56 protein-coding genes, 1 rRNA gene and 1 pseudogene (1 of these 58 running past the window's edge) are annotated in these 57,255 nt (G+C 39.1%); 23 read left to right on the forward strand and 35 right to left on the reverse strand.

Annotated elements, in window-relative coordinates:
* The 11 genes from fruK to pyrR form a co-directional block, all read right to left on the reverse strand.
* Window positions 1–897: the 5' portion of a 1-phosphofructokinase gene (fruK, locus tag FE813_RS04055; RefSeq protein WP_114891225.1), read on the reverse strand. The gene continues 45 nt to the left of window position 1, outside the view; only the first 897 of its 942 coding nucleotides appear in the window; its start codon is at window positions 895–897; its stop codon lies beyond the left edge, outside the window.
* A 1-nt stretch (window position 898) separates the two neighbouring features.
* A complete protein-coding gene (gene fruB, locus FE813_RS04060; protein ID WP_139989521.1) occupies window positions 899–2,398 on the reverse strand; it encodes a fused PTS fructose transporter subunit IIA/HPr protein in 1,500 nt (499 codons plus the stop codon).
* Window positions 2,399–2,469: 71 nt separating this feature from the next.
* Window positions 2,470–3,000, reverse strand: a complete 531-nt coding sequence (locus FE813_RS04065) for an HI_0449 family lipoprotein (protein ID WP_005626129.1) — start codon at window positions 2,998–3,000, stop codon at window positions 2,470–2,472.
* A 72-nt stretch (window positions 3,001–3,072) separates the two neighbouring features.
* On the reverse strand, window positions 3,073–4,371 hold the full coding sequence (paeA, locus tag FE813_RS04070) for a polyamine export protein PaeA (RefSeq protein WP_005635716.1): 1,299 nt from the start codon (window positions 4,369–4,371) through the stop codon (window positions 3,073–3,075).
* A 50-nt stretch (window positions 4,372–4,421) separates the two neighbouring features.
* Window positions 4,422–4,946 carry a DUF1523 family protein gene (locus FE813_RS04075; protein ID WP_139989523.1) on the reverse strand — a complete coding sequence of 175 codons (525 nt, stop codon included), beginning with the start codon at window positions 4,944–4,946 and terminating at the stop codon, window positions 4,422–4,424.
* Window positions 4,947–4,972: 26 nt separating this feature from the next.
* Window positions 4,973–5,755, reverse strand: coding sequence for a YchF/TatD family DNA exonuclease (locus FE813_RS04080; protein WP_139989524.1), 783 nt, complete (start codon window positions 5,753–5,755; stop codon window positions 4,973–4,975).
* A 54-nt stretch (window positions 5,756–5,809) separates the two neighbouring features.
* Complete coding sequence (locus tag FE813_RS04085) at window positions 5,810–6,793, reverse strand: DNA polymerase III subunit delta' (RefSeq protein ID WP_139989525.1); 984 nt, start codon at window positions 6,791–6,793, stop codon at window positions 5,810–5,812.
* On the reverse strand, window positions 6,790–7,422 hold the full coding sequence (tmk, locus tag FE813_RS04090) for a dTMP kinase (RefSeq protein WP_180978680.1): 633 nt from the start codon (window positions 7,420–7,422) through the stop codon (window positions 6,790–6,792). The genes FE813_RS04085 and tmk overlap by 4 nt, the downstream gene beginning before the upstream one ends.
* A 16-nt stretch (window positions 7,423–7,438) precedes the next feature.
* Window positions 7,439–8,482 (reverse strand): endolytic transglycosylase MltG, encoded by a 1,044-nt coding sequence (gene mltG, locus FE813_RS04095; protein ID WP_139989527.1) that lies wholly within the window; start codon window positions 8,480–8,482, stop codon window positions 7,439–7,441.
* A gap of 69 nt (window positions 8,483–8,551) precedes the next feature.
* Window positions 8,552–9,541 (reverse strand): peptidylprolyl isomerase, encoded by a 990-nt coding sequence (locus FE813_RS04100; RefSeq protein ID WP_139989528.1) that lies wholly within the window; start codon window positions 9,539–9,541, stop codon window positions 8,552–8,554.
* Window positions 9,542–9,615: 74 nt separating this feature from the next.
* A complete protein-coding gene (pyrR, locus tag FE813_RS04105; RefSeq protein WP_048952948.1) occupies window positions 9,616–10,155 on the reverse strand; it encodes a bifunctional pyr operon transcriptional regulator/uracil phosphoribosyltransferase PyrR in 540 nt (179 codons plus the stop codon).
* 141 nt (window positions 10,156–10,296) lie between these two features.
* Here pyrR and mazG point away from each other — a divergent pair, with 141 nt between their 5' ends.
* Window positions 10,297–11,088, forward strand: a complete 792-nt coding sequence (gene mazG / locus FE813_RS04110; RefSeq protein WP_139989529.1) for a nucleoside triphosphate pyrophosphohydrolase — start codon at window positions 10,297–10,299, stop codon at window positions 11,086–11,088.
* A 74-nt stretch (window positions 11,089–11,162) separates the two neighbouring features.
* On the opposite strand, the gene FE813_RS04115 is transcribed toward mazG, so the two are convergent.
* The 3 genes and pseudogenes from FE813_RS04115 to FE813_RS04130 form a co-directional block, all read right to left on the reverse strand.
* Window positions 11,163–11,780: an IS3 family transposase gene (locus FE813_RS04115; protein WP_180978681.1), complete on the reverse strand. Its 618-nt coding sequence runs from the start codon at window positions 11,778–11,780 to the stop codon at window positions 11,163–11,165.
* A gap of 186 nt (window positions 11,781–11,966) precedes the next feature.
* A pseudogene (locus FE813_RS04125) lies at window positions 11,967–12,328 on the reverse strand (transposase).
* A 54-nt stretch (window positions 12,329–12,382) separates the two neighbouring features.
* Entirely contained in the window at window positions 12,383–13,258 is an 876-nt protein-coding gene (locus FE813_RS04130; RefSeq protein WP_139989532.1) for a VirK/YbjX family protein, read from the reverse strand.
* 189 nt (window positions 13,259–13,447) lie between these two features.
* Between FE813_RS04130 and lon the strand changes: the two genes are divergently transcribed.
* The 4 genes from lon (at window position 13,448) to serA (ending at window position 19,187) form a co-directional block, all read left to right on the forward strand.
* Window positions 13,448–15,862 (forward strand): endopeptidase La, encoded by a 2,415-nt coding sequence (gene lon, locus FE813_RS04135; RefSeq protein WP_139989533.1) that lies wholly within the window; start codon window positions 13,448–13,450, stop codon window positions 15,860–15,862.
* A 133-nt stretch (window positions 15,863–15,995) separates the two neighbouring features.
* Entirely contained in the window at window positions 15,996–17,147 is a 1,152-nt protein-coding gene (hemW, locus tag FE813_RS04140; protein ID WP_139989534.1) for a radical SAM family heme chaperone HemW, read from the forward strand.
* Between the two features lie 118 nt (window positions 17,148–17,265).
* Window positions 17,266–17,925, forward strand: coding sequence for a ribose-5-phosphate isomerase RpiA (gene rpiA / locus FE813_RS04145; protein WP_139989535.1), 660 nt, complete (start codon window positions 17,266–17,268; stop codon window positions 17,923–17,925).
* Between the two features lie 29 nt (window positions 17,926–17,954).
* Window positions 17,955–19,187 carry a phosphoglycerate dehydrogenase gene (gene serA, locus FE813_RS04150; RefSeq protein WP_139989536.1) on the forward strand — a complete coding sequence of 411 codons (1,233 nt, stop codon included), beginning with the start codon at window positions 17,955–17,957 and terminating at the stop codon, window positions 19,185–19,187.
* A 120-nt stretch (window positions 19,188–19,307) separates the two neighbouring features.
* Here serA and FE813_RS04155 read toward each other — a convergent pair whose 3' ends face one another.
* From FE813_RS04155 to FE813_RS04165, 3 genes are all read right to left on the reverse strand, one after another.
* Entirely contained in the window at window positions 19,308–20,432 is a 1,125-nt protein-coding gene (locus tag FE813_RS04155) for a cytochrome-c peroxidase (protein WP_139989537.1), read from the reverse strand.
* A 47-nt stretch (window positions 20,433–20,479) separates the two neighbouring features.
* Window positions 20,480–22,324 carry an ABC transporter ATP-binding protein gene (locus FE813_RS04160; protein WP_139989538.1) on the reverse strand — a complete coding sequence of 615 codons (1,845 nt, stop codon included), beginning with the start codon at window positions 22,322–22,324 and terminating at the stop codon, window positions 20,480–20,482.
* A gap of 78 nt (window positions 22,325–22,402) precedes the next feature.
* Window positions 22,403–23,299 carry a cupin domain-containing protein gene (locus FE813_RS04165; RefSeq protein WP_139989539.1) on the reverse strand — a complete coding sequence of 299 codons (897 nt, stop codon included), beginning with the start codon at window positions 23,297–23,299 and terminating at the stop codon, window positions 22,403–22,405.
* A 112-nt stretch (window positions 23,300–23,411) separates the two neighbouring features.
* On the opposite strand from FE813_RS04165, the gene FE813_RS04170 reads away from it, so the two are divergent.
* Complete coding sequence (locus FE813_RS04170; RefSeq protein WP_139989540.1) at window positions 23,412–23,753, forward strand: carboxymuconolactone decarboxylase family protein; 342 nt, start codon at window positions 23,412–23,414, stop codon at window positions 23,751–23,753.
* A gap of 66 nt (window positions 23,754–23,819) precedes the next feature.
* Here the strand turns inward: FE813_RS04170 and FE813_RS04175 are convergent, their stop codons facing one another.
* Both FE813_RS04175 and FE813_RS04180 read right to left on the reverse strand, forming a co-directional pair.
* Window positions 23,820–24,665: a 23S rRNA (adenine(2030)-N(6))-methyltransferase RlmJ gene (locus FE813_RS04175; RefSeq protein ID WP_139989541.1), complete on the reverse strand. Its 846-nt coding sequence runs from the start codon at window positions 24,663–24,665 to the stop codon at window positions 23,820–23,822.
* Window positions 24,666–24,737: 72 nt separating this feature from the next.
* The gene (locus FE813_RS04180; RefSeq protein ID WP_139989542.1) at window positions 24,738–27,338 is read right to left on the reverse strand and encodes a penicillin-binding protein 1A; all 2,601 of its coding nucleotides are present in this window, start codon (window positions 27,336–27,338) and stop codon (window positions 24,738–24,740) included.
* Window positions 27,339–27,436: 98 nt separating this feature from the next.
* Between FE813_RS04180 and FE813_RS04185 the strand changes: the two genes are divergently transcribed.
* From FE813_RS04185 to glmS, 13 genes are all read left to right on the forward strand, one after another.
* Complete coding sequence (locus tag FE813_RS04185; RefSeq protein ID WP_139989543.1) at window positions 27,437–28,234, forward strand: type IV pilus biogenesis protein PilM; 798 nt, start codon at window positions 27,437–27,439, stop codon at window positions 28,232–28,234.
* The gene (locus FE813_RS04190; protein ID WP_139989544.1) at window positions 28,235–28,741 is read left to right on the forward strand and encodes a PilN family protein; all 507 of its coding nucleotides are present in this window, start codon (window positions 28,235–28,237) and stop codon (window positions 28,739–28,741) included.
* Entirely contained in the window at window positions 28,738–29,259 is a 522-nt protein-coding gene (gene comC, locus FE813_RS04195) for a competence protein ComC (RefSeq protein WP_139989545.1), read from the forward strand. Before FE813_RS04190 ends, comC begins: the two co-directional genes overlap by 4 nt.
* On the forward strand, window positions 29,256–29,669 hold the full coding sequence (locus tag FE813_RS04200; protein ID WP_139989546.1) for a pilus assembly protein PilP: 414 nt from the start codon (window positions 29,256–29,258) through the stop codon (window positions 29,667–29,669). The genes comC and FE813_RS04200 overlap by 4 nt, the downstream gene beginning before the upstream one ends.
* A gap of 9 nt (window positions 29,670–29,678) precedes the next feature.
* Window positions 29,679–31,016 (forward strand): type IV pilus secretin PilQ family protein, encoded by a 1,338-nt coding sequence (locus FE813_RS04205; RefSeq protein ID WP_139989547.1) that lies wholly within the window; start codon window positions 29,679–29,681, stop codon window positions 31,014–31,016.
* Between the two features lie 12 nt (window positions 31,017–31,028).
* A complete protein-coding gene (locus tag FE813_RS04210; RefSeq protein ID WP_180978685.1) occupies window positions 31,029–31,715 on the forward strand; it encodes a ComF family protein in 687 nt (228 codons plus the stop codon).
* A 75-nt stretch (window positions 31,716–31,790) separates the two neighbouring features.
* Window positions 31,791–32,387, forward strand: coding sequence for a Fe-S biogenesis protein NfuA (gene nfuA / locus FE813_RS04215; protein ID WP_139989549.1), 597 nt, complete (start codon window positions 31,791–31,793; stop codon window positions 32,385–32,387).
* A gap of 67 nt (window positions 32,388–32,454) precedes the next feature.
* The gene (gene nudC, locus FE813_RS04220; protein WP_139989550.1) at window positions 32,455–33,255 is read left to right on the forward strand and encodes an NAD(+) diphosphatase; all 801 of its coding nucleotides are present in this window, start codon (window positions 32,455–32,457) and stop codon (window positions 33,253–33,255) included.
* Window positions 33,256–34,320 carry a uroporphyrinogen decarboxylase gene (gene hemE / locus FE813_RS04225; protein WP_139989551.1) on the forward strand — a complete coding sequence of 355 codons (1,065 nt, stop codon included), beginning with the start codon at window positions 33,256–33,258 and terminating at the stop codon, window positions 34,318–34,320.
* Window positions 34,321–34,329: 9 nt separating this feature from the next.
* Window positions 34,330–34,920, forward strand: coding sequence for a YjaG family protein (locus FE813_RS04230; protein ID WP_139989552.1), 591 nt, complete (start codon window positions 34,330–34,332; stop codon window positions 34,918–34,920).
* A gap of 137 nt (window positions 34,921–35,057) precedes the next feature.
* A complete protein-coding gene (locus FE813_RS04235; RefSeq protein WP_139989553.1) occupies window positions 35,058–35,330 on the forward strand; it encodes an HU family DNA-binding protein in 273 nt (90 codons plus the stop codon).
* Between the two features lie 127 nt (window positions 35,331–35,457).
* Window positions 35,458–36,231, forward strand: a complete 774-nt coding sequence (locus FE813_RS04240) for a DeoR/GlpR family DNA-binding transcription regulator (protein WP_139989554.1) — start codon at window positions 35,458–35,460, stop codon at window positions 36,229–36,231.
* A gap of 54 nt (window positions 36,232–36,285) precedes the next feature.
* Window positions 36,286–38,118: a glutamine--fructose-6-phosphate transaminase (isomerizing) gene (gene glmS / locus FE813_RS04245; protein WP_139989555.1), complete on the forward strand. Its 1,833-nt coding sequence runs from the start codon at window positions 36,286–36,288 to the stop codon at window positions 38,116–38,118.
* Window positions 38,119–38,236: 118 nt separating this feature from the next.
* Here glmS and fis read toward each other — a convergent pair whose 3' ends face one another.
* The 13 genes from fis to menB form a co-directional block, all read right to left on the reverse strand.
* Window positions 38,237–38,536 carry a DNA-binding transcriptional regulator Fis gene (gene fis, locus FE813_RS04250; RefSeq protein ID WP_009500196.1) on the reverse strand — a complete coding sequence of 100 codons (300 nt, stop codon included), beginning with the start codon at window positions 38,534–38,536 and terminating at the stop codon, window positions 38,237–38,239.
* A complete protein-coding gene (gene dusB, locus FE813_RS04255; protein ID WP_139989556.1) occupies window positions 38,530–39,510 on the reverse strand; it encodes a tRNA dihydrouridine synthase DusB in 981 nt (326 codons plus the stop codon). The genes fis and dusB overlap by 7 nt, the downstream gene beginning before the upstream one ends.
* A 146-nt stretch (window positions 39,511–39,656) precedes the next feature.
* Window positions 39,657–40,544: a 50S ribosomal protein L11 methyltransferase gene (prmA, locus tag FE813_RS04260; protein ID WP_118813295.1), complete on the reverse strand. Its 888-nt coding sequence runs from the start codon at window positions 40,542–40,544 to the stop codon at window positions 39,657–39,659.
* Window positions 40,545–40,578: 34 nt separating this feature from the next.
* The gene (locus FE813_RS04265) at window positions 40,579–41,451 is read right to left on the reverse strand and encodes a DMT family transporter (protein WP_139989557.1); all 873 of its coding nucleotides are present in this window, start codon (window positions 41,449–41,451) and stop codon (window positions 40,579–40,581) included.
* Window positions 41,452–41,570: 119 nt separating this feature from the next.
* Entirely contained in the window at window positions 41,571–43,025 is a 1,455-nt protein-coding gene (gene panF, locus FE813_RS04270) for a sodium/pantothenate symporter (protein ID WP_139989558.1), read from the reverse strand.
* Entirely contained in the window at window positions 43,022–43,279 is a 258-nt protein-coding gene (locus FE813_RS04275) for a YhdT family protein (protein WP_005634512.1), read from the reverse strand. Before FE813_RS04275 ends, panF begins: the two co-directional genes overlap by 4 nt.
* Window positions 43,280–43,388: 109 nt before the next feature.
* Window positions 43,389–44,834 (reverse strand): surface lipoprotein assembly modifier, encoded by a 1,446-nt coding sequence (locus tag FE813_RS04280; RefSeq protein ID WP_118868351.1) that lies wholly within the window; start codon window positions 44,832–44,834, stop codon window positions 43,389–43,391.
* Window positions 44,835–44,897: 63 nt separating this feature from the next.
* Window positions 44,898–46,010, reverse strand: a complete 1,113-nt coding sequence (locus FE813_RS04285; RefSeq protein WP_139989559.1) for a transferrin-binding protein-like solute binding protein — start codon at window positions 46,008–46,010, stop codon at window positions 44,898–44,900.
* A gap of 157 nt (window positions 46,011–46,167) precedes the next feature.
* Window positions 46,168–47,514, reverse strand: a complete 1,347-nt coding sequence (gene accC, locus FE813_RS04290; RefSeq protein WP_139989560.1) for an acetyl-CoA carboxylase biotin carboxylase subunit — start codon at window positions 47,512–47,514, stop codon at window positions 46,168–46,170.
* A gap of 177 nt (window positions 47,515–47,691) precedes the next feature.
* Complete coding sequence (gene accB, locus FE813_RS04295) at window positions 47,692–48,159, reverse strand: acetyl-CoA carboxylase biotin carboxyl carrier protein (RefSeq protein WP_139989561.1); 468 nt, start codon at window positions 48,157–48,159, stop codon at window positions 47,692–47,694.
* Between the two features lie 152 nt (window positions 48,160–48,311).
* Window positions 48,312–48,761: a type II 3-dehydroquinate dehydratase gene (aroQ, locus tag FE813_RS04300; protein WP_139989562.1), complete on the reverse strand. Its 450-nt coding sequence runs from the start codon at window positions 48,759–48,761 to the stop codon at window positions 48,312–48,314.
* 56 nt (window positions 48,762–48,817) lie between these two features.
* Window positions 48,818–49,807, reverse strand: coding sequence for an o-succinylbenzoate synthase (gene menC / locus FE813_RS04305; protein ID WP_180978682.1), 990 nt, complete (start codon window positions 49,805–49,807; stop codon window positions 48,818–48,820).
* Window positions 49,808–49,875: 68 nt separating this feature from the next.
* Complete coding sequence (gene menB, locus FE813_RS04310) at window positions 49,876–50,733, reverse strand: 1,4-dihydroxy-2-naphthoyl-CoA synthase (protein WP_005630980.1); 858 nt, start codon at window positions 50,731–50,733, stop codon at window positions 49,876–49,878.
* Between the two features lie 145 nt (window positions 50,734–50,878).
* Between menB and FE813_RS04320 the strand changes: the two genes are divergently transcribed.
* The gene (locus FE813_RS04320) at window positions 50,879–51,445 is read left to right on the forward strand and encodes a DUF5358 domain-containing protein (protein WP_139989563.1); all 567 of its coding nucleotides are present in this window, start codon (window positions 50,879–50,881) and stop codon (window positions 51,443–51,445) included.
* Window positions 51,446–51,493: 48 nt separating this feature from the next.
* The gene (gene udp, locus FE813_RS04325; RefSeq protein WP_106013554.1) at window positions 51,494–52,252 is read left to right on the forward strand and encodes a uridine phosphorylase; all 759 of its coding nucleotides are present in this window, start codon (window positions 51,494–51,496) and stop codon (window positions 52,250–52,252) included.
* A 41-nt stretch (window positions 52,253–52,293) separates the two neighbouring features.
* Here the strand turns inward: udp and guaA are convergent, their stop codons facing one another.
* The 3 genes from guaA to guaB all read right to left on the reverse strand — a co-directional run bounded on the left by guaA (window position 52,294) and on the right by guaB (window position 55,743).
* Window positions 52,294–53,865, reverse strand: coding sequence for a glutamine-hydrolyzing GMP synthase (gene guaA / locus FE813_RS04330; protein WP_139989564.1), 1,572 nt, complete (start codon window positions 53,863–53,865; stop codon window positions 52,294–52,296).
* Between the two features lie 13 nt (window positions 53,866–53,878).
* Window positions 53,879–54,208, reverse strand: a complete 330-nt coding sequence (locus tag FE813_RS04335) for a hypothetical protein (RefSeq protein WP_111695933.1) — start codon at window positions 54,206–54,208, stop codon at window positions 53,879–53,881.
* Window positions 54,209–54,276: 68 nt separating this feature from the next.
* Window positions 54,277–55,743, reverse strand: coding sequence for an IMP dehydrogenase (gene guaB / locus FE813_RS04340; protein WP_139989565.1), 1,467 nt, complete (start codon window positions 55,741–55,743; stop codon window positions 54,277–54,279).
* Between the two features lie 129 nt (window positions 55,744–55,872).
* Between guaB and birA the strand changes: the two genes are divergently transcribed.
* Together birA and FE813_RS04350 are read left to right on the forward strand one after the other, a co-directional pair.
* A complete protein-coding gene (gene birA, locus FE813_RS04345; RefSeq protein WP_180978686.1) occupies window positions 55,873–56,781 on the forward strand; it encodes a bifunctional biotin--[acetyl-CoA-carboxylase] ligase/biotin operon repressor BirA in 909 nt (302 codons plus the stop codon).
* Between the two features lie 352 nt (window positions 56,782–57,133).
* A 16S ribosomal RNA gene (locus FE813_RS04350) occupies window positions 57,134–57,255 on the forward strand; the annotation flags it as partial.

The raw sequence follows: 57,255 nt of genomic DNA on the forward strand, positions 1-57,255 counted from the left end.
AAGTAAACTCAAATCACTCACACCGACATTACTTTGAGACACCGCAAAAGCGGACACAGCCGTAGCAAAAGCTAAGGTTTCTGCTTTCGATAAACCTTTTTCAAAACCATAGATTAAACCTGCTACCATTGAATCCCCAGCTCCAACGGTACTCACTACATTTTCACATTTTGGTGGTTCGGCTTTGAGCACGCTTTCATTATTAATCCATAAAGAACCTTTTGCGCCCATTGAAATAATCACGTTTTCAATGCCTTTCGCTTTGAGTTGCTGTGCAGCGGCAATAATTTCTTCAAGACTATTTAATGGATGACCAATCCAAGCCTCAAGTTCTCGATGATTGGGTTTTACTAGCCAAGGTTTCGCTTTCAATCCAGCGGTAAGCGCAGCATTGCTACTATCAAGCACAACTTTTACGCCAGCTTGGTGAAGGTGACTTAACCAATCAGCAAATAATTCAGGAGATACACCTCGAGGTAAACTGCCACAAACTGCGACAATGTCATAATCTAAACAATAAGCTAAAGAATCAGTCACAAATTGTTGCCAAACTTGTGGGTTTATTTGATATCCCAAGAAATTTAAATCTGTCACATCCGCTTCAGTTTCGGTAATTTTTACATTGATACGAGTTTTGCCATCAACACGGTGGAATTTATCTTCCAAACCATGCTTATTAAACATTTGCTCGAAATCAGCTGAATTATCCTCGCCCAAGAAACCGCCTACTGCAACATCAACGCCTAAATCTTTTAGCACTTTTGCGACATTAATTCCTTTCCCAGCAGGAAATAAGCCGAGAGTTTCTACGGTATTTACTTCACCAAGTTGGATACGATTTAAACGCCCGACTAAATCATAAGCGGCATTTAAGGTAATTGTTACGACGCTTGCCATACTATTCACCTAAACCTGATTTGATCACTGCACCGATTCCGTCAATAGCCTGTTGTGCTTCATCGCCCGTTGCAACAAAACGTAAACGAGTCCCTTTCACCACGCCTAATGCCACAATTTTCATCAAGCTTTTAGCACTCACTAATTGAGAATTACGATCAAGATTCTGAACCGCTACAGAAGCATTATATTTTTTCACTTCGTTTACCAACACCGCACTTGAGCGAGCGTGCAAACCGTGTTCGTTTTTAATCACAAACACGGCTTCAATAGCATTTGCTGGCAAATTATGATCTTCGCTTACCGCTGGTGCGTGAATTTGTTCCCCCATAATCTCAATAGTATCTGGTTCAGATGGTGGCACCGCAGAAACATTCTCGCCCAAGCCATCGGCAATCACTTTGCCCAATGCTTCAATAGCTTGTTTTGCATCTTCCCCCTCTGCCACAAAACGTAAACGATGTCCTTGTGTTACACCAAGCGCAACAATCTTCATCAAGCTTTTTGCACTGACGACTTCACTTTCACGAGTAAGATTTTGCACAGTAATTTTCGAAGTGAATTTTTTCACTTCATTAACCAAATTTGCACTTGGGCGCGCATGTAAACCGTGTTCATTACGAATCGTAAAAGTTCCCACAACGGCACCTTCTACGGATTGAGTTTCAACATCACTCGATGAACCCAAAAGTGCGGTTAAAATTTCTGTTGAATTACCATTGAGCAAGGTTGTTTGAACCTCATCATCTAATAAACGCGCTAAAGTTGGATTAATTTGATCACTGATAGCTGAAACGGTTATCACGCCTTTTACAGCTTTGCCATTGTGGCTAAAAATCGTTTTGGCACGACTAAATGCCAAGGCATTTTTCACATTTCCTACGACAGAATCCGTTACCCATAACCCTTTGCCAAGCGGTAATGCCGCATTATTAATCACCTCAGAAATAAAGCGATTTTCTACCGCACTTTGCACCTGTAATTGCCCCGCATTAATCGCGACTAAAGTTAATAAACTTTGGGTATCTACGTCTACACTGATATTGGCAGTAGGAATTTCAAATGGCTCAATTGTCTCGCCCATTAAAATCGCACGAAATTCAGCAACATCAGTTATTTTTGCTAATTTCGCTGCGGTATCTTCATCACTCAAAACGTGAGTAAGTTGACGTAATAAGGACAAATGCTCATCAGATCGCGCCGCAATACCAATCACAACATAAGCAATATTTCCTTCGCCCCATTCTATGCCTTGAGGAAATTGAAACACTTGCACACCCGTTTTCTTTACCATCGAACGAGTATCCAAGGTGCCATGAGGAATAGCGATGCCATTGCCTAAAAAGGTTGAGGTTTGCTGTTCGCGCGCTAGCATTCCTTGTAAGTAACCGTTTTCCACATTGTCTGCTTGAACTAATGCGGACGCTGCCATTTCAATCGCTTGTTGTTTATCAGCTGCGTTAGCATTTAAATGAATGTTGCTTTCCGAAAGTTCTAACATTCTTGCTCCTTAATAATTTAAAAATAAAGCTGCTGGTGAAATAAATCGACCAGCAGCTTGTTGAAAAACAATTATTTAGATGTACAGGCTTTCAGCAGTGCTTCACTACCTTGCGCAATATATTCATCATTTTCACCGCGCTCTTTGCCTTTTTGCAAATCACGCATCGCATCATAAATACCTTGAGTCATGCTTTGCGAATCCACTTTTTCCCAACAATTTGCGTTCAAACGTTTAATATTAGCTTGCAATGCTTCCGCATGTAACACGCCGCTATAATAAGCATATACATCAGAATCATGGCCGCCTGTATAAAGTTTATCCTGAATTTGTTTAACAGGAACTAAAATACGGCCTAAATACCAGTCATTCGCACCACTTGCAAAATTATCTACAAAGAAATTTTCATTCACGCGACCTTTATATGTCGCTACAGTCGCTTCATAAGCAGCCGCATAGGATTTCTGATCGATTTTATCTTTATCTAAATCAATCACTTTTTTATCGTTCCCCACAAATGGAATATAGTTGGTAACCGATGACCAAGAAGAACAACCTGCCAACATTAACGTAAAAAATAAAACAGAGATTTTTTTAAACATAGTCATACCTGATTAAAGTTAATAAAACGCAGCCATTATACTGGCTGAAGGGGATTAAAGAAAGGGCGGTAATTATTCCGCCTCTTTTACTAAAGACACCAAAATCTGATCGATTTTAAAGTTTTCCGTATCAATTACTTCAAACTTGTATTTTCCGTAAACCACAGAATCGGTTTTTTTCGGGATTTTACGTAACATATACATCATAAAGCCACTGATGGTTTCGTAATTTTCTTCATCTGGAAAAGATTCAATATCTAACACTCGCGTCACATCTTCTAATGGCGTTGCGCCATCAATAAGCCACGAATTTTCATCACGACTCACAATATATTCTTCTTCGTTAGAAACCAATTCCCCCATAACAATACTCATTACATCATTTAGCGTAACAATACCAACGACAAGGGCGTATTCATTTACAATAATCGCAAAATCTTCGCCAGTAGATTTAAACAATTCCAACACTTCGTAAAGAGAAAGCGTATCAGGCACAAATAGTGCTTTACGGAGTAGTTTGGGATCAGTCAGCACCACATTTTCATTCTGCAAATACATGGTTAGCAACGTATGGGATTCTACATAACCTAAGATTTTGTCGAGGCTATTGTCACAAATCACAATTTTAGAATGAGAATCACGAGAAAGCGTATCCATGACTTCTTGGCGAGAAAAAGTGCGGTCTAAATACACGATATTTTCACGGGTTGTCATGGTGGAAGTCACTGTGCGTGCTTGCATATCGAAAATATTTTCGATGAGATAATGCTCTTGGGTTTTTAATACACCTGCTTCTGCGCCTGCTTCTACTACGGCGAAAATATCTTCAGACGTCATACCATCTTCACGCACAGTGGAAATGCGAAATAAGCGGAAAAATACATTAGCAATCGTATCAAAAAACCATACAAGCGGCTTAAAGACAAACATACTGAAATTCATAATGCCGACAACGCGCAATGCCACCATTTCAGGATAAGTAATGGCAATACGTTTTGGAATAAGATCAGCAAATAAGATAAAGAAACAAGTAACCAACACAAACGCGATTGTAGAAGCGGTTGGTTCAATCCAATCGCCCACAAAAGAGCGGCTTAAAATTTCCGCGATATAAGGGCTTAGTGCGCTTTCACCAATTCCCCCGCCAAGAATCGCCACCATATTCAAACCGATTTGAACCACAGTAATAAAACGACCTGGATGCTCTTGTAATTTAAGCACTTGAAGCGCGCGCACATCCCCTTCATTAGCAAGAGTTTGTAGTTTCAATTTACGCGAACCCGCCAGTGAAATTTCTGCAGAAGAAACAACCGCACTAATTAGAATTAAGGCAATAATCGCCAAAATGGTATGAAATAATTCCATAATCATTACTCAAAAATATGAAAGAAAACGACCGCACTTTGCGGTCGTTCAGGATATTACTCTTCGCTGTCAAACCAGCCGCGAACAAATTGAATAGACAAGAATAAAGTAGCTAACAGGAATGCATAGAAAATCCAAGAAACGATCGGATGACTTGGCGTGTCATCAGCAGTAATTTCTTTAATTGAGGTTGCATTGCGATATTCATCCATCATCGTAATACGCCAACCATAGTATTTAATTTGCACAAGTTTGTTGTCATTACCCAAAGCCTGCGCTTCAGCCTGTAAATTGGCTGATCCAAATTTGAAGTAGAATGGGAAACCCCAACGTGTATCTTCATTGCGATACACCATAATTTTGCCATCGTCATTTTGCGTATTGATGTAATACACATCACGTGTTGGGCCATCAGCTGGATTCGATTTTGTGATGGGGCCATCTTTATCAACACGTTTAACTTCTACACCAGTAACATGCGTCACATCGTAATGAGGAAATACATAATTCACCACAGAAAACATAAAACCGTGGAATAAAAAAACAACAATAAATAAGAAATATTTAAAAAACTTTCGCATACTTTTCCCTTGTCAGAACTGTGCATTTATTCTACACGAATTTTAAATAAACGCTCGAAATTTTGCGTGGTGATTCTAGCAAACTCCTCAGTAGAAAAGCCCTTTAAGGTTGCCACGTATTCACAGACTTCTCTCGTATAAGCCGGTTGATTTTCTTTTCCCCGATAAGGCACTGGCGCAAGATAAGGCGAATCTGTTTCCACCAATAAGCGATCCGTTGGCACATAACGAATAACCTCACGAATCGCTTCGGCATTTTTAAAGGTGACAATGCCAGAACAAGAAATGTAAAAGCCTAAATCCAACGCTTTTTTCGCAAATTCCATGGTTTCCGTAAAACAATGAATAACGCCACCGCACTTTTCAGCATGGTATTGGCGTAACATTGCAATAGTATCATCACCCGCAGAACGTGTATGAATAATTACAGGCTTATCTAACTGGTTTGCAATATCGATTTGGCTATCAAACACCGCTTGTTGCTCCGCTTTATTGTCTGCACTGTAATAATAATCTAAGCCAATTTCGCCAATAGCAATCACTTTTGGATCTTGCGCTAAACACAATAAGCGTTCTGCGTCATAAGGTTCCTCTTCAAAATCTAGTGGATGAACACCGCAAGCAAGCGAGACATTATTAAATTCGCGCAAAGATTCATAAGCCTGCTCAAAACGGCTTAACGTCACACCAATTGCGAGCAAATGTTTCACATCACGCGCGCGCGCTTTTTCCACCACATCTGCGATGTTTTTATGTAAATTTTCATAATCTAATGCATCTAAATGGCAGTGGGAGTCAACAATGAACATAATTATTTTTCCTTATGCCTAAGGCTTGAACGCCATAGACGATATATCTTTAATTTATTGCGTTTCAAATACTTCTGTGACTAATCGCGTCAAGCTATCTAATAGCATCAATTCAACATTCACACCATTAATTGTCAGCAAATCTGACCGCACTTTTTGCATAATTTTGATTGCTTGTAATAAACCAAGAGCGGTTTGCTCATCGCTGAATTGTTCTATGCCACGGCCAAGATCGGCAACTTGTCGATGACTATCAATTTCAAGTTTATGTTTTAAACAATCGGAAAGAAAAGCCAAAATCCAATCCACTTGCTGAACATAGCGTTCTTTATCAAACAACGGAAGCAATTCCAATGGTGAACGTCGGCGATAGAACACCCAAAATTGACGTAAGAAGTTTTTACGCTGTTCAATAAGCCCTTGTTGTAACGTCTCTAATGCTAAAAGCGGACGCCCAAGATTCATCGCAAGTGCGGTCAAAATTTCCTGATTTTCAGCCGCACTTTCTGATTTCAACCAATCAACAGCCGTTTGCTCATTAGGCACGGACAGATTCCATACTTGGCATCGACTGTAAATGGTTGCCAACAAACTTGACGAACTATCCGTCTGAAGTAAAAAATAAGTATTTGGACGAGGCTCTTCCAATGTTTTCAATAACGCATTGGCAGCTGCTTCCGTTAAACGTTCCGCACCTTGCACATACACCACTTTATTGCCATTTTGTTGTGCGTGCTGCGCAACCATTTCATTAATGTCGCGTACTTGATCGACGCCAATATCTTTACCGTCAATGGGGCTTAATTCGTAATAATCTGGATGACTATGGGCTTGCATTAAATGACAAGAATGGCATTGACCACAAGGTTTATCGCCTTGAGCCACACACATTATTTTCTGTGCAAGTGCATTAAATAAACTTTCTACACCTAAACCAGAATCAGCTTTAATCAGCACAGCATGATGCCCCAAACCTTCATCAAAGGTTTGAACAATTTGGTGATAAATTGGCATTAGCCAAGGGTAAAGAACGGTCATTTTTCGTTTGATTTCCACCAATTTTTTACCGCACTTTCAATATCTGCTTGAACAAGTTCAATACTCTGCTCTGCATTAATCACCACTGCTTTTGAATTATCTTTTACTAACGCTAAATATCTTGCTCGAGTGCGATGGAAAAAATCCAAATCCATTTGCTCAATACGATCTAACTCGCCACGTCCACGAGCTCGCGCTAAACCGACAATCGGATCTATATCCAAATAAATTGTGAGATCTGGCTCAAAATCACCTAATACAGTTTCTTTCAAGGTGAGCATAAAATGCGGGTCTAATTGACGTCCGCCACCTTGATACGCCTGAGATGACATATCGTGGCGATCACCTACCACCCATTTTCCTTGCATTAAAGCAGGTTTAATCACGTTATCCACCAATTGAATACGTGCCGCATAAAGCATCAATAACTCTGCTTTCGCAGTCACAGGTTCTTCAGTTTCATGTTTAATTAGATGACGTAATTTCTCTGCTAACGGGGTTCCACCAGGCTCGCGTGTAAATACGACGTCTTGAATACCAAGTTCATGCAAGACTCGTACAACAGATTGATGAGCGGAGCTTTTCCCCGCACCTTCCAAGCCTTCAATGACAATAAATTTTCCTTTCATATTTTCTTCCGCACTTTTATTTGGCATTTTTCTGGCTGCGATACCAACGTAAATATTCTTGCACCGCTTTATTATGTTCATTCAAATTTCGGGTAAATTTATGCCCACCAGAACCATCTGCCACAAAATAATAAAACTCTGTTTTTTCAGGGTTCGCAACAGCCTGTAACGAACTTTCACTTGGCATAGCAATAGGTGTTGGCGGCAATCCATCAATCACATACGTATTATAAGGCGTTGGCATTTCTAAATCCTTTTTACGAATATTACCGCTGTAATTCTCACCCATACCATAAATTACCGTTGGATCCGTTTGTAATTTCATTTTTGCTTTTAAACGGTTGATAAATACAGAGGCCACTTTTGCTCGCTCAGTAGCAATGCCCGTTTCTTTTTCCACGATAGAAGCCAGAATCAACATTTCATAAGGATTCGCTAAAGGTAAATCTTCGTCACGCTCGTTCCAAGCCTTATTTAACGCCTTTTTCATTCGCTCAGCCGATCGCTTAAGTAGCTCCAAGTCTGTCGATTTAGGCGTATAGTTATAAGTATCAGGATAAAGCCAACCTTCCACATTTTTTAGTTCAAGATTTCTACCAACATCTGGCAAATCAAGTAATGTGAAAATTTCCTCGTTACTCTTATCTTTCAAGGTTTGCACCAAGTGCGGTGCATTTTCAAGATCTTTTCGCCAATCTTTAAAGGTTTTTCCTTCAATCCATTTTACATTGAACTGCACTTCCTTACCTGAATTAAGCAAATCCAGTAAATCTTGCACAGTTTTAACATTCTCAAGAGAATAAGTCCCTGCTTTTATTTTATTTAGCTCAGGTTTCAACTTCAGCAAATAAGGCAATAATTTCCCATCATCAATTAACGTTTCTTGCTCAAAAAGTGCGGCTAATTTCGAACCTGTTGTGCCACGTTCAATCGTTAAAAGTTGATCTGCCTGCACATTTACCGGTGTTTTTACAAATTCAGTAATTTTGTAATAACCAAAACTCGCCGCGCCCGCTAAAATCAAAATTAAAAGTAAAATCGCAATTAAAAATTTCTTCATAAGATATAAGAAAGAGAAAATAAAAAACAACAAAAGGGGCAATTAAGCCCCTTTCTTTTAAATATTAAATCATTTATTAAAATATTGGATATCTGCTTTTTTACGCAATGCTTTAACCCAGTCTTTTGTTGCATCTTGCAACTGAGAATTTACTAAATGTTCATAGGCTTTTTGTGCGTAGGCCTCAGCAGTAAGATCGCCGTCTCGCATTCCTGTCACTTCTAAAATATGCCAGCCAAACTCTGTTTTAAACGGTGCAGAAATTACTCCTTGTTTACTTTGTACAACAGTTTGTGCAAACTGTGGCGCATAAGTTTCAGGGAATGCATAACCTAAACTGCCGCCATTTGCGCCGGATAAATAATCTTTTGAATATTTTAACGCTGCATCTGAGAAAGAAATTTTTCCAGCAAGAATATCTGAGCGAATTTTGGTAAGTTCTGCTTTGGCTTGTGCATCATTTAGCATTGGATTTAGTTTAAGCAAAATATGACGAACTTCATATTCTTTTCCTGTTATTTTCTGTGCAGAACCTTTTTCTTTTGCTTCCTCTAACATTTTTTGTCCAAGGGCCCAAGCTTCACTACGTGCTTGTTCAACATCCACGCTTTCATGAATTGCTTTATTTCGAATTGCATCGCGGGTCATCGTTTGTAATTGGTTTTCCCAGGCTTTTTTGACATCTTTTGCGATACGTTGGCGAAATTCATTTAGTGAGGAACCTTCATTACTTAGCGCAATAGCGAACTGCCCCAAGGTTAAATTGTTTGCTGCAGCAATATGATTAAGCTGTTGCTCTACAGCTGCATTTAATGCTTTAGGGTCAATTGAAGGGGCTTTCACATCTTGCATTGCTTGATGAAGCAAAATGTCATCAATGATTTTATCTAAAGCAACTTGGCGATCTCCACTTTTTCCTATATTTGCTTGAACCTGGCTTTCAAGGACTGGAACACCATTCACCATTGCTACAACACGTTCTTCGGCTTTTACAACAGAAGCTAAAACAATGGTGCTAATAGTGGCTAAAAACAATGATTTAAATGTAGATTTTTTCATTTCTGTTTTATCAAAAAGTATCAATAATGCTCTTTAGATTATCAGTTCTAAAGAAGGTTCACAAGTGACAGTAATTATTTCCCAATAATAGCAACTTCATAGCAACCATCATATTTTTCAGTGCGAACTTGTACTAATTCCTCGCGACTTGTTGGGACATTTTTTCCTACATAGTCAGCCCTAATTGGTAGTTCTCGATGTCCACGATCGATAAAAATGACTAACTCAATTTTTGCCGCTCTACCAAAATCAGTGAGTGCATCCATTGCTGCTCGAATGGTTCGACCAGTAAAAAGTACATCATCGACAAGAATTACTGTTTTGTCTTGAATATTTAAATATTGTGAGGAGCCACTGTATACAGGCATTTTATCCTCTTGATCTACTAAGGTTAGATCGTCTCGGTAAAAGGTAATATCCAGTTCCATAGATGGTAATTTATTACCACTTAATTTTTCTACTCTATGCTGTAATAATGCAGCAATTTCAGCCCCGCGGCGTTTGATTCCAACAATCACTACATTATCGAGAGATTGGTGTTTTTCAATGATTTCATGGGAAATGCGTGAAATTGTACGAGAAAAACGATCGTGATCGATAATAATTTTTTCCATCTTGTCCAGCTTAATAAAAGATTTTCTAGGGGCTAGAGTATAAAGAAAAAGTAGTCAAAAAGCGATTGTATTTACACCCTTTTTCTTATTGTTCCGTTATACTACTAAACAGATAGATTTATTTGATTAGGAGGCGAGACAATGCATTATTCTATTCAGGATTTTATTCAACTTATTGCTCAATTGCGCAATCCAAATGGCGGATGCCCTTGGGATTTAAAACAAAATTATGAATCGATGATTCCTTGCTTAACGGAAGAAACTTACGAAGTAATCGAAGCAATTGAGAAAAAAGACATTCCAAATTTACGCGAAGAATTAGGGGATTTATTGTTACAAGTCGTTTTCTTCAGCCAGCTTGCTACAGAAGATAAACACTTTACTTTTGACGATGTATTGCACGATGTTGCTGAAAAAATTGTGCGCCGTCATCCTCATGTGTTTGGTGATGCAAAAGCGGGGGATGAAACAGAAGCCCTTTCCCGTTGGAACGAAATGAAAGCCAAAGAAAAACAAGGTAAAAGTGCAGAAACCTCTATTTTAGATAATGTACCTCGTGCATTGCCTTCTCTTACGCGAGCGGCAAAATTACAAAAACGTTGTTCAAAAGTAGGGTTTGATTGGGAAGAAATTTCCCCCGTATTTGACAAAGTGCAGGAAGAATTAGAAGAAGTTCAAGCTGAAATTAACCGCACTTCGATTGACCAAAATAAAGTGGAAGAGGAAATGGGCGATTTATTGTTCGCAACGGTCAATCTTGCTCGCCACTTAAAATGTGATCCTGAAGATGCATTGCGAAAAGCGAATTTAAAATTTGAACGTCGTTTTCGAGCAGTAGAACAAGCGGTTCAACAACAAGGTAAGCAAGTTAATGATGTGCCACTTATTGAGTTAGATTTGTTGTGGGATGAAGTGAAAAAACAAGAAAACTAATTGAGAAGTGCGGTAAAAATTTCTCTCATTTTTACTGCACTTTGATCTGCCCCCCAAAAAGTTGGACAGGTTAGTTAACTTAAATATTGAGCTCGGTATTGCACTGGGCTCAATCCTTTTAAACCAAGTTTAATTCGTTTTTGGTTGTAATACACTAAATATTCTTCAATGTCAGCCTGTAATTCAGCAATTGAATGATAAGTCCGAGAGTAAAAGCACTCTGATTTTAATATGGCAAAAAAGCTTTCAATCACCGCATTATCATAGCAATTTCCTCGGCGGCTCATACTTTGAACCGCTTTACCCTCCAACATTTTCTCCCATTCCGCCGTGCCATACAATACACCTTGGTCGCTATGAATAATCGGGCATTCTGTCGGGTTAAGCCGACTAAGCCCTTCTTCTAACATCTTTTTTACCAATGAAAACTTCGGGCGTGTCGCAAAGTTATAGGCAATAATTTCTCGGTTAGCCAAGTCCATCAACGGTGAAAAATAAAGCGTTTCTTGACCAACATGAAATTCCGTTACATCCATTACCCATTTTTGATTGAGTGCCGTTGCTGTAAAATCTCGATTCAGCAAATTCGGGTCAATATGCAATGTTTTTCCACGTTTTCCATGTCTTTTCTTACGTAAAATGGAATGAATACCTAACTCGTTCATCAGTTTTAACAGCGTTTTATGATTCAAATTAAACCCCATTTGGCGTAAATTTAAACGTCATGGGGCGATAACCATCTCGTTTTCTGTTCTTTTTATACAGCGATAAGATAGTCTCTTTTACCTCGTGATAATTTCGCTTAATCTCTTTATCGTAAAAGCTTAAGCGAGGCATTTTAGCCACATGAAGTCAATCATTTAACGCATGGTCTTGCTTCAATCTTTCAATGATTTTTCTTTTTTCTGTCGTTGTTTTTGACGGTCTAGCGCAGATAAGCAATCTCCGCACGAGCCAAGGCGAGCTCTCGCTGCAGCTTTTTAAACGCTTTAGGTGAAAAGTCTGTAGTTTCTGGAATTTCAATGTCTTTCTTTTTCATCTTTGGCTTCACTATTTTCGGGGTTTGAAGGTTTGTATGAGGCGATTTTACGCCATCAAGCCCTCTTTCCCGAAATGCTTTTAGCCAATAAATGACGAGAGCATGAGAAATTTTATGAAGTTTAGTCACCTCACGGATACCATAATCCTGTTCGGTGACGAGTTTGATAATTTTCAAACGAAATTGATACGAGTAGGACATAATCTGCACCTCAAATTAGGTGTCCAGGTTTTGGGGTGCAGATCACTTTCTTCGTTAAAGTTGCTGAATATCCAATGCCATTTGGTCTAACATTTCATAACGTTTACGATACATAGAACGTTTTTTACTTGCGATATCTTCTAACTGTTTGCGTTCAATATCTAAAGGTAATTGCCAATAATTATTGCGATATTCCCCTTGATTCTCTTGCCAGAACTCATCGTAATTAAACAAAATCTTACTGCGCGCAGAAAGACGATATTTTCCTTGCGCTTTGTGCGGAATGCCCACTAACTCACATTGCCATTTTTCAGCAAGTATTTTGAACGCATTAACCAACATAAACATTGGACGCATACCATGCAATGCTTTCGTAGCCTGTTTCACAAGCTCTTGAGCATTGTCACTTGAGGGGCCTTGAATCGAGGCGATAAGCAATTTATTCGGGCTCAAAAAAGTGAAAGACGCATCATATACTCGCTTATTATGTTGATTACGAATATTAATAGAAAAATACCCTTCAAAGGGATCGATATGGTTGATACTCAAAGATAAACGCAAATCATCAGTTAATTGCGTTAACACGATATTTTGTTGTTCCAATAATTGTTGGCAAAGCGAACGTCCCATTTTCTCTTCTGCCAAACGTAAATTCTCCGTAATCGCCGTTAAACGTTCTGAAGCAGAAAAGCGTTTATCGCAAAAAGTAGTCAGAACTGTATTGATACGATAATAATCTTGTGTAAATAGAGGCTGCCATTGAGTTTCTGTATTAAGAAAATCCACTAATTGGCTACATTGCTTTTGATACAACCATTTATAGCCATAATAACGTAATTTTTCCCGCACTTGTTTGAGAAAAGGGCGATCCTTGGAGTAAGGATACATTTGAACGTAAGTGGGGAAAATAAAATTATTTTTCGTGGACATAACTCAATATTTTGTGAAATTTAATAAAATTATCAGCCATTTTAGCGATTATCACTTCATTTGCCAAAATTCTTTTTTGTTTAAAACCCACTTTACAACTCAGATTTTGTTATAATCTTTTCCTTGAATTCCTTTTTCCCTACCCCAATATTTACCTAAATTATCGGAAAGAATTAAGAGAGATAAATTATGGCGAAGAATACCCAACGTACGATGCCCGTATTACCATTACGCGATGTCGTCGTTTTCCCTTATATGGTGATGCCACTTTTTGTAGGGCGTGCAAAATCAATTAATGCCCTTGAAGAAGCGATGAACGATGATAAACAGCTTCTTTTGGTATCTCAAAGAGAAGCCGATTTGGAAGAACCTACCCCTGAAGATTTATTTGATGTGGGTACCGTTGCTAACATTATTCAATTACTAAAATTACCTGATGGTACAGTAAAAGTGCTAGTTGAAGGTCAGCAACGTGCAAAAATTTTGAGTATTGAAGATGGTGAGAAATGCTTTTCTGCTCAAATAACGCCTATCGAAACGACTTATGCTGATGAGAAAGAATTACATGTCGTGAGAAGTACGGTGTTGTCTGAGTTTGAAAATTATCTTACTCTGAATAAAAAGGTACCTGCTGATATATTAAATGCTATTCAACGTATTGATAATGTAGATCGTTTTGCTGATACGATGGCGGCACATTTGCCAGTTGCAGTGCACCATAAACAGAATGCATTGGAAATTGTTGATGTGCAAGCACGCTTAGAGTTTTTGCTCGGTATAATGGAGTCGGAAGCTGATATTCTTCAAGTAGAAAAACGTATTCGTGGCCGAGTAAAAAAACAAATGGAGAAAAGCCAGCGCAACTATTATCTTAGCGAACAAATTAAAGCTATTCGTAAAGAAATGGATGATGGTGAAAGTGAGGATACGATTGATGAAGTTGAACAACTTCGTCAAAAAGTAGAAGCGGCTGGTATGCCAGCAGATGTGCGCAATAAAGTGGAAAATGAGCTACAAAAACTCAAAATGATGTCAGCCATGTCTTCTGAAGCGACCGTTGTTCGTAGCTACATTGAATGGATGCTCCAAGTGCCTTGGCATCAACGTTCTAAAGTGAAAAAAGACATTTCAAAAGCACAACAAGTATTAGATGCCGATCACTATGGTTTAGAACGAGTGAAAGAACGTATTCTTGAATATCTTGCAGTACAAGCACGTTTAAACAAAGTGAAAGGCCCCATTCTTTGCTTAGTTGGCCCTCCAGGCGTAGGTAAAACTTCTCTTGGTCAATCTATTGCCAATGCCACTGGTCGTAAATATGTCCGTATGGCATTAGGCGGTGTTCGCGATGAGGCAGAAATCCGTGGCCACCGTAAAACCTATATTGGTGCATTGCCAGGTAAATTAATTCAAAAAATGGCAAAAGTGGGGGTGAAAAATCCATTATTCTTGCTTGATGAAATCGACAAAATGGCCTCCGATATGCGAGGCGATCCAGCATCAGCATTGCTTGAAGTACTTGACCCTGAGCAAAACACCACGTTTAACGATCACTATTTAGAAGTGGATTATGATCTTTCTGATGTGATGTTTGTGGCAACCTCAAACTCCATGAATATTCCTGGTCCATTGTTAGATCGTATGGAAGTTATTCGTCTTTCTGGTTACACAGAAGATGAAAAACTTAATATCGCGATGCGCCATTTATTAGCAAAACAAATTGAACGTAATGGTTTGAAGAAAGGCGAACTTACCGTCGAAGAAAGTGCAATTTTAGATATTATCCGCTATTACACACGTGAAGCGGGCGTTCGTGGATTAGAACGTGAAATCTCAAAAATCTGCCGTAAAGCAGTGAAAAATTTATTAGTAAATCCAAAACTTAAATCTATCACGGTAAATTCAGATAATCTGCACGATTATCTTGGTGTCAAACGCTTTGAATTTGGCAAAGCCGACACACAAAACCGAATTGGTGAAGTGACAGGTCTAGCCTGGACAGAAGTGGGCGGTGATTTACTCACTATTGAAACCGCCTCCGTTGTCGGTAAAGGAAAACTCACATACACTGGTTCATTAGGTGATGTGATGAAAGAATCCATCCAAGCAGCCATGACGGTTGTGCGCGCACGTGCCGAAAAATTGGGTATCAATTCTGAATTCCATGAGAAACGCGACATTCACATTCACGTGCCAGATGGTGCAACACCAAAAGATGGTCCGAGTGCAGGTATTGCAATGTGTACTGCATTAGTTTCTTGTTTAACAGGTAATCCTGTACGTGCGGATGTAGCCATGACAGGTGAAATCAGTTTACGCGGTAAAGTATTACCAATCGGGGGATTAAAAGAAAAACTTCTTGCGGCACATCGTGGCGGAATTAAAACCGTATTAATTCCAAAAGAGAACGTTAAAGATCTCGAAGAAATTCCAGAAAACGTGAAACAAAATCTTACGATTCATGCGGTAGAAACCATTGATGAAGTACTTGGTCTTGCATTGGAAAATCCGCCTGAAGGCATTGAGTTTGTCAGAGTTGAAGCTAAAGCGACAAAATCACCCCGCCGTAAAGCGATCAGTAAGACAACAAGAGCGGTCAATTAATTGAATGTTTTAGGGCTTGTGAAAACAGGCCCTTTTTATCAACATTCACAATGTCAGCTAAGATTTCATATTTACACAACGTTAATTTGTACTTTTTCAACTGTTCTCACATTTAAAACTTGTTAATAACAGCATGCTCAAACTTCCTCCACTTTCCCTTTATGTACACATTCCATGGTGCGTTCAAAAATGCCCTTATTGCGATTTTAATTCGCACGCACAAAAAGGCGATATACCAGAACAAGACTATATTCATCACCTTCTGAAAGATCTGCAGGCCGATTTACAGCGCTTTAAAGATTCTATTCAACAGCGAAAACTCCATTCAATTTTTATAGGTGGCGGTACGCCAAGTTTATTCTCTGCAGAAAGCATTGCGTATCTCTTAAAAGAAATAAAAACGCAGATTGATTTTGAAGATAATATTGAAATCACATTAGAAGCTAATCCTAGCACGGTAGAAGCTGAACGTTTTAAAGGTTATGTATCCACAGGGGTTACGCGAATTTCTATGGGGATACAAAGTTTTAATGATGACAAATTACAGCGTCTTGGGCGAATTCATAATGCAGCAGAGGCAAAAAGTGCGGTCAATTTAGCGAAAGTTTCTGGGCTAAAAAGTTTCAATTTGGATTTAATGCACGGTTTGCCAAACCAAACGTTGGAAGAGGCTTTAGATGATCTTCGCCAAGCTATTGAGTTATCTCCTCCTCACCTTTCTTGGTATCAACTGACTATTGAGCCAAATACGATGTTTGCTTACCGCCCACCTAAATTACCGGATGATGATGAACTTTGGGATATTTTTGAGCAAGGCCACCAACTTTTAACCACAGCAGGATATCAGCAATATGAAATCTCAGCTTACGCAAAAACAGGTTTTCAATGTAAACATAATTTGAATTATTGGCGGTTTGGGGATTATTTAGCCATTGGCTGTGGTGCACATGGAAAACTGACCTTCCCTAATGGCAAGATTACCCGATTTTCTAAAACCAAGCACCCGAAAGGTTATTTGCGTGGCGAATATCTTTACGAAGAAAAAAACGTGCCAGAAATAGACCGCCCTTTTGAGTTTTTTATGAATCGCTTTCGTTTGTTAGAAGCGGTACCCAAACAAGAATTTGAAGATTACACAGGTTTATCGCAAAGTGCGGTGAAAAATCAAATTGATTTTGCCATTCAACAAAACTATATTGTGGAAAACTCTGATTATTGGCAAATCACTGAGCATGGCAAATTATTTCTTAATGAACTCTTAGAATTATTTTTAATAGAAGAGTAGCCAAAACATGAAATGGCACTGCTTGCGAAAAACATCTGCTCGGAAAATTACACTTGTTTATTAAATACTCTCGTAATAAAGTAAAGCAATCGTTCACTTATTAAAATAAGGAAAAGAAATGAATCAATTAGAAATGAAAAAACTCGCCGCACAAGCCGCATTAGAATATGTAAAAGCTGATACAATTGTTGGTGTGGGAAGCGGCTCCACGGTGAACTGCTTTATTGAGGCTTTAGGTACAATCAAAGATAAAATTCAAGGCGCAGTAGCGGCTTCAAAAGCATCAGAAGAATTATTACGTAAACAAGGTATCGAAGTATTTAATGCAAATGATGTCTCTAGCTTAGATATTTATGTGGATGGTGCGGATGAAATCAATCCACAAAAAATGATGATTAAAGGCGGCGGTGCAGCGCTCACTCGTGAAAAAATCGTCGCTGCCTTAGCGAAAAAATTTATTTGTATTGTGGATTCTAGTAAACAAGTGGATGTGTTAGGTTCGACCTTCCCATTACCAGTTGAAGTTATTCCAATGGCTCGTTCACAAGTAGGCAGAAAATTAGCCGCACTTGGAGGCGCCCCTGAATATCGTGAAGGTGTGGTGACTGACAACGGCAATGTGATTTTAGATGTGCACAACTTCACTATTTTAAATCCAGTCGAAATGGAAAAAGAATTAAACAACGTTGCGGGTGTCGTCACTAATGGGATATTCGCGTTACGTGGCGCAGACGTTGTGATCGTCGGTACGCCTGAAGGCGCCAAAATTATTGACTAATTCATAATAAAAATCATAAGGAAGCAAACATGACAAACAAAGTCTCTCTAGACAAATCAAAAATCAAATTTGTATTATTTGAAGGTGTGCATCAAAGCGCACTTGATACGCTCCATGCGGCAGGCTATACCAATATTGATTACTATAAAAAAGCACTAGATGGTAATGAATTAAAAGAAGCCATTAAAGATGCACACTTTATCGGCTTACGTTCTCGCACCCATTTAACGGCAGAAATGATTGAAGCTGCACCCAAATTAATCGCAGTGGGATGTTTCTGTATTGGCACCAACCAAGTGGATTTAAATGCGGCAAAAGCACGTGGAATCCCTGTATTTAATGCTCCATTCTCAAACACTCGTTCCGTCGCAGAACTTGTATTAGGTGAGATTTTATTACTCATGCGCAATGTGCCCCGGGCTAATGCCGAGGTGCATCGTGGTGTCTGGAATAAATCAGCGACTGGATCTCATGAAGTGCGGGGTAAAAAACTTGGAATTATTGGTTACGGCCACATTGGTTCACAATTAAGTATTATTGCGGAATCATTAGGCATGGATGTGTATTTCTACGATATCGAAAATAAACTTCCGCTTGGCAATGCCAAACAGGTTCGTAGCCTTGAAGAATTACTCAGTTCTTGCGATGTGATTTCATTACATGTTCCAGAGTTGCCATCTACCAAAAACTTAATGAATGCTGAGCGTATCTCACAATTAAAACAAGGTGCAATTTTGATCAATGCCGCGCGTGGTACAGTGGTAGATATTGATGCGCTCGCTCAAGCCTTAAAAGACGGGAAAATTCACGGTGCCGCAATTGATGTATTCCCAATTGAACCTGCGTCAATTAACGAGGAATTTGTCTCACCGTTACGCGAATTTGATAATGTTATTTTGACACCACATATCGGCGGTTCAACAGCAGAAGCACAAGAAAATATCGGTTTTGAAGTGGCAGGCAAATTTGTCAAATATTCAGACAATGGTTCTACGCTTTCTTCCGTCAACTTCCCTGAAGTATCTTTACCAGAGCACGAGGGAACAAAACGCTTATTGCATATTCACGAAAATCGTCCTGGTATATTGAACAAATTGAACCAAATTTTCGTCGAAGCTAACCTCAATATTGCCGCGCAATATTTACAAACTGACCCGAAAATTGGTTATGTTGTCGTGGATGTAGAAACGAATGATGCATCGCCATTACTGACAAAATTGAAGGAAATCTATGGCACAATTCGTGCGAGAGTACTTTATTAGTTAGAAAATAACCCAACTTATATGAGACAAGTTGGGTTATTTATTTTACTCGCTAGATTAAGTAAAGGAGAGCCTAGATTTTAGGATGGATTCAATTTAATTAAAAATTGTCTAGTCTTCTTAATTTCTTTCATAAGGTGCATCCGTTAAGGTCTTTAAAAAAGATTCTAGTGCATCAATTTCTGTATCAGTTAATGGTTTTCCTTTAAGCGCGTCGTGGCTTACAGTTGGTGCATATTCGGGCAAATCCCAGGGCTTACTGGTTTCTGGATTAATTTTTCGTGCAGGGTTATTGTAGCTATCTAAGAATAATAATACGGTGCGAAGTTTTTTAAATACTCCATTGTGCATGTAAGGTGCAGTAACTGCGACATTACGGAGTGTGGGTACTTTGAATTTTCCTTTTTGTTTTTCATCCCCCTTTACCATTGGATTATCGAGCAATCCATTATCAATCCAGTTATTGTCTAATTTATTATGTGCAATTAAGGCTTCATTCTTAGGAACACCAAGATTGAAATAACGATAGTTTGTGAAAGTTTCTTCTTCGTGATCGTCTGTCTGTAATTGATGACAATTACTGCAATTTGTTTTTTCTTTATCAAAAAATAATGCTTTTCCTAAAGATTCTTGTTCTGTGAGGGTATCCTTTCCAGCTAAAGTGCGGTCGTATTTTGAGCTGAATTGGTTAAATAAATCTAAATGTTCAAAAGTAGCTAATGCTTGTTCCATAATGGCATATATTTTCTGATTATCTTTCCATATTTCGGCACCGAAATATTTTGTAATGTAATCTTTCACGGCTTGATTTTCTTCAATACGTTTTACTACATCTGCTTTATCTTTCATGCCCATTTCTACAGGGTTTAATGGCGGACCTCCAGCTTGTTCAGCAAGATCTTTTGCTCTACCATCCCAGAATTGTCCACCCACATAATCTTTAATTTTTTCATCAAAATGGAAGCTAGGTGAATACTTAGCATAAAGTGCAGTTGGCGTGTTACGGTTACCAAATTTTGTTGGATCATCTCCTTGAGAGACCATATGAGCGATGTCATTTTGACGCAAGTCAGCAAAGGCTGCTGCTGGCATATGGCAAGTGGAGCAGGATTGGGTCTTATTATGAGAGAGGGATTTATCAAAAAAGAAAACTTCTCCAAGACCGAGTAAAATAGGATCGATTTTTTTTTCCTGTGCTAGACATAGAGTGGGGAGAATTAACATAGGAAGTAATAATTTTTTCATTTAGACTCCAATAAAAAATAGGTAAAAAACAAACCGCACTTTGGGTTTTATTCTATATGTTCACTCAAGAATCCACCGCTTTGGTGAGCCCATAGTTTTGCATATAGTCCATTGCGCTCCAGTAATTCAGCATGAGTACCTTGTTCAACAATTTGTCCTTTATCAAGCACAATCAGGCGATCCATTGCGGCGATGGTGGATAAACGATGAGCAATGGCAATCACTGTTTTATTTTCCATCATCTTATCGAGACTTTCTTGTATCGCCACTTCTACTTCTGAATCCAGTGCGCTTGTGGCTTCATCTAACAATAGAATTGGTGCATCTTTTAACATGACACGGGCAATAGCAATGCGCTGACGCTGACCACCTGAAAGTTTTACACCTCGTTCACCCACATGGGCATCATAGCCTTTTCTGCCTTGAGCATCAGTGAGAAATGGAATGAAATCAGCAGCTTCAGCTCTTTCAGCAGCTAAAACCATTTCTTCATCTGTGGCATTAGGGCGTCCATAAATAATATTATCACGAACAGAGCGGTGTAGCAGAGAAGTGTCTTGAGTCACTAAACCGATTTGGCGTCGTAAACTTTCTTGTTGCACATCTAGTACATCTTGCCCATCAATGGTAATCGCGCCTTGTTGTGCTTCATAGAAACGCAGCAATAAGTTTACAATCGTAGATTTTCCTGCACCAGAACGACCGATTAGTCCGACTTTTTCACCTGGTTTGATGGTGAGATTGAAATGATTGAGTAATGGTTTTGTCGGATCATAACCAAAGGTAATATCGTTAAATTTAATTTCCCCTTGCTTCACTTGTAACGGCGATGCTCGTGGTTTATCTACAATGGTATGAGGTTTAGTTAAAGTATTCATTCCGTCGTTTACGGTTCCGATATTCTCAAACAAACGGGCAGATTCCCACGTAATCCAACGAGAAAGCCCGTTTACGCGTAATGCCATTGCCGTTGCCGTTGCAATTGCACCCACGCCAACTTGCCCATTTTTCCATAAAATAATGCCGAGTACGGCGGTGCTTAGTGTAAGTAAAATATTAGCTGTATAGGTGAGAGTGTCCAGTGATGTGGCTAAGCGCATTTGGGCGTGCACTGTGACCATAAAATCTTCCATGGAACGCTTGGCATAAGCTGCCTCGCGCGAACCGTGAGAGAATAATTTTACTGTAGCAATATTGGAATAAGCATCTGTAATGCGTCCTGTCATTAAAGAACGTGCGTTCGCTTGTCGTTGAGCAGTCTTTGATAGTTTAGGAATAAGGGTTCGTAGGATAAAAATAAAAATCGTAATCCAAGCAATAAATGGCAGTAAGAACCAAGAATCTAATGCTGCGAGAACTAATCCTGATGTAATAAAATATACGATGACATATACAAACATATCCGCAAGTGTGAGTACCGTATCACGAACAGCAAGTGCGGTTTGCATTACTTTGGCAGATACTCTGCCAGCAAATTCATCTTGATAAAAACTCAAACTTTGTCCAAGCATTAAAAGATGGAAATTCCAACGTAATCGCATTGGAAATACACCTTGTAAGGTTTGTAAACGTACGGTAGAGGCTAAAAATCCCCACACGATGCTAATAAGTAATAGGGCAGCCATGCCAATTAATAAATGGCCTTTTTCTTGCCATAATGTCTCAGGCGTGAATGTCCCTAACCAATCTACAAGCGTTCCCATAAATTGGAATAATACGGCTTCCATTACACCAGTACCAACCGTTAGCACTGTCAGTAAGAGAATCCAGCCTTTCATTCCTTCAATGCTAGACCAAATAAAGCGCAATAAGCCTTTTTTAGGTGTTGTTGGATTACCTTCTGGATAAGGATTTAAACGGTTTTCAAACCATGAAAAAATTTTGTTAAACATATCTTTTCCTTAAAAAGAAAAGGCAACAGACGTTGCCTTTCAAAAAACTTGGCGATTATAGCGCAAAAATTCTCCAATTTATAGGCTAGCAGATTTTCTGTATTGGCTTGGTGAAAGTTGGTAGTAATTCTTGAAGGCTTTACTAAAATGCGCCTCCGATTGATACCCAACTTCTAAAGCAATAGCAAGTACGGATTGTTGGGATTGCTTTAATAAAAATGCCGCAGATTGTAACCGCACTTGAGTAATAAAACGCCCTGGCGACATACCAAGTTGTTGTTGAAAAACACGAATAAAGTTTGCTCGAGACATTGCAGAAAGATCGGCTAATTGTTCAATTCGCCAATCTTCTTGAGGGCGTTGTAATATCGCACCTAGCACCGCATTTAATCGCTTGTCTTGCAACGCGAGTAGCACACCGCCTGTAATTAAGTTCTCTTGAATCGCATGGCGTAAAATATAAATTAAAAGCACATTCGAAAGTGCATCGACGACAGATTTTGTACCTACATCGTTTTTTTGTGCTTCTTTTAGAAAAAGTTGAACCAAAGGATGAATCGGTGTATCGCATAAATTGAGATGCAAATATTCAGGCATAGAAGCGGTGAGGAGTGCATCTTGCTGATAATAAAACGCCCCACAGAACATTTTTAAATCAGGCGTGCCTTGCCCTACTTGATATAATTCAAATGCACCTTGCCAGCTTTTTTTCAATGATGCGTCCTTTGTTTTATCAGACGAATGACGCATAAAGTGCGGTTGATTTTGGGGAAGGAAAAAGATATCACCTTCCTTTAAATGAAATTGCTTTTGCCCGAGTGTAAGCCAGCATTCGCCTTGTTCAATAAGATGGAATACTCCTTTTCCTGCATCTTTTTCTTGATGGGCGACTTGCCATTCACCTTGAAATTCACAGCGAATATTAATTTCCCCACGCACTTGTGCTAAATGGGTGAGTTTATCTAAATAATCCATAATGAGATGTTAGCGATAAAAATTGAGATAAATAAGCAAGTATCATAATCCAATCTGCCTATAATTTGCCACACCAGTTTCGTTATTAATTCAATATATTTAGGAGAACATTATGTTTGCAGATTGGAAAGAAGAAACATCACACGTTAAAAAATCATTTGGTGCGTTAGGTAAACAATATCCAAAAATGTTACAAGCTTACCAAGCATTAGGCGCAGCAGCGGCAGAAGGCAACGTGCTTGACGATAAAACTCGTGAGCTTATCGCATTAGCCGTTGCTGTAACGACTCGTTGCGAAAGCTGCATTAGCGTACACGCAGAAGAAGCTGTAAAGGCTGGCGCAAGAGAAGCTGAAGTAGCAGCAGCATTAGCAATGTCTATCGCATTAAATGCAGGCGCCGCTTATACTTATTCTTTGCGTGCATTGGAAGCATATAACGTACAGAAAGGTTAATTACCCGTCATTCCATAGAGTTAAGTTGATTAAAATGAGCGTTATCTTCTGGTGATGCTCATTTTTCTATTCCGGTGTAATCCAGTCGACCGTCCAGCTTCCTGTACCTTCTGGAACTAATGTTTTTGTGAGATAAGGCAAAATTTCTTTCATTTGGGTTTCTAATGTCCAAGGTGGATTAATTACTACCATACCGCTTGCCGTCATACCTCGTTGATCGCTATCAGGGCGAACAGCGAGCTCAATTTTTAGAATTTTTCTAATTCCCGTTGCTTCTAAGCCCTTAAAAATACGTTTAGTTTGTTGGCGTAATACAACAGGATACCAAATCGCATAAGTGCCAGTGGCAAAACGCTTATAGCCTTCTTCAATAGCCTTGACGACAAGATCATAATCTTCTTTTAATTCATAAGGCGGATCGATTAGCACCAAGCCACGGCGTTCTTTTGGTGGTAGTGTTGCTTTGACTTGTTGAAAGCCATTGTCACATTTTACGGTGACATTTTTGTAGTCACTAAAATTATTTCGAAGAATTGGATAATCGCTAGGATGAAGTTCAGTCAATAGTGCGCGATCTTGTGGGCGTAACAATTCAGCAGCAATTAACGGTGAGCCAGCGTAATAACGTAGTTCTTTGCCACCATAATTGAGTTTTTTGATCATTTTTACATAACGAGCAATATCTTCGGGTAAGTCTGTTTGATCCCACAAGCGTCCAATACCTTCTTTATATTCTCCCGTTTTTTCTGATTCGTTTGAGTATAAACGATAACGACCTACACCAGAGTGCGTATCCAAATAAAAAAAGCCTTTTTCTTTGAGTTTAAGATTTTCCAAAATGAGCATTAAGACGATATGTTTCAAGACATCAGCATGATTGCCCGCATGGAATGAGTGACGATAACTCAGCATAATATATCCTTTGTTTAATAACGAAGGCAAGCCAATTGACTCGCCTGATTGTGCACTAAAGTGCGGTCATTTTTAGAAGAGTTCTTCTGGTTGTGCTGCAGGCGTTGGCGTATTGCCTTCATTATTTAAGCGTTGCTGTAACTCCGTAGGAACATAATAACCACGCTCTTGCATTTCCGAAAGATAGGTACGTGTCGGTTCAGTACCTACAATAAAATATTCTTTACGTCCACCAGCGGGAGAAAGCAACCCAGTCATCGTATCAATACTTTTTTCCATAATTTTTGGTGGTAACGGTAATTTACGTTCAGGTTTGTCGCTCAATGCAGTTTTCATATAAGCGACCCAAGCTGGCATCGCTGTTTTCGCACCCGCTTCTCCGCGCCCGAGTACACGTTTGTTGTCGTCAAATCCGACATAAGTTGTGGTTACTAAGTTTGCACCAAATCCTGCATACCAAGCCACTTTTGAACTGTTGGTGGTACCTGTTTTTCCGCCTATATCGCTACGTTTAATGGTTTGTGCAATGCGCCAACTGGTGCCTTTCCAGTCTAAACCTTGTTCGCCATAAATTGCCGTATTTAAGGCGCTGCGGATTAAAAATGCTAACTCGCCACTAATGACACGTGGTGCATATTCTATTTTCGACGAGGCATTTTTTGCTGCTGCCATTAAATCAATCGCATCTTCTTTAAGTGCGGTTACATTTGATTGTAATTCTGGCAGTTCAGGTACAGTTTCAGGTTGTTGATCAACTTCTTCACCGTTTGTGCTGTCATCTGATGGTTTTAAGGCATTTTCGCCTAAAGGAATATTTGCAAAGCCGTTGATTTTGTCTTTGGTTTCACCATAAACCACAGGGATATCATTACACTCAATACAAGCAATTTTAGGGTTTGCAACAAATAAGTCTTTACCCGCGTTATCTTGAATTTTTTCAATGATATAAGGTTCAATGAGGAAACCGCCATTATCAAATACCGCATAAGCTCTAGCCATTTCTAATGGCGTGAAAGAGGCTGCGCCAAGTGCTAAGGCTTCACTTGCAAAATATTGATCACGTTTAAAACCAAAACGTTGTAAAAATTCTGCTGTGAAATCAATACCTGCCGTTTGGATAGCACGAATAGCAATCATATTTTTGGATTGACCTAATCCTACGCGTAAACGCATTGGGCCATCATAACGATCAGGTGAGTTTTTTGGTTGCCACAATTTTTGTCCAGGTTTTTGAATAGAAATTGGGCTGTCTTGTAATACGCTAGAAAGTGTTAAACCTTTTTCTAATGCCGCTGCGTAAATAAATGGTTTAATAGAAGAACCCACTTGAACTAAGGATTGTGTTGCACGGTTGAACTTACTTTGTTCATAGCTAAAGCCACCAACAATGGCTTCAATCGCACCATTATCTGAGTTAAGTGATACTAATGCAGAGTTAGCTGCTGGAATTTGTCCTAATTGCCATTCACCATTAGTGAGTTGACGAATCCAAATTTGCTCACCTACTTTTACAGGATTACTTCTGCCAGTCCAACGCATTGCATTAGTAGATAGCGTCATTTTTTCACCTGATGCTAATAATAGATCCGCACCACCTTTTGCCATTCCAACCACGGCAGCTGGAATAAATGGGTTAGAATCTGGCAATTTACGTAAAAACGCTAGAATACGTTCATCATCCCAAGCAGCTTCATTTTTTTGCCATAAAGGCGCACCACCACGATACCCACGACGCATATCGTAATCAATTAAGTTGTTACGTACGGCTTTTTGAGCTTCAGCTTGGTCTTTTGAAAGTACAGTGGTAAATACTTTATAACCACTGGTGTAGGCATTTTCTTCACCAAAACGGCGAACCATTTCTTGGCGCACCATTTCAGTGACATAATCTGCCCGAAATTCAAATTTTGCACCATGATAACTGGCGACGATAGGCTCTTTTAATGCAGCATCATATTCTTCTTTGCTGATGTATTTTTCATCTAACATTCGGCTTAGCACCACATTGCGGCGTTCTTCTGAACGTTTTAAAGAATAAAGTGGGTTCATGGTTGAAGGTGCTTTTGGTAAGCCTGCGATAATGGCCATTTCCGATAACGTCAATTCATTTAATGATTTACCGAAATAGGTTTGTGCAGCAGCCGCAACACCATAAGAACGATAGCCTAAAAAGATTTTATTTAAATAAAGCTCTAAGATTTCTTGTTTAGTGAGGGTATTTTCAATTTCTACCGCAAGTACGGCTTCACGTGCTTTACGAATAATAGTTTTTTCTGGAGTTAAGAAAAAGTTACGTGCTAATTGTTGGGTGATCGTACTTGCACCTTGTGATGCGCCACCATTATTCACTGCAACAAATAATGCGCGCGCAATGCCGATAGGATCGAGGCCATGGTGATCATAAAAGCGGCTATCTTCCGTCGCTAAAAATGCATCAATTAAGCGTTGTGGTACTTCAGCTAATTTCACTGGAATACGTCGTTGCTCACCCACTTCACCAATTAATTTACCATCGGCCGTATAAATCTGCATTGGCTGTTGTAATTCAACGGTTTTTAATGCTTCTACTGAGGGCAATTCTGATTTTAGGTGGAAATACAGCATTCCGCCTGCGGCTAAACCTAAAATACATAAAGTTAATAGGGTACTAAATATTAATTTTGCGATCCGCATCGTAAAATTCTCGCTTCGTTAATGAATATTCTTGTCAAGAGACCTATGATTTGGCTGCTAAGTATAAAAGATTCAGCCTTTAAAGAATAGGAAAGAATATGCAATTCTCTCGGAAAAATCACCGCACTTTACAAATTGGTATTCACCGTAAGCAAGGTGATTTTGATTTAGTGTGGTTTGATGAACTTGAACAGCCACAATGTTATCAAGCGTCTATCAATGATAGCGATTTAAAAAATCGTTTTTTGCGACATTTAAAAACACAATATCAAGGGAAAACCTTTTCTTTGCAGTTTGTGGCAAGCATTTCCGTTCACTTGATTTGGTCGAAAGTATTAATGTTGCCGCAAATATTAAATGCGCAAGAATGTCATCAACAATGTAAATTTGTGATTGAGAAAGAGCTGCCCATTCCTTTAGAGGAATTGTGGTTTGATTATATTTCTACTCCGTTAAAGCAAGGTTTTCGTTTAGAGATTACGGCAATTCGAGAAGCGAGTGCGCAAACTTATTTGCAAGATTTTCAACCATTTAAAATTAATGTGTTAGATGTTGTTCCTCATAGCATCTTGCGTGCATTTCAATATTTGTTGAATGAACAAGTGCGGTCAGAAAATATCTTGTTTTTATTTCAAGAAGATGACTATTGTTTGGCGATTTGTGAAAGATCTCAGCAATCGCAAATTTTACAATCTCACGAAAATTTGACCGTACTCTATGAGCAATTTACCGAACGTTTTGATGGACAAATTGAACGAATTTTTGTGTATCAAATTCCTTCACGTCATACGCCATTACCAGAAAACTGGCAGCGAGTAGAAACGGATTTACCTTTTATCGCGCTTGGCAATGCGTTGTGGCAGAAAGATTTACATCAACAAAAAATGGGTAACTAAATGTCGATGAATTTATTACCTTGGCGTACTTATCAACATCAAAAGCGTTTACGTCGTTTAGTTTTTTATTTCGCTTTATTTATCTTACTTGCGATCAATTTAACCTTGGCTTTTAGCCATTTGATTGAACAACAGAAACAAAATTTGCAGGTGCAGCAAAAGTTATTTGAGCAACTCAATCAGCAATTTCACAAAACTACCACTCAAATTGATCTATTACGTAGTGCGGTGAGAGTTGGTGAAGTTTTGCAATCTCTCACGAATGGGCAAGTTCAAAATAGTTTGCAGCGGTTAAGTGAATTGCCTCTTCAGAAAGGCGAATTAAATCGATTTAAACAAGATGCTTATAACTTAAGTTTGGAAGGTCGAGCACAAGATCAAACAGAATTTGAATCGGTACATCAATTTTTAAATAAACATTTTCCCAATGTGAAATTAAGTCAGGTTCAGCCTGAACAACATACATTGTTTTTTCGCTTTGATATGGAACAAGGAGAGGAAAAGTGAAAGCCTTTTTTAACGATCCTTTTACTCCTTTTGGAAAATGGCTGAGTCAGCCTTTTTATGTGCACGGTTTAACTTTTTTATTGTTATTAAGTGCGGTGATTTTTCGCCCCATTTTAGATTATATCGAGGGGAGCTCGCGTTTCCATGAAACCGAAAGTGAATTAGCAGGGAAAAGGTCAGAATTGTTGCATCAACAGAAAATTTTAACCTCTTTACAGCAGCAATCGGAAAGCCGAAAACTTTCTTCAGAACTGGCTGCGCAAATTATGCCTTTGAATAAACAAATTCAACGTTTAGCTGCGCGTAACGGTTTATCTCAGAATTTACGTTGGGAAATGGGGCAACAGCCTATTTTGCATTTACAGCTTACTGGGCATTTTGAAAAAACGAAGACATTTTTAACCGCGCTTTTAGCTAATACGTCACAGCTTTCTGTAAGTCGGCTGCAATTTATGAAACCCGAAGACAGCCCATTGCAAACCGAGATCATTTTTCAGCTAGATAAGGAGGCAAAATGAAGTATTGGTTTTATCTGATTGCATTATTTTTTATGAATTGTAGTTGGGGACAAGATCCTTTCGATAAAACACAGCGTACTCGTTCTCAGTTTGATAACGCACAAACAGTAATGGAACAGACAGAAATAATTTCCTCAGATGTACCTAATAATCTATGCGGAGCAGATGAAAATCGCCAAGCATCTGAAATTCCTTTGAACGCTTTAAAATTGGTGGGTGTAGTGATTTCTAAAGATAAAGCGTTTGCGTTATTGCTGGATCAGGATTTGCAAATTTACAGCGTTTTAGAGGGCGTTGATGTGGCTAAAGAGGGTTATCTAGTGGAAAAAATTCATCAAAATAAAGTGAAATTTATGCGTAAACTAGGTGAGCAATGTGATAGCGCTGAACAGAAAGAATTAAGTTTTTAAAGGAAGATTATGAAGAAATATCTTTTAAAGTGCGGTTGTTTTTTAGTGTGTTTTTGTTTGCCATTAATCGTTTTTGCTAATCCTAAAACAGATAACGAACGTTTTTTTATTCGTTTATCGCAAGCGCCTTTAGCCCAAACACTGGAGCAATTAGCTTTTCAACATGATGTCAATTTAGTGATGGATGAGACGCTAGAAGGCAATATTTCTTTGAAATTAGATAATATTGATATGCCACGTTTGCTACAAATAATCGCTAAAAGTAAGAAACTTACTTTGAATAAAGATGAGGGTATTTACTATCTGAATGGAGGGCTATCAGGCAAAGGTCAAGTTACAGGAAATCTTACTACAAATGAACCGCACTTAGTGAGCCATACGGTAAAACTCCATTTTGCTAAAGCCTCTGAATTAATGAAATCTTTAACTACAGGAAGTGGCTCTTTGCTTTCTCCCGCTGGGAGCATTACCTTTGATGATCGCAGTAATTTACTGGTTATTCAGGATGAACCTCGTTCTGTGCAAAATATTAAAAAATTAATTTCTGAAATGGATAAGCCTATTGAGCAGATTGCTATTGAAGCGCGTATTGTGACGATAACAGATGAGAGTTTGAAAGAACTTGGCGTTCGATGGGGGATTTTTAATCCAACGGAAAATGCTGGGCGTGTAGCAGGTAGTCTCGCAGGCAATGGCTTTGAAAATATTGCGGATAATCTTAATGTAAATTTTGCGACAACAACGACACCTGCTGGCTCGATAGCATTACAAGTCGCGAAAATTAATGGGCGATTGCTCGATTTAGAATTGAGCGCTTTGGAGCGTGAAAATAATGTAGAAATTATCGCAAGTCCTCGCTTACTAACTACCAATAAGAAAAGTGCGAGCATTAAACAGGGTACAGAAATTCCTTATGTTGTGAGTAATACTCGTAACGATACACAATCTGTGGAATTCCGTGAGGCAGTACTTGGTTTGGAAGTGACGCCACATATTTCTAAAGATAACAATATTTTGCTTGATTTATTAGTGAGCCAAAACTCACCTGGTTCTCGTGTCGCTTATGGACAAAACGAGGTGGTTTCTATTGATAAGCAAGAAATTAATACTCAGGTGTTTGCCAAAGATGGGGAAACTATTGTGCTTGGTGGTGTGTTCCACGATACGATAACAAAAAGCGAAGATAAAGTGCCAGTACTTGGCGATATACCTGGCATTAAACGATTGTTTAGTAAAGAAAGTGAACGACATCAAAAACGTGAGCTAGTGATTTTTGTGACACCGCATATTTTAAAAGCGGGAGAAACGTTAGAGGCGTTGAAACAAAAAAGTGCGGGTAAAAAATAACTTTTTTAGATGATGAATTTTTTTAATTTTCGCTGTATCCACTGCTGTGGTAATCTTCATATCGCAAAAAATGGGTTATGTTCATGTTGCCAAAAACAAATTAAATCTTTTCCTTATTGCGGTCATTGTGGTGCAGAATTGCAATATTATGCGCAGCATTGTGGTAATTGCCTTAAACAAGAACCTAGCTGGGATAAGATGGTCATTATTGGGCATTATGTTGAGCCACTTTCTATATTGATTCACCGTTTTAAATTTCAAAATCAATTTTGGATTGACCGCACTTTAGCTCGACTTTTATATCTTGCGGTGCGAGATGCTAAACGAACGCATCAACTTAAATTGCCAGAAGCAATCATTCCAGTGCCGTTATATCATTTTCGCCAGTGGAGACGAGGTTATAATCAGGCAGATTTATTATCTCAGCAATTAAGTCGTTGGCTGGGTATTCCTAATTTGAACAATATCGTAAAGCGCGTGAAACATACCCATACTCAACGTGGTTTGAGTGCGAAAGATCGTCGTCAGAATTTAAAAAATGCCTTTTCTCTTGTTGTTTCGAAAAATGAATTTCCTTATCGTCGTGTCGCGCTGGTGGATGATGTAATTACTACTGGTTCTACACTCAATGAAATCTCAAAATTGTTGCGAAAATTAGATGTGGAGGAGATCCAAGTGTGGGGGCTGGCGCGGGCTTAATATAAAGCACTGGAAAAAAAAGCGCGATGAGCGTATTATTCCTGATACTTTCTCTCAAGTATTTAGGACATAATTATGGAACAAGCAACCCAGCAAATAGATATTTCTGATGCCGCACAAGCGCATTTTCGAAAACTTTTAGACACGCAAGAAGAAGGAACGAATATTCGTATTTTCGTCGTTAATCCTGGCACCCCTAACGCGGAATGTGGTGTATCTTATTGCCCACCGAATGCCGTGGAAGAAAGTGATTTTGAAATGAAATACGATACTTTTTCTGCATTTATTGATGAGGTCAGCCTGCCTTTCTTAGAAGAAGCAGAAATTGATTATGTTACCGAAGAGCTTGGTGCACAACTTACCTTAAAAGCACCGAATGCCAAAATGCGTAAGGTGGCTGATGATGCCCCATTAATTGAACGCGTAGAATACGTGATTCAAACTCAAATTAATCCACAGCTTGCAAGTCATGGTGGACGTATCACCTTAATTGAAATTACTGAAGATGGTTACGCAATTTTACAATTCGGTGGTGGTTGTAATGGTTGCTCAATGGTGGATGTTACGTTAAAAGATGGCGTAGAAAAACAACTTATTAGCCTATTCCCGAATGAATTAAAAGGTGCAAAAGATGTAACCGAACATCAGCGTGGAGAACACTCTTATTATTAGTGAGTGGTAAAAAGAAGATTTATAATAGCCGCACTTTGAAAGTGCGGTTATTTTTATGGAGTAAAAAATGAAAACACTTCATCCAAATGATTTTGGTTATTGGTTGTTTACTCAAGGTTCGAATCTTTATTTACTGAATAATGAGTTGCCTTGTGGTATGGCTAAAACGCTTGGAATGGAAGGATTGCAGGCAATGCAAATCGGTGAATGGAAAAATCATCCGTTGTGGCTTGTGGCTGAGCAAGAAAGTGATGAACGGGAATATGTAAGTTTGCGTGGATTACTTTCACTGCCGGAGGATGAATTCCATGTATTAAGCCGAGGTGTGGAAATTAATCATTTCCTGAAAACTCATAAATTCTGTGGAAAGTGCGGTCATAAAACACAACAAACTCAAGAAGAGCTTGCCGTGCAATGCACTCACTGCGGGTATCGAACTTATCCTGTAATTTGCCCATCCATTATTGTAGCGGTTCGACGCGGTCATGAAATTCTATTGGCAAATCACAAGCGTCATTATCACCCGAACGGAGGAATGTATACCACTCTTGCTGGTTTTGTAGAAGTCGGTGAAACATTTGAACAAGCAGTGCGGAGAGAGGTTTTTGAGGAAACAGGGATTTTGATAAAAAATATTCGTTATTTTGGTAGTCAGCCTTGGGCATTTCCGAATTCTCAAATGGTCGGTTTTCTTGCTGATTATGAGAGAGGTGAAATTACTTTGCAGGAAAGTGAAATTCATGATGCGCAGTGGTTTTCTTATGATCAACCCTTGCCAGAATTACCGCCAACAGGTACTATCGCACATAAACTTATACATACAACGCTTGAGCTTTGTCGAGCAGAGGATAATCAGAAGGAAATCTAAATGTCAGTATTAAAAAATGATCGTTATTTAAAAGCTTTATTACGTGAATCAGTGGATTACACCCCTGTTTGGATGATGCGTCAAGCTGGACGTTATTTGCCTGAATATAAAGCGACGCGTGCCCAAGCAGGAGATTTTATGTCACTTTGTCGCAATGCTGACTTAGCTTGTGAGGTGACGCTCCAACCGCTTCGTCGTTATGATTTAGATGCTGCGATTTTATTTTCTGATATTTTGACTATTCCAGATGCTATGGGGCTAGGTTTAAGTTTTGGCGCGGGGGAAGGTCCTAAATTTGCCCGACCAATTGAGTGTAAAAGCGCAGTAGAAAATTTACCAATTCCAGATCCAGAGGAAGAACTTCAATATGTCATGAATGCTGTACGCACAATTCGTGGTGAGCTAAAAGGCGAGATCCCTCTTATTGGTTTCTCTGGTAGTCCTTGGACATTAGCTACTTATATGGTAGAAGGTGGCTCAAGTAAGACTTTCGGAAAAATTAAAAAAATGATGTATTCTGATTCGAAAACACTTCATTTATTACTCGATAAATTAGCTGATTCCATCACGCTTTATTTGAATGCTCAAATTAAGGCTGGCGCTCAAGCTGTGATGATCTTTGATACTTGGGGCGGAGTGTTGGGACATAGAGAATATTTAGATTTCTCTCTTCAGTATATGCATAAAATTGTAGATGGATTGATTCGTGAGAATGATGGTCGTCGAGTACCTGTCACATTGTTCACCAAAGGTGGTGGTTTATGGTTAGAAGCCATAGCTAATACCGGATGTGATGCGATTGGATTAGATTGGACAGTGAATCTTGCTGATGCTAAAGCACGTGTAGGGCATAAAGTTGCATTGCAGGGTAATATGGATCCAAGCGTGTTGTATGCATCATCAGAGCGTATCGAACAAGAAGTTCAGTCAATCTTAGCTGATTTTGGTACTGGAAGTGGTCATGTATTTAATCTTGGGCATGGAATTCATCAAGATGTACCAGAAAATGCGCCTAAAGTTTTTGTAGATGCGGTGCACCATTATTCTAGAATCTATCATAAATAAGAGAATATCATGCGAAATCCAATTCATAAACGTTTGGAGAATTTAGAAAGTTGGCAACATCTTACTTTTATGGCTGCTTTATGTGAACGTATGGCTCCAAATTTTAAATTGTTCTGTCAAATGAACGAGCTTAGCGCTGAAGCCAAAACGTATCAAAATATTCTCAATTTGGTGTGGGAATATTTAACGGCTAAAGATGCCAAGATCAACTTTGAAAATCAGCTGGAGAAATTGGAAACGATTATTCCTGATGTGAATGATTACGAGAGTTTTGGTGTTGTGCCGGCGTTAGATGCTTGTCAGGCTTTAGCTGAAATTTTACATGCTATTATTGCGGGTGAAACATTAGAAAGAGCGGTGGAAATGAGTTTAATTTCTTTAGGTACGGTAACAAGTTTATTGGAAACTGAAACAGGGCGAGATTGGTCGGACAGCGAACTTAAAGAAAGTGAAGATATTCAAGCTGAACTTGATGTGCAATGGCAAGTTTATCGTTTACTTAAAGAATGTGAAAAACGTGATATTGAATTAATTTTAGATTTAAAAAACGAGATCCGAACCGAGGGGATCTCTAATATTGGTATAGAATTTCATCAATAACGTGAGATTTGTCACAATTTTTAAAAATCTTGCTTTTAATTCATCGTAAGTTAGATTATCCTTTGCACAGCTTTTGTGGTTAGCCCGCAGGCATATTTTGAAGAGTCAAATTTTTATTTAACAGAAGGTACAAATTTATGAACAAAACAGATTTAATTGATGCAATTGCAAGCGCTGCAGAATTAAACAAAAAACAATCTAAAGCTGCGTTAGAAGCGACTTTAGAAGCGATTACTGCAAGCCTCAAAAAAGGTGAACCTGTACAATTAATCGGTTTCGGTACATTCAAAGTAAATGCACGTGCTGCACGTACTGGTCGTAACCCACAAACTGGTGCTGAAATTAAAATCGCAGCATCTAAAGTGCCAGCGTTTGTATCTGGTAAAGCATTAAAAGATGCAATCAAATAATTAATATTTGAATGATTTTAAACCCTGCCAATGAGCAGGGTTTTTTGTTGACTAAAATTTACTTTACAAAACAATATTCTTTAAATAAACTTTCGAACCGAAATTTATTGTATCTAAGGATAGCTTTATGAAAAAAAGTAGCCAGCCTCGTAATACTAAACAACGTCGCCATACTATTATGCAACTTTTGCAAGAACAAGGTGAAGTGAGTGTAGAACAGCTGGGGCAACTTTTTGATATATCTGAAGTGACTATTCGGAAAGACTTAAGTGCGCTAGAAACAAATGGTTTTTTATTGCGTAAATATGGTGGCGCAATTTTAATGCCAAAAGAAATTATTGATGAGAATGAAAATGATGAACTTACGAAACGAAAGTTTGTCATCGCGAAAGCCGCTGCCGAACGTATTCGTGATCATAACCGTATTATCGTAGATAGCGGTAGTACTACGGCGGCTTTGATTAAGCAACTTAACTTAAAACAAGGCTTAGTGGTCATGACGAATTCACTTTCGGTGGCAACAGAATTAAGAGCATTAGAAAATGAGCCAACGTTGCTAATGACAGGAGGAACTTGGGATACTCGTTCGGAATCATTTCAAGGAAAAGTAGCTGAGCAGGTGCTACGTTCTTACGATTTTGACCAACTTTTTATTGGTGCTGATGGCATTGATTTAGCGAGAGGTTCTACGACTTTTAATGAACTTGTAGGATTAAGTCAGGTGATGGCGGAAGTTTCTCGCGAAGTTGTTGTGATGGTAGAATCTCAGAAAATTGGTCGGAAAATGCCCAATTTAGAATTAACTTGGCAACAAATTGATGTGCTTATTACTGATACGGGATTATCAGAACAAGATAAACAAGCCATTTTAGCTCATGGCGTAGAAGTAATTTGCGTATAAAGTGCGGTTAAAAATTAGACGTATTTTTTATTTAATGAACAATAAGGAAAGCTTATGTGTGGTATTGTCGGCGCGGTAGCGCAACGTGATGTAGCGGAAATCTTAATTAATGGTTTACATCGTTTAGAATATCGTGGTTATGATTCTGCAGGCGTAGCAGTGGTAAATGAAAATCATGAATTACAACGTGTGCGCTGCTTAGGTAAAGTTAAGGCCTTAGACGAGGCTGTATCGAAGAAACCATTGATTGGCGGTACAGGGATTGCGCATACTCGTTGGGCAACGCATGGTGAGCCATCGGAAACCAATGCTCATCCACATGTGTCAGGTACCTTTGCCGTAGTACATAATGGTATTATTGAAAATCATGAAGAACTTCGAGAATTACTAAAATCTCGTGGTTATGTATTTTTATCACAAACAGATACTGAAGTGATTGCTCATCTCGTCGAATGGGAAATGCGTAGCACGGATTCACTTTTAGAAGCTGTGAAAAAAGCAGTAAAACAACTCACGGGCGCATATGGTATGGTAGTAATGGATAGTCGCCATCCTGAACATTTAGTTGCAGCTCGCTCTGGTAGTCCGCTAGTGATTGGTTTAGGTATTGGTGAAAATTTCTTAGCTTCAGATCAACTTGCACTTTTAAGTGTTACCCGCCGTTTTATCTTTTTAGAAGAAGGGGATATTGCAGAAATTACACGTCGTACAGTTGATATTTATGATACTTACGGTAAGAAAGTTGATCGTGAAATTCACGAATCTAATCTTGAAAATGACGCGGCAGAGAAAGGTAAATTCCGTCATTTTATGCAGAAAGAAATTTACGAACAGCCAACCGCACTTATCAATACAATGGAAGGACGTATCAATCATGAAAATGTGATTGTCGATTCAATCGGTAATGGTGCAAAAGGCATTTTAGAAAAAGTTGAGCATATTCAAATTGTTGCTTGTGGTACATCCTATAATGCAGGTATGGTGGCGCGTTATTGGTTTGAATCTTTGGCTGGTGTGAGCTGTGATGTGGAAATTGCATCAGAGTTTCGTTACCGCAAATTTGTTACACGTCCAAATAGCTTATTGATTACACTTTCTCAATCTGGCGAAACAGCAGATACTTTAGCTGCACTTCGTTTAGCGAAAGAAAAGGGCTATATGGCGGCATTAACAATTTGTAATGTTGCTGGATCTTCGCTAGTACGCGAATCAGATCTTGCATTTATGACGCGTGCCGGTGTTGAAGTTGGGGTTGCATCAACAAAAGCATTTACGACCCAGCTCGCTGCGTTATTAATGTTGGTAACGGCACTTGGTAAAGTTAAAGGACATATTTCTGCAGAAAAAGAGCACGAGATTATCAAAGCAATGCAATCTTTACCTGCTGAAATTGAAAAAGCGTTAGCATTCGATACAGAAATTGAAGCATTGGCTGAGGATTTTGCTGAGAAACATCATGCACTTTTCTTAGGTCGTGGTGCATTTTATCCAATTGCCGTAGAGGCCTCTTTGAAATTGAAAGAGATTTCTTATATTCACGCTGAAGCGTATGCGGCTGGAGAATTGAAACATGGTCCATTAGCGTTGATTGATGCCGATATGCCGGTAATTGTTGTGGCACCAAATAATGAATTATTAGAGAAAGTAAAATCGAACATTGAAGAGGTTCGTGCTCGTGGTGGCCAATTATACGTATTTGCCGATAAAGAAGCAGGCTTTACACCAAGTGAAGGAATGAAAATCATCACGATGCCGAAAGTCAATGATATCGTTGCACCGATTTTTTATACCATCCCAATGCAGTTGCTTTCTTATCATGTAGCTTTAATTAAAGGTACTGACGTAGATCAACCTCGTAACTTAGCGAAATCCGTCACCGTAGAATAAAGTGCGGTTGATTTTAAGATAAATTTAAAGCACAGGTTATAGCTTGTGCTTTATCAGATGCAATGAAAAGGGCGAACATAAAAATGTTCGCCCTTTTCTATCTAAAAAAACGTATAACTTAGCCCATACCGTATTTTTTTAGTTTTTTACGTAATGTACCACGGTTGATACCAAGCATATTTGCTGCACGGGTTTGATTACCACGAGTATATTGCATAATCATATCTAACATCGGGTGTTCAACTTCCGCTAATACTAATTCGTAAAGATCATTCACATCTTGACCATCTAATTGCGCTAAATAATTACGCAATGCTTGTTTTACTGAATCGCGTAATGGTTTGTTGGTCACTTGTGATTGCGCATTTAATACTGATACCGTTAAGGCTTCAGCAGGATTACGTTGTTGTTCTAACATTTTTCTTTATCCAAAATTAAATTGAAAAAATCTTCCAATACAATAAGTTGCTCTTTTGGATCACTAATTGCATTAAAAGTCTGTTTAAAAACGGAATCAGGTTGAATTCCCTGTAAATACCAAGCCACGTGTTTACGCGCAATGCGATAGCCTTTTTGTTCGCCATAGAATTGATGTAATTCTTGAATATGACGCAAAATTTGACCGCACTTTTCGTTTAAACTTGGCATTTGGCTTATCGAATCATGCTCAATTAGGTTTTTCACAGCTTGAAATAACCAAGGGTTACCTAAGGCAGCACGACCGATCATAATGGCATTCGCTCCGGTATAATCGAGAACGAATTTTGCTTTCCGAGCAGAATCAATATCACCATTGGCTATAACCGGTATGGTAATTGCTTGTTTAACGGCTTTGATGTTGTCATATTCCGCTTCGCCTTCAAAAAGACAAGCTCGTGTACGACCATGCACCGTTAATGCTTGTATGCCACATTGTTCTGCAATTTTGCCGATTTGAACGCAGTTTCGATTAGATTTATCCCAGCCTGTACGAATTTTTAAGGTCACCGGCACATTGACGGCGGACACGACTTCTCGCAAGATTTTTTCCACCAAATCTGGAAATTGCAACAATGCAGAGCCTGCGAGTTTGCGATTTACTTTTTTGGCGGGGCATCCCATATTAATGTCAATGATTTGTGCGCCATATTCCACGTTAATAGCCGCAGCTTGCGCCATCTCGAGTGGATCACTACCTGCAATTTGCACGGCATTGAGACCTAAATCTTCGCTATGTGCTAAACGCAATTTGGATTTTTCGGTATGCCAAACTTGCGGATTTGTGGACATCATTTCTGAAAATGTGAGCCCAGCACCATAATATGCACAAAGACGACGGAAAGGCTGGTCGGTAATACCCGCCATTGGTGCAAGTAAAACACGATTTCTTAATTGGTATGAACCGATTCGCATTTTACATTACCTTCCTAGCAAGCCTAAATCTAATTAGTGTCGAACTGGTCGACGACCGACAAGGGTGGCTATAATACGCATTTTGCCTTACTTTGCAAAGTGAAATTTGTTTAAAAAATACACTTTTTTTGATTGACAAAAAGAAATTAAAGCGTTTTTAGCTTACCCGTAATTCGGCACCATTCTTCTCTGACTGCGACTGGCTCTAACGCAAATGTTTGCGTATAGGCATCGCATACCGATTGAGCTTGAGTTTCTAAAATGCCCGATAAACCAAGATCGCCATTAGGTTTAACAAGTTGACTAATGATTGGGTAAAGTTCTTTGAGCGGGCCGGCAAGAATATTTGCCACTACGACATCAGCTTTTAAATCAGAGGGTTTTTCATCAGATAAGAACAGCTGTAGGCGATCTGCTACGCCATTTTGCTCGGCATTATTACGACTAGCTAGAATTGCTTGTGGATCGATATCAATTCCCACCGCACTTTTCGCGCCAAGTTTTAATGCGGCAATAGCTAAAATGCCTGAACCACAACCAAAATCGATGACGGTTTTATCTTTTAAATCTAGGCCATCTAGCCATTCTAAACATAGTGCAGTTGTAGGATGCGTACCTGTACCAAATGCTAAACCAGGATCAAGCATCACATTGACGGCATTTTCATCAGGGACATCACGCCAACTTGGACAAATCCATAAACGCTTACCAAATTGCATTGGGTGGAAGTTATCCATCCACTCGCGCTCCCAGTCTTTATCTTCTATTTGTTCAATTTTGTATGCCGTATTGCTATCTAAGTGTTTCGCTTCTTTTAATAAGCGGACGATTTCTGCCATATCTGTTTCTGCATCAAATAACGCAATAACGTCGGTATTGCCCCATAAACGAGTTTCACCAGGCAAAGGCTCAAAAATCGGGGTATCTTGACTATCCATAAAAGTCACAGAAACGGAGCCGATTTCTTCTAAAAAATCACTCATTTGTTCTGCTTTTTCATTGGTGCTATTTAGGCGAATCTGAATCCAAGCCATTTGTTTTTTCCTTTATTTCATAAAATGGGGCGTATTATACCGATTTTTTCAAAAGTTTCGGCAGTAAAGTTGATCCAAGTGTGGCAAGCATGATGATTGTTATACCAAGTGCAGCTGAAAATGACAGCGTTTCGCCAAGTAATGATACGGCAAATAAGATGCCGAATAGCGGCTCAAGTGCGACTAAAATACCGGAGATATTGGCATCCACACTATTAAGGCCTTTATTCCATAACCAATAGGCGAGCCAGCTACAGCCAATGGCAAGATATAATAAACCCGCAATACCTGTGGAATTTAATGATATTTGCCAGTTTTCTGTGAGTAATAGAGTAAATGGCAATGTTGTGAGGGTCCCAAGTACAATGCTGACGGAGGTATAGGCTTGCGTTGAGACTTTGGCCACAACTCGCTGTGTCCAACGTAACACGGCAGCGAAAATGATCCCAGCACTTAGTACTAATAAACAACCGAATAAACTGATGTTATCAATGCCTTCATTATTTTTTCCACCATTGATTAAAATCGCCACGCCAATAAATGCCATTGCGCCGAATAGCCAGTGAAACCATTTTGCTTTGTCTTTAAAGAAGAAATGCCCGATAAATACAACGAGCAGCGGTTCTAGCCCAATCATGGTGACTGCACTGGACGCAGATGTATATTTTAGCCCGATGAATTGCAATAAAAAGACGGCGGTATAGTTAAAGAATGCCAACCACCAAAGCTGTTTACGCATTGGTTTATCAATTTTTTTCCAACGACGTAAAAAGAGTGGCATGACAATAATCATTGCAATAATTAACCGCACTTGCACAACAAGCACAGGATCCATCATCGAATAAGTGAGCTTACCGACGATTAATGAACTGCTCCAAATAAGTAGCGCAAGAATTTGATAGAGCATTGATGTATCCCTGTGAATTGTTCCAATTCTATGTTTTAGCGTAGAAATTGCTTAAAGTGAGAAAATTAAATATCACCTTCCTCTCATTTAGAAGAAGGTGATAGCATATTGATTAATGCTTAAAGTGCGGTAATTTTTAATTGAGTTTTTTCAATACGACGTTCGCCCAATTTATTACCTACTAAAAAGGCAATTAATCCAAATACTAATGACGGTACGATTTGATGGAAGTTAAATAATTTTATGCTAAGTTGAGTGAGCAAGATATAACTTCCCAAGCCGATAATCATTGAGCTTAACGCACCATAAGCATTTGCTTTATCCCAGTAAATACCCAGAACAATCACCCATAAAAATGCGGCTTCGAGTCCGCCAAAGGCAAATAGGTTTAACCAAATAATCATATCTGGTGGATTGAGTGCGGCAAAGATTAAAAGTGCGGTCAAAATCAGCGTAATAATTGATGAAAAATAACTCACTTTTTTCTCATTTTTTGCGGCTTCTGGTTTTGTAGAAAGGTATAAATCTTTTACAAAAATAGACGAAGATTGAATAAGTTGGGCATCAATTGTGGACATAATTGCTGACATCGGTGCGGCTAAGAAAATACCGGCAATAATAGGCGGTAATACTTTTAGCATTAAAGTTGGAATTACTTGATCCGATACTGTTAAATTTGGAATAACTGCACGACCAAGTGCACCGGCTAAGTGCATCCCGAACATAATGATGGAAAGTACAATTGTTCCAATTAGCATCCCTCTATGTAAGGCTTTGCTATCTTTAAATGCCATGCATCGAACAGCAGTATGTGGAAGACCGACGACCCCGAAACAGACGAGTACCCAGAAGGAAGCCATAAATTGAAAATCTAACATTCCATTTGGCCCGTAAGGCGTGACTAACGCAGGATCGATTTCCGTTAATTTATTAACCGCACTTTCTACACCACCGAGCGCATAAATGGTTCCTACAAGGAGAATAATGGTACCTAAAATCATGACGGTACCTTGAATGGTATCCGTGAGTACGACAGCACGGAATCCCCCGATAAATGTATAGATACCTACCGTTAAAGAAAATAAGAGCAATGCTTGAGTATAAGAAATGCCAATGGTTGTTTCTAATAAACGTGCACCACCAATAAATTGCACAGTCATGGCTGCAAAAAATGCGAGAAGAAGGGCAAGGCTTGATAGCCAGACTAAATATTTGTTTTTATAACGATAAAGGAACAGATCGTTAATCGTTAACGCATTGGTTTCTCTTGATAATAGCGCAAATTTTTTACCTAATGCGCCTAATGCCAGCCACACTGCTGGGACTTGAATCATCGCAAGTAATACCCAGCCTAATCCGTATTTATAAGCTGCACCAGGCCCTCCGACAAAAGAACTTGCACTGGCATAAGTTGATGCGGTTGTCATTGCGAGCACAAAACCAGTCATGGAGCGGTTACCTACATAATATTCCGTTAGGAAATCGCCTTTTGTACGTTTTACATAAGCGAAAATCGCAGCACCAAATATAAATGCAAGATAAATAATTAAAGGGAGAATAATACCTAAATTCATTTTTGATTCTCCTCATCTTTGATTTCAAGAGAGATATCTTGATAAATAATTTTGATAATCCAATGGCCAATTACAATAAATAGAATCGGCAGATAAATGCAAGAGAGCTCGAACCAGAGAGGGAAACCAATCGGCCCTTGAGTTTCTTTAGGCAAATAAGCACATAAGCACCAACCTATCACATATAAAATAGATAGGCCTAATGCCCAACTAGCTTCCTTGGCAGCTTGTTGATAACGTTGTTTTAATGTCATGTTTCTTCCTTAAAATTTTTATAAGTGAAAGTATATTTTTGAATGGTATAAAGGGCGTATATTTCATACGCCCCTTATGTTTGTCAATCTTACAACTTTTTTGAATAATTCAAAATGTTTTGCTGATTTCTAAGTAAATTCGATTTTTATCATATTCATAAAAAGGATGATTACTGGTTACCTTTTGATACGACCAAGATAATTTCGGTGTTATTCCCCAAATATGAAAGTTTCTATGCCAGATAGTAAATACTGATGCATATTCCTTATTTTTCTGGCGAATACCAATAAGATCTTTTTCTTTATAGGCACGTTGTGCATAATTCAGGATTAAACGAGTTGATATACCCGCTTTCCATTCTTGTCCCCATCCTAATCGGACATTTTTTCGTTGATAGGCGTTATCTAAATCTCGAGTATTTTCGCGATTATAATCAGCTCCGCCAAACCAATACTGTCCATTTTTCGCTAGGTAAAGTAGTGTAGCGGAAGCTAGATAGTTATTTCCATTTAGATGCTTACGAGTTTCATAGCGTTGTTCACCATACTCAAGTGCGGTCGAAATTTGCCATTTTTCATTTAGCCAATTGGATAAATCCAATCTAGCACCTGAATTTTTAGAGTATTGTTTCATCGCATTTCCGCCAGATGAGCCGCCCGCATACCAACGTTTTTCAGTAAATGGCATCAAGGAGACTTCAAATCGTGCAGTTTGGTATCCAAGACCCACACCAACTCTCGCGTTAAATTCATTATATTTCTTGTTATCCCAATAATATTTCCCACTACCTTCCAAGGATAATTTTGTAAAGTAGTTGTGAGGTAATGACCATTTCTTTTCAGCATTCCCAAAATACGAAAATCCTCTGGCACTTTCTTTTTCCCAAGCTGTCCAGTTGCCAATTTTGGTGCCTGCTTTTGGCGCATTATTAATATTACTTTCATTTAAAAAACTAAACCCACCTTGGATTTTCCATTGATCTCGTTGATTTAAGGCTGAAAGATATTGTTCAATTATTTTTACAGAATCAGGGGAAACTTGCTCTGCTCTTAACTTTTGAAATTGATCTTTTGCCGCCTCGTTATCATTATTCAGAAACAAGGCTTGAGCTAATTGATAGCGTAAAGGTAAAAGATCAGTTTTTTGTGAAAATAAGTGTCGGTAGGCTTTAACGGAATCAGAAAAATGTCCTTTTTCTCGTAAATCAATCGCTTCAGCCCATTCTAACAAAAACGGATCTTTTTTAGGTAAAGGCTGATATAGCGGTAATAAAAGTTGTACTGCCTCACCATTATTTTGTAATACTGCAGGAATAAGACCGCGAATAATCAAGTCTGGATGTTTCGCTAATTCTTCTTTTGTAATCGATAACTTTGATGGATTATTATTCGTCAAAAGTGCGGTTGGTTTTTGTGGTAAATTTGGTTTAGCCAAATGTAGCTGTTCATCTAAACGCCCATCATGTGGCTGCGGAGATTTTTCTACAGCAATAGAATTTGACGCTAAAAATAATGCGACGGTGAGACATAAACTAAATTTAGTTTGTATATTCATTTTTATCCTTATTGGGAAAGAATAAAGCAAGCTTAAGCTTGCTTTATTAAGGAATACTAAAAATTATTGTTTAGATGCGCCGTAAACACCTAAATATTTTTTATCAGGATTAACATAATATCCTGTTAATTCAGCAGCATCTTTACCATAGAAGGCTCCTTCTGTTGAAGTGCCGTTTAGCGAACCTTCAAATTTATTTCCTTTAACATCAGCAGATAAATTGACGACTGAGTCTGCGCCAAATTGGTAATTATCGGTAGCAACTATCTTACCAGCTAATTTTTTAGTACCAAAGTCTACATTAATATCCACTTTACCAGGAACAACCGTATCAACTCCAGGGTTTCTTGGAACGGTGTTATATAAATGTGCAGCATAACCAGAATATTGAATTACTCCTGCCATCTTGTCCATATCGCTTTTACTGGTGGCGTATGTACCTTGGGCTACAACATAATGCTCAGTTGTTTGAGAAGAACCAACATATCCCCAACGAATATTTTGTCTTCCACCGACAAGGCGTATGTCATTCTTTGCCTCTGTTAGTATATATTTGCCTGAAGATAGGTTACCAGGAATAATATCAATTGCTTTCCCTTCAACAATTAATTTATTAACTTCGTCAGGTTCATTACTTGAGAACGTTGTAATATCAACTGATTTAACTTCTTTTACTGGTAAGTTTAAATAATTACCTGATACTTGCCCTGTTGATGGAAAATAATTATCTGATAAGGGGTCTTTGCCTTTCCCTGCCTCTGCTGAAGTAGCTGGTTGTGCTGAAGTAGCTGGTTGTGTTGAAGTAGCTGGTTGTGTTGAAGTAGCTGGCTGTGCTGAAGTAGCTGGCTGTGCTGAAGTAGCTGGTTGTGCTGAAGTAGCTGGTTGTGCTGAAGTAGCTGGTTGTGTTGAAGTAGCTGGTTGTGTTGAAGTAGCTGGTTGTGTTGAAGTAGCTGGTTGTGTTGAAGTAGCTGGTTGTGTTGAAGTAGCTGGTTGTGTTGAAGTAGCTGGTTGTGTTGAAGTAGCTGGTTGTGCTGAAGTAGCTGGCTGTGCTGAAGTAGCTGGTTGTGCTGAAGTAGCTGGTTGTGCTGAATTATCACCACCGCCACTACTTCCACAAGCAGCTAAAGTTAATGTAGCTAAAGCTGTTAAACTAAACTTTAAAATCGTATTCTTCATAGTTTACCTCTAAGTTCTTTATTAAACACACTTAATACAAATACATAAAATAAATTTATGTGGACTTTCATCCTACCATAAAATTAATATCATTGTATATAAATCTATAAAAAATAAGGTAAAAACAATGTCTGCCTTTACCTTAATAACTTATAAATTAATCATGCATACCTAATTTTTTCTCCAAATAGTGGATGTTTGTTCCGCCTTTTTGGAAATTTTCATCTTCAAGAATTAATTCATGAAGTGGGATATTGGTTTTGATACCATCAATAATTGTTTCAGATAATGCATTTTGCATACGACGGATTGCCACTTCACGTGTATCACCATAAGTGATAAGTTTTGCGATCATAGAGTCGTAATGTGGAGGCACCGTATAGCCGCCATAAACATGAGAATCCCAACGAACGCCCAAACCGCCCGGTGAATGTAAGTGATTTACTTTACCCGGAGACGGTAAGAATGTTTTTGGATCTTCTGCGTTAATACGGCATTCCATTGCATGGCCTTTAACTTTGATGTCTTCTTGCTTAAAGGAAATCGGTAAGCCTGCTGCAATGCGTAATTGCTCTTTCACTAAATCTACACCTGTAATCATTTCAGTTACAGGGTGTTCTACTTGGATACGAGTATTCATTTCAATGAAATAGAATTCGCCATTTTCATATAAGAATTCAAACGTACCTGCTCCGCGATAGCCGATTTCTACACAAGCTTTTGCACAGCGAGAGCCGATATCGCGGCGAACTTCTTCTGTGATACCTGGCGCAGGTGCTTCTTCCACAACTTTTTGGTGACGACGTTGCATTGAGCAGTCACGTTCAGCCAAATAAACTGCATTGCCATGAGTATCTGCTAATACTTGAATTTCCACGTGACGTGGATTCTCTAAGTATTTTTCCATATAGACCATATCATTATTGAATGCAGCTTTTGCTTCTGCTTTGGTCATCGCAATAGATTCTTCTAATGCGCCTTCGTTACGAACAACACGCATACCTCGGCCGCCACCACCGCCTGATGCTTTGATGATGATTGGATAGCCAATGCGTTTGGCGATTTCTTTATTTTTACTAATATCGTTACTTACAGGCCCATCAGAACCAGGTACACAAGGTACGCCTGCTTTTTTCATTGCTTTAATAGCTGAAACTTTATCGCCCATTAAACGGATGACATCTGCTGTTGGGCCGATAAAAGTGAAACCTGAACGTTCAACTTGTTCAGCAAAGTCAGCATTTTCAGATAAGAAACCGTATCCTGGATGAATTGCATCTGCACCTGTGACTTCGGCTGCAGCAATGATAGCTGGAATATTTAAATAACTTTTTGCGGAAGGCGCTGGACCGATACAAATGGTTTCATCAGCGAGTAAAACGTGTTTTAAATCACGATCAGCGGTGGAATGAACCGCCACAGTTTTAATACCTAATTCTTTACAAGCACGTAAAATGCGTAGTGCAATTTCACCGCGGTTAGCAATCACAACTTTTTCTAACATAAAAGAGTCCGTTTAGTCAGATAGACGTGAATTTCTATGTAGGTTCTTGAAATATTGTTCTCCCTATTCAAATTTGGCGTGAACAGATTTCAATTTATATTGCCTACGATAAATTCGCTCTAATTGTTTGTATATGAAATAGGCGGACTAAAGTCCGCCCGACGAAAATATTGGAAATTATTCAATAACGATTAATGGTTCGTCGAATTCAACAGCGTCACCGTCGTTGATAAGAATTGCTTTTACTACGCCAGCTTTGTCCGCTTCAATACGGTTCATCATTTTCATTGCTTCAACGATACAAAGCGCATCGCCAACTTTCACAGATTGACCCACTTCAACGAATGCTTTTGCTTCTGGGCTTGGACTGCGATAGAACGTTCCCACCATTGGAGAACGTACAAGATGACCTGATAATTCATCCGATGCGGCTGGCGCAGATGTCGCTGCTGTTGGTGCTTGAGCTGGCGTAGCAGCTGGAGTTGGTGCTACTACTGGTGCTGCAGCGTATTGAACTGCTGCTGGAGCAACAGCTGGTGTTGCACGGCTAATACGTACTGTACCTTCTTCTTCTTGCACTTCTAATTCAGTAATGCCAGATTCTTCTACTAATTCGATTAATTTTTTGATTTTACGAATGTCCATACGTTCTTCCTAAAAAGATTGAAATTTTAACCGCACTTTTAAACGAAAAAGTGCGGTTATGAATAAACTTATTTTTGTGTTGCAAAGATTACCTTAAATTTTGCAAATTTGCGATAAAATTCTGTGAATTTCGCCAAAAATGCTCAATTTTCTTATTTTTTAGCAAGGTAATCGATAGCAAATAAAAAGGCAAACTCGTAACCTTTTGCGCCCAAACCGCAAATAACGCCTTCAGCCGCATCGCTAAAATAAGAATGATGACGAAATGATTCGCGTTTATGCACGTTGGATAAATGAATCTCCACAAAAGGAATTGAAACAGCTAAAAGTGCATCGCGCAATGCTACACTGGTATGAGTGTAGGCAGCAGGATTGATTAAAATAAAATCGACCTGTTGAAAACTTTCGTGGATCTTATTAATTAATTTTTCTTCACTATTGGCTTGGAAACATTCCACTTTTACATTGTGCTGAGTGGCTAATGTTTGTATTTTCTCTTCAATGGATGTAAGAGAAATACTGCCATAATGCTTTGGCTCGCGAGCCCCTAACATATTTAAGTTCGGGCCATTTAACAGCAAAATTCTGTGTGTTTGCGACATTTTTAATCCTTTTTGTGTGGCGCATTATACTGGTTTTTTAATTTTTGGTGGTCGAATCAGATAATTTTAGTGATAAATTCAGATTCTAAATCCACAATAGGTAAATTAGAACCAGGCCAAGCGCGTAGTACTTGATATTCCATCAAATCTAACGTATCTAAACCTGGGGTTACATTCGGGGTGTATTGTTGTGCAATTCGCGCGAGCTGAGAGAGCCCTAAACTGCTTTCGATACTTGAACTAATAACCGCTTTTAGACCTAACGAATGTGCTTGGTCAATGAGTTCAGCACAACGTTGAATTGAACCAATTAAAGTGGGTTTGATTACGACAGCCGATAAGTGCGGTTCTTTTTCCAGGCAAAAATTAGGCTCTCGCACGGATTCATCCCATGCAATTGCAATATCGGTTTGCGATGCAAATTCACGACTGAGTTCTTGTGTTTTACAAGGTTCTTCTAAAAATTGAATACGTTTTCTATGTTGCGGTTTGACTTTAGTGGCAAATTGTAACGCTTTTTCTAACGACCAATGGCGGTTTGCATCTAGTCGTAATTGTAAATCGGGAATCGCTTCTAAAAACATATCGGCAATTAATCCATCGCGATTGGCTTCGTATATGCCCACTTTCATCTTTGCCACTTTTTCGCCTTCTATGCTCGCAAGTTTGGCGTACAGTTCATCGGGATCGCCATAACAAAGTGGTGCCGTATGATAATTGCCTTCAGCTTGTAAATAACCTTTTATTTCATCCATTGCGCAACTGATACCAAAAGCAACGGAGGGATAGGTTCCATCTAATGGTACGCGAGGTGCATCACAGCTTGCATTGCACCATGTTGTTAGCCATTCAATTGCTTGTTCTTGAGCTTGGTCTAGGGTTTCTTCGCTAAAACCAGGTAGCGGGGCGATTTCTCCCCAACCGTCTCGGCTGCAACTTACTCTTACGATTAAGCCTTCACGGCGTTTTAAAAAACGATCACGAAGAATAAGTTGACTATCAACGGGGATGGAATAACGGTAAAGATTAAATGATTTTTCAGCCATGCTTGCTCCCAATACAAAAGTGCGGTCAAAATTCACGAAGATTTTTAACCGCACTTTAGAACGATAAATTAAGGATTGCGACGGAATTTGCTGAAGTCTGGAGCACGTTTTTCATTAAACGCATTGCGACCTTCTTGACCTTCTTCAGTCATGTAGAACAACATTGTCGCGTTACCCGCTAATTCTTGAAGACCTGCTTGGCCATCACAGTCAGCATTTAATGCCGCTTTCAAACAACGAATTGCGATTGGGCTATTGCGTAACATTTCACGACACCAACGCACGGTTTCTTTTTCAAGATCAGCATAAGGCACAACAGTATTGACTAAGCCCATGTCTAATGCTTCTTGTGCATTATATTGACGGCATAAGAACCAAATTTCACGTGCTTTTTTCTGACCCACTAAACGAGCCATATAACTTGCTCCCCAACCACCATCGAATGAACCGACTTTTGGCCCTGTTTGACCGAAAATAGCATTTTCAGCAGCAATCGTTAAGTCACAAAGCATATGTAATACATGACCGCCACCAATTGCATAACCTGCCACCATTGCCACAACAGGTTTTGGACAAGAGCGAATATCGCGTTGGAAATCTAATACATTTAAGTGATGTACGCCGCTGTCATCTTTGTAACCGCCGTAATCGCCACGCACTTTTTGGTCACCACCAGAACAGAATGCTTTTTCGCCTTCGCCAGTTAATACGATGACACCAATGTTTTCATCGAAACGTGCATCAGAAAATGCAGTGATCATTTCTTTCACTGTTTGTGGGCGGAACGCATTACGAACTTCAGGACGGTTAATCGTGATTTTAGCAATACCATCAGTGGATTTATGATAACGAATATCGCTATAGCCTTCACTGTGATCGACCCATTCAACGGGCGCATATAACACATCATCTTTTGGATTTTGCATGAGAATTCCTTTTAATTAACGTAAAAAAGTGCGGTCATTATAGCGGAAGTTTTTCGGATCAGGAAAACTAAATTCATTTGCTGCTTTATCTGTTGTGAAGATATTGCTAGAATTTTGCGCATTCTCACTTTTATAAGGATCAAATGTGAAATTAATTGCAACCTTAGGTATGGCAGCATTGCTGTCTGGCTGCTCAATGTTTGGTAGCTCACAATCCGCAATCCCCGGTGAATTTGCGGGGGCGGATTACCAACTTTCCGATCAAGATGCAAAACAATGGGCGATTGCAAGTAAGCAAGCAGAACAATGCGTTTACCCAAATTTAACTCGGATTTTGCAACAGCATTTTTCTAAAGAAGATAGCTATATTCACTCACAATATGTCTTTTTCTATCCATTGGAAAAAATTATTGGCGAGCAATATGTGAAGATCATTCAAGGTGATGAAAAATCGATGAATTACGCAAGCTATCAGTTTAAAAAATTCCGTACCGAAGTGGGTAACATTGAGCCTTTAACGGAACAGGCGTGTTTAAAATTACGTAATGAAGCACGCGATGATTTGGCTGTCGTAAAAGGTCAATATAAAAATGGTATGGTGGAAGTGCAGAAAAATGAAGATGGCACACCGAAAAATCCAGATGGTATTGCGACGAATGAAAATAAATTCTTCTTTGATATCATCAAATGGGGTTCAATGCTATTGCTTTAATTTTTTTGGCATGTAAACATACAATATAAAAATAATAAGGAGGCGACTATGTCAGATGTATTCCATCTTAATCTTACAAAATCTCAACTTAAAGGCGCAACACTCGCTATTGTCCCCGGCGATCCTGCGCGTAGTGAGCGTATTGCTAAACAACTTGATAATCCAGAGTTTCTTGCTAGCACGCGTGAATTTACTTCATGGTTAGGTTATCTTAATGGGCAACCTGTTGTTGTATGCTCTACTGGTATTGGTGGGCCGTCAACCTCAATTTGTGTGGAAGAACTGGCTCAACTTGGCATTCGCACTTTCTTACGGATTGGTACAACAGGGGCAATTCAACCACATATTAATGTGGGTGATGTTCTTATTACAACGGCTTCTGTTCGCTTAGATGGTGCAAGCCGCCATTTTGCACCGTTAGAATATCCGGCTGTGTCAAACTTTGAATGTACAACTGCACTTTATAATGCAGCGAAAGCAAAAGGGATTGAACCTTATGTAGGTGTGACTGCATCATCTGATACATTCTATCCAGGTCAAGAGCGTTATGATACTTATAGTGGTAAAGTATATCGTGATTACCAAGGACTACTTAAGCAGTGGCAAGATTTGAATGTTATGAACTATGAAATGGAATCGTCAACATTGTTTACCATGTGTAGCGCATTGGGGTTACGAGCAGGAATGGTTGCAGGCGTGATTGTAAACCGCACTCAACAAGAAATTCCAAATGAAGCGACAATGAAAGAGACTGAAGAGAAAGCCGTTTCAGTGGTAATAGATGCAGCGAAAATATTGTTAAATTAAAAAATAACGCCTTGTTTTACAAGGCGTTATTTATTCTGGTTCTATTCCCACTCGATCGTTGCTGGTGGTTTTCCGCTGATGTCGTACACCACGCGGGAAATTCCATTCACTTCGTTGATGATACGGTTAGACACTTTGCCTAATAAATTATAAGGCAGGTGTGCCCAATGTGCGGTCATAAAATCGATGGTTTCTACTGCTCGTAGCGAGATCACCCAATCGTATTTACGGCCATCGCCCATCACACCTACAGATTTCACTGGTAAGAATACGCTGAAGGCTTGGCTAGTTTTTTCATACCAACCACTGTTGTGTAATTCTTCGATAAAGATCGCATCGGCACGGCGTAATAAATCGCAGTATTCTTTTTTCACTTCGCCTAATACACGCACGCCTAAACCCGGGCCCGGGAATGGGTGGCGGTTGATCATTTCAGCTGGTAAGCCTAATGCTAAACCGATTTTACGTACTTCATCTTTAAATAATTCACGTAACGGTTCAACTAACCCAAGTTTCATATAGTCTGGTAAGCCACCTACGTTGTGGTGTGATTTAATCACATGTGCTTTACCAGTTTTACTTGCTGCAGATTCGATCACATCAGGGTAGATCGTACCTTGTGCCAACCATTTCACATTAGTGAGTTTTTTCGATTCATCATCGAAGACATCAACGAATACTTTACCGATAATTTTGCGTTTCGCTTCAGGATCCGATACGCCTGCAAGCTCACCTAAGAAACGGCTTTCTGCATCAACACGGGTAATATTCAAGCCGAATTTATCGCCAAACATTTCCATAACTTGATCGCCTTCATGTAAGCGGAGCAAGCCGTTATCCACGAATACGCAGTGTAAGTTTTTTCCGATAGCACGGTGTAAAAGTAATGCAACCACAGAAGAGTCCACACCACCAGATAAACCTAAAATAACTTCATCATCGCCTACTTGCTCTTTAATGCGAGCAACAGCATCTTCGATAATGTTTTCTGCTGTCCATTTGGTTTCGCAACCACAAATGTTCACCACAAAATTAGTTAATAATTCTAAACCTTTTTTGGTGTGGGTTACTTCTGGGTGGAATTGTACGCCGTAGAAACGACGGCTTTCATCAGACATTGCTGCAATTGGACAGGTTGGGGTAGTCCCTGTTACTTGGAAGTTTTGAGGTAAACGAGTCACTTTGTCACCATGGCTCATCCAAACATCTAAAGTCGGCTCATTTGCTGTCAAGTTATCATTAAGATTGGCAAAAAGTACGGTGGAATTTTCAAGAGAAACTGAAGCATAGCCGAACTCACGGTGATCAGAAGTTTCGGTTAAACCGCCAAGTTGCATTGCCATAGTTTGCATTCCATAGCAAATACCTAATACTGGTACACCAGCATTAAATACATATTCCGGTGCACGAGGGCTATTTTCTTCAGTGGTACTTTCTGGACCACCAGAAAGAATAATACCCGTTGGGGCAAATTCACGAATTTGTTGTTCGGTTACATCCCAAGCCCAAAGTTCGCAGTACACACCGATTTCACGCACACGACGTGCAATCAGTTGAGTATATTGTGAACCAAAGTCGAGGATCAGGATTTTATGATTGTGGATGTTTGTCATTTTTTACCTTATGTTAATTTTGTTTTGTCATATTGATGTAAGTTCCACCATGTCCATCGCTGATATATTTGATATGAAATGTTTCGGTCTTATTACAGCCTTTTACTGTCCAAGTTTCATTCACTAAATCTACAGTGGAAGTTTTGTTGTTTAGTTTTACATCATCGATCTGAGTGTGAATTTGTTTAGGCGTACAATTATGGATTGCTCTGAAAAATAGGTTTATGTTACTTGCCGTATCATATTTTAGTAAATCGTCTGCGGTTGTTTCCCCAGTATAAGTCGGGCCGAGTAATGTACAGCCTGATAGAATAAATGGAATCAGCAATATCAATTTTTTCATTGAGAATTCCTTTTTCGTCTGAAATGTTTCAAAAGAGCGGGCAAATTTAACCGCTCTTTTATTCATTGTTAGCCCATACGATAGTTTGGTGCTTCTTTAGTGATGGTTACGTCATGAACATGGCTTTCTTTAATACCTGCACCACTGATGCGAACGAATTCCGCTTTTGTGCGTAATTCTTCGATGGTTGCGCAGCCAGTTAAGCCCATGCAAGAACGTAAGCCACCCATTTGTTGGTGGATGATTTCTTTTAGGTAACCTTTGTATGGAATACGACCTTCTATACCTTCTGGTACGAGTTTGTCTGCAGCATTATCCGATTGGAAGTAACGGTCTGATGATCCTTTCGCCATGGCGCCTAATGAACCCATACCACGGTAAGATTTAAATGCACGACCTTGATAAAGTTCGATTTCACCAGGTGCTTCTTCAGTACCCGCAAACATAGAGCCAACCATCACACAGCTTGCGCCTGCAGCGATGGCTTTTGCAATATCGCCAGAGAAACGAATACCACCGTCCGCGATAACTGGAATACCACGATCTTTTAATGCCGCAGCTGCATCTGCGATAGCGGTGATTTGTGGAACACCTACACCGGTTACAATACGCGTTGTACAAATTGAACCAGGGCCAATACCTACTTTCACTGCGCTTGCACCTGCGTCTGCTAATGCGATTGCACCTTCAGCAGTTGCTACGTTACCCGCAACAATAGGTAAGTTTGGATATTTTGCACGAGTTTCACGAACTCGTTGTAATACGCCTTCTGAGTGACCGTGAGAGGAGTCGATTAACAACACGTCTACGCCCGCTTTTACTAATGCGTCGATACGTTCTTCGTTACCTGGGCCAGCACCTACAGCAGCTCCGACACGTAAACGACCGAATTCATCTTTACATGCATTTGGTTTTTGTTCTGCTTTTTGGAAGTCTTTAACGGTAATCATACCTTTAAGTTTGAAACTATCATTAACCACTAATACTTTTTCAACGCGGTGTTGATGCATTAATTCCAAAATTTCTTCGCGACTCGCCCCTTCTTTTACTGTCACTAAGTCTTCTTTTTTCGTCATTACTTGTGAAACAGTTTTGCTCAAATCTTTTACGAAGCGGGTGTCGCGTCCAGTAATGATACCAATTAGGTTATTTTCACTGTCTACAACAGGATAGCCTGCGAAGCCGTTTTTCTTCACCATTTCAGCAAGTTCGGCAAGCGTTAAATTTGGTGAAACAGTTACTGGTTCAGAAACGATACCACTTTCGAATTTTTTCACTTTGCGAACACGGTCCGCTTGGCGTTCAATAGGCATATTTTTATGGATAAAGCCAATGCCACCTTCTTGCGCTAAAGAAATTGCAAGTTTGGTTTCGGTTACGGTATCCATTGCTGCTGAAAGCATAGGAATATTCAAATTAATTTCTTTAGTGAGTTTGGTTGAAAGATTGGCTGTATTTGGAAGCACAGTTGAATGTGCTGGGACGAGTAGAACATCGTCAAAAGTAAGGGCTTCTTGTTTAATGCGTAATGACATTGCAATATTCTCGCTAAGTTGAAGTTAAAAAATATTGCGGCGGGATTATACAGATTTTGCTTGATTTTGAAAACGAAATTTTTGGATTTATGCTATGATTTTCGCTCCGTTTGCTACAAGGAATAAATGATGAATTTCGCTTTATTGACATATTTAGCTGACTGTCAGCCGAAAGTGCGGTTTGAATTGGAAAAGTTTTCTCCGGATATTGAAGAGGACATTAAACAATTACGTGAGCTAGGCTTGGAAATTGTCGTTGATGGCCAAAATTATTGCTTAGTGCCTAGCCTTCCTTTATTAAATTCTAAGCAAATTTCAACCGCACTTTTTCCTTATAGTATCCATTATCAGCCGATTATTTCCTCTACAAATGAATGGATACTACAAAATATTCCTTCCTTAAAAAAAGGTGATCTTTGTGTGGCTGAATATCAAACTGAAGGGAGAGGTCGGCGTGGTCGTCAATGGTTATCGCCTTTTGCCGGGCAAATCATGTTTAGTTTTTATTGGGCATTTGATCCTAAAAGATCAATTGAGGGGTTAAGTTTAGTTATCGGTTTGGCGATTGCCGAGGTGCTAAAGGTGCAAGTGAAATGGCCAAATGATATTTTGTTTGATGGGAGAAAGTTAGGCGGAATTTTGGTTGAAATCGCTAACCATAAAAATGGTATGCTCAATTTAGTGATTGGCGTAGGTATTAATGTGTCGTTGCCGAAACAAACGGAAATTAGTCAGCCTTATGCGGAAGTATGTGAAATTGATCCTGATGTAGAGCGACAAACCTTATTACCAAAACTCATACAAAATTTGTATGCACGTTTAAATATCTTTGAGAAAAATGGTATTAATGCTGAATTTCAACAGGCATGGCAATTATATAATGCGTTTTCAAATAATGAAGTAAATGTGCTTACTGAACAAGGTGCTATTTCAGGTATTGAACAAGGCATAGATGAACGCGGTTACTTAAAAGTATTATGTGGCAATAAAATTCAGATATTTAATGGTGGTGAAGTTTCATTGCGTAAGAAATTATAGCGATAAAAATTTGAGCATTCTACCCCCGCTTTTTGATGAAATGTTTATATTTTCATCAGAAGATCATTTTTTTAAATATTTTTACAAAAAAGTACTTGCAAGGGATTTGAAAATCCCTATAATGCACCGCACACAACGACGCACTGTTGTGAAGTATTTAAGTTTGCACGTGTGTCGTTGTTTTTTGCTCTTTAACAATATATCAGACAATCTGTGTGGGCACTTGTTGATTGACTTGTTTTAAAATATTTTTAATTTTGAAGTCTTAATAGGTGCTTAACTGAAAATTCATAATTACTTTTTTAAGTAGTGTTTTATTTATAGCTAAGCAGTTTATTGAGCGATTGAACTTGAATTGAAGAGTTTGATCATGGCTCAGATTGAACGCTGGCGGCAGGCTTAACACATGCAAGTCGAACGGTAGCAGGAGAAAGCTTGCTTTCTTGCTGACGAGTGGCGGACGGGTGAGTAATG

Origin of the sequence: Haemophilus seminalis, assembly GCF_006384255.1 — a bacterium.
Classification (GTDB): Bacteria; Pseudomonadota; Gammaproteobacteria; order Enterobacterales; family Pasteurellaceae; genus Haemophilus; species Haemophilus seminalis.

Bases quoted from the DNA above. Each gene is read 5' to 3' on its own strand.
- fruB (WP_139989521.1), bottom strand. From the start codon at position 2,398: ATGTTAGAACTTTCGGAAAGCAACATTCATTTAAATGCTAACGCAGCT.
- FE813_RS04065 (WP_005626129.1), bottom strand. From the start codon at position 3,000: ATGTTTAAAAAAATCTCTGTTTTATTTTTTACGTTAATGTTGGCAGGT.
- paeA (WP_005635716.1), bottom strand. From the start codon at position 4,371: ATGATTATGGAATTATTTCATACCATTTTGGCGATTATTGCCTTAATT.
- FE813_RS04075 (WP_139989523.1), bottom strand. From the start codon at position 4,946: ATGCGAAAGTTTTTTAAATATTTCTTATTTATTGTTGTTTTTTTATTC.
- FE813_RS04080 (WP_139989524.1), bottom strand. From the start codon at position 5,755: ATGTTCATTGTTGACTCCCACTGCCATTTAGATGCATTAGATTATGAA.
- FE813_RS04085 (WP_139989525.1), bottom strand. From the start codon at position 6,793: ATGACCGTTCTTTACCCTTGGCTAATGCCAATTTATCACCAAATTGTT.
- tmk (WP_180978680.1), bottom strand. From the start codon at position 7,422: ATGAAAGGAAAATTTATTGTCATTGAAGGCTTGGAAGGTGCGGGGAAA.
- mltG (WP_139989527.1), bottom strand. From the start codon at position 8,482: ATGAAGAAATTTTTAATTGCGATTTTACTTTTAATTTTGATTTTAGCG.
- FE813_RS04100 (WP_139989528.1), bottom strand. From the start codon at position 9,541: ATGAAAAAATCTACATTTAAATCATTGTTTTTAGCCACTATTAGCACC.
- pyrR (WP_048952948.1), bottom strand. From the start codon at position 10,155: ATGGAAAAAATTATTATCGATCACGATCGTTTTTCTCGTACAATTTCA.
- mazG (WP_139989529.1), top strand. From the start codon at position 10,297: ATGCATTATTCTATTCAGGATTTTATTCAACTTATTGCTCAATTGCGC.
- FE813_RS04130 (WP_139989532.1), bottom strand. From the start codon at position 13,258: ATGTCCACGAAAAATAATTTTATTTTCCCCACTTACGTTCAAATGTAT.
- lon (WP_139989533.1), top strand. From the start codon at position 13,448: ATGGCGAAGAATACCCAACGTACGATGCCCGTATTACCATTACGCGAT.
- hemW (WP_139989534.1), top strand. From the start codon at position 15,996: ATGCTCAAACTTCCTCCACTTTCCCTTTATGTACACATTCCATGGTGC.
- rpiA (WP_139989535.1), top strand. From the start codon at position 17,266: ATGAATCAATTAGAAATGAAAAAACTCGCCGCACAAGCCGCATTAGAA.
- serA (WP_139989536.1), top strand. From the start codon at position 17,955: ATGACAAACAAAGTCTCTCTAGACAAATCAAAAATCAAATTTGTATTA.
- FE813_RS04155 (WP_139989537.1), bottom strand. From the start codon at position 20,432: ATGAAAAAATTATTACTTCCTATGTTAATTCTCCCCACTCTATGTCTA.
- FE813_RS04160 (WP_139989538.1), bottom strand. From the start codon at position 22,324: ATGTTTAACAAAATTTTTTCATGGTTTGAAAACCGTTTAAATCCTTAT.
- FE813_RS04165 (WP_139989539.1), bottom strand. From the start codon at position 23,299: ATGGATTATTTAGATAAACTCACCCATTTAGCACAAGTGCGTGGGGAA.
- FE813_RS04170 (WP_139989540.1), top strand. From the start codon at position 23,412: ATGTTTGCAGATTGGAAAGAAGAAACATCACACGTTAAAAAATCATTT.
- FE813_RS04175 (WP_139989541.1), bottom strand. From the start codon at position 24,665: ATGCTGAGTTATCGTCACTCATTCCATGCGGGCAATCATGCTGATGTC.
- FE813_RS04180 (WP_139989542.1), bottom strand. From the start codon at position 27,338: ATGCGGATCGCAAAATTAATATTTAGTACCCTATTAACTTTATGTATT.
- FE813_RS04185 (WP_139989543.1), top strand. From the start codon at position 27,437: ATGCAATTCTCTCGGAAAAATCACCGCACTTTACAAATTGGTATTCAC.
- FE813_RS04190 (WP_139989544.1), top strand. From the start codon at position 28,235: ATGTCGATGAATTTATTACCTTGGCGTACTTATCAACATCAAAAGCGT.
- FE813_RS04200 (WP_139989546.1), top strand. From the start codon at position 29,256: ATGAAGTATTGGTTTTATCTGATTGCATTATTTTTTATGAATTGTAGT.
- FE813_RS04205 (WP_139989547.1), top strand. From the start codon at position 29,679: ATGAAGAAATATCTTTTAAAGTGCGGTTGTTTTTTAGTGTGTTTTTGT.
- FE813_RS04210 (WP_180978685.1), top strand. From the start codon at position 31,029: ATGAATTTTTTTAATTTTCGCTGTATCCACTGCTGTGGTAATCTTCAT.
- nfuA (WP_139989549.1), top strand. From the start codon at position 31,791: ATGGAACAAGCAACCCAGCAAATAGATATTTCTGATGCCGCACAAGCG.
- nudC (WP_139989550.1), top strand. From the start codon at position 32,455: ATGAAAACACTTCATCCAAATGATTTTGGTTATTGGTTGTTTACTCAA.
- hemE (WP_139989551.1), top strand. From the start codon at position 33,256: ATGTCAGTATTAAAAAATGATCGTTATTTAAAAGCTTTATTACGTGAA.
- FE813_RS04230 (WP_139989552.1), top strand. From the start codon at position 34,330: ATGCGAAATCCAATTCATAAACGTTTGGAGAATTTAGAAAGTTGGCAA.
- FE813_RS04235 (WP_139989553.1), top strand. From the start codon at position 35,058: ATGAACAAAACAGATTTAATTGATGCAATTGCAAGCGCTGCAGAATTA.
- FE813_RS04240 (WP_139989554.1), top strand. From the start codon at position 35,458: ATGAAAAAAAGTAGCCAGCCTCGTAATACTAAACAACGTCGCCATACT.
- glmS (WP_139989555.1), top strand. From the start codon at position 36,286: ATGTGTGGTATTGTCGGCGCGGTAGCGCAACGTGATGTAGCGGAAATC.
- fis (WP_009500196.1), bottom strand. From the start codon at position 38,536: ATGTTAGAACAACAACGTAATCCTGCTGAAGCCTTAACGGTATCAGTA.
- dusB (WP_139989556.1), bottom strand. From the start codon at position 39,510: ATGCGAATCGGTTCATACCAATTAAGAAATCGTGTTTTACTTGCACCA.
- prmA (WP_118813295.1), bottom strand. From the start codon at position 40,544: ATGGCTTGGATTCAGATTCGCCTAAATAGCACCAATGAAAAAGCAGAA.
- FE813_RS04265 (WP_139989557.1), bottom strand. From the start codon at position 41,451: ATGCTCTATCAAATTCTTGCGCTACTTATTTGGAGCAGTTCATTAATC.
- panF (WP_139989558.1), bottom strand. From the start codon at position 43,025: ATGAATTTAGGTATTATTCTCCCTTTAATTATTTATCTTGCATTTATA.
- FE813_RS04275 (WP_005634512.1), bottom strand. From the start codon at position 43,279: ATGACATTAAAACAACGTTATCAACAAGCTGCCAAGGAAGCTAGTTGG.
- FE813_RS04280 (WP_118868351.1), bottom strand. From the start codon at position 44,834: ATGAATATACAAACTAAATTTAGTTTATGTCTCACCGTCGCATTATTT.
- FE813_RS04285 (WP_139989559.1), bottom strand. From the start codon at position 46,010: ATGAAGAATACGATTTTAAAGTTTAGTTTAACAGCTTTAGCTACATTA.
- accC (WP_139989560.1), bottom strand. From the start codon at position 47,514: ATGTTAGAAAAAGTTGTGATTGCTAACCGCGGTGAAATTGCACTACGC.
- accB (WP_139989561.1), bottom strand. From the start codon at position 48,159: ATGGACATTCGTAAAATCAAAAAATTAATCGAATTAGTAGAAGAATCT.
- aroQ (WP_139989562.1), bottom strand. From the start codon at position 48,761: ATGTCGCAAACACACAGAATTTTGCTGTTAAATGGCCCGAACTTAAAT.
- menC (WP_180978682.1), bottom strand. From the start codon at position 49,807: ATGGCTGAAAAATCATTTAATCTTTACCGTTATTCCATCCCCGTTGAT.
- menB (WP_005630980.1), bottom strand. From the start codon at position 50,733: ATGCAAAATCCAAAAGATGATGTGTTATATGCGCCCGTTGAATGGGTC.
- udp (WP_106013554.1), top strand. From the start codon at position 51,494: ATGTCAGATGTATTCCATCTTAATCTTACAAAATCTCAACTTAAAGGC.
- guaA (WP_139989564.1), bottom strand. From the start codon at position 53,865: ATGACAAACATCCACAATCATAAAATCCTGATCCTCGACTTTGGTTCA.
- FE813_RS04335 (WP_111695933.1), bottom strand. From the start codon at position 54,208: ATGAAAAAATTGATATTGCTGATTCCATTTATTCTATCAGGCTGTACA.
- guaB (WP_139989565.1), bottom strand. From the start codon at position 55,743: ATGTCATTACGCATTAAACAAGAAGCCCTTACTTTTGACGATGTTCTA.
- birA (WP_180978686.1), top strand. From the start codon at position 55,873: ATGAATTTCGCTTTATTGACATATTTAGCTGACTGTCAGCCGAAAGTG.